General features: G+C 61.8%; 52 protein-coding genes (1 of these 52 running past the window's edge). 20 read left to right on the top strand and 32 right to left on the bottom strand.

Annotation, left to right across the window (positions count from 1 at the left end; genetic code table 11):
- The 4 genes from HR9077_RS05135 to HR9077_RS05120 all read left to right on the top strand — a co-directional run.
- Positions 1-14, top strand: the 3' portion of a protein-coding gene (locus HR9077_RS05135) for a LysR family transcriptional regulator (RefSeq protein WP_136065812.1). 859 nt of this gene lie to the left of the window's left edge; 14 of the gene's 873 nt are visible here — the last part of the coding sequence; its start codon lies off the left edge, out of view; its stop codon occupies positions 12-14.
- A 117-nt stretch (positions 15-131) separates the two neighbouring features.
- Positions 132-1250, top strand: coding sequence for a glycosyltransferase (locus HR9077_RS05130; protein WP_136065810.1), 1119 nt, complete (start codon positions 132-134; stop codon positions 1248-1250).
- Complete coding sequence (locus tag HR9077_RS05125) at positions 1243-2016, top strand: DUF2334 domain-containing protein (RefSeq protein ID WP_136065808.1); 774 nt, start codon at positions 1243-1245, stop codon at positions 2014-2016. The genes HR9077_RS05130 and HR9077_RS05125 overlap by 8 nt, the downstream gene beginning before the upstream one ends.
- Positions 2013-2999, top strand: a complete 987-nt coding sequence (locus tag HR9077_RS05120) for a flippase-like domain-containing protein (protein ID WP_136065806.1) — start codon at positions 2013-2015, stop codon at positions 2997-2999. The genes HR9077_RS05125 and HR9077_RS05120 overlap by 4 nt, the downstream gene beginning before the upstream one ends.
- Before the next feature lie 29 nt (positions 3000-3028).
- Here HR9077_RS05120 and HR9077_RS05115 read toward each other — a convergent pair whose 3' ends face one another.
- From HR9077_RS05115 to HR9077_RS05035, 17 genes are all read right to left on the bottom strand, one after another.
- Positions 3029-4102: a proline racemase family protein gene (locus tag HR9077_RS05115; RefSeq protein ID WP_136065805.1), complete on the bottom strand. Its 1074-nt coding sequence runs from the start codon at positions 4100-4102 to the stop codon at positions 3029-3031.
- A complete protein-coding gene (locus HR9077_RS05110; protein ID WP_244613050.1) occupies positions 4099-5268 on the bottom strand; it encodes a zinc-binding dehydrogenase in 1170 nt (389 codons plus the stop codon). The genes HR9077_RS05115 and HR9077_RS05110 overlap by 4 nt, the downstream gene beginning before the upstream one ends.
- 315 nt (positions 5269-5583) lie before the next feature.
- Positions 5584-6873, bottom strand: coding sequence for a TRAP transporter large permease (locus HR9077_RS05105; RefSeq protein WP_136065804.1), 1290 nt, complete (start codon positions 6871-6873; stop codon positions 5584-5586).
- A 1-nt stretch (position 6874) separates the two neighbouring features.
- On the bottom strand, positions 6875-7354 hold the full coding sequence (locus HR9077_RS05100; RefSeq protein ID WP_244613048.1) for a TRAP transporter small permease: 480 nt from the start codon (positions 7352-7354) through the stop codon (positions 6875-6877).
- 45 nt (positions 7355-7399) lie between these two features.
- Complete coding sequence (locus HR9077_RS05095) at positions 7400-8407, bottom strand: TRAP transporter substrate-binding protein (protein WP_136065800.1); 1008 nt, start codon at positions 8405-8407, stop codon at positions 7400-7402.
- A 196-nt stretch (positions 8408-8603) separates the two neighbouring features.
- Positions 8604-9806: a benzoate/H(+) symporter BenE family transporter gene (locus HR9077_RS05090; RefSeq protein ID WP_136065798.1), complete on the bottom strand. Its 1203-nt coding sequence runs from the start codon at positions 9804-9806 to the stop codon at positions 8604-8606.
- Between the two features lie 122 nt (positions 9807-9928).
- Positions 9929-11170 carry a benzoate/H(+) symporter BenE family transporter gene (locus HR9077_RS05085; protein ID WP_136065796.1) on the bottom strand — a complete coding sequence of 414 codons (1242 nt, stop codon included), beginning with the start codon at positions 11168-11170 and terminating at the stop codon, positions 9929-9931.
- 63 nt (positions 11171-11233) lie between these two features.
- Positions 11234-12358, bottom strand: a complete 1125-nt coding sequence (locus HR9077_RS05080; protein ID WP_136065794.1) for an NAD(P)-dependent alcohol dehydrogenase — start codon at positions 12356-12358, stop codon at positions 11234-11236.
- Positions 12359-12411: 53 nt separating this feature from the next.
- Complete coding sequence (locus HR9077_RS05075) at positions 12412-13878, bottom strand: benzaldehyde dehydrogenase (protein WP_136065792.1); 1467 nt, start codon at positions 13876-13878, stop codon at positions 12412-12414.
- Positions 13879-13880: 2 nt separating this feature from the next.
- Positions 13881-15179, bottom strand: coding sequence for a salicylate 1-monooxygenase (gene salA, locus HR9077_RS05070; protein ID WP_136065790.1), 1299 nt, complete (start codon positions 15177-15179; stop codon positions 13881-13883).
- A gap of 164 nt (positions 15180-15343) precedes the next feature.
- Positions 15344-16129: a benzoate diol dehydrogenase BenD gene (gene benD / locus HR9077_RS05065; RefSeq protein WP_136065788.1), complete on the bottom strand. Its 786-nt coding sequence runs from the start codon at positions 16127-16129 to the stop codon at positions 15344-15346.
- A complete protein-coding gene (gene benC / locus HR9077_RS05060; protein ID WP_136065786.1) occupies positions 16126-17187 on the bottom strand; it encodes a benzoate 1,2-dioxygenase electron transfer component BenC in 1062 nt (353 codons plus the stop codon). The genes benD and benC overlap by 4 nt, the downstream gene beginning before the upstream one ends.
- A 29-nt stretch (positions 17188-17216) precedes the next feature.
- Positions 17217-17708: a benzoate 1,2-dioxygenase small subunit gene (gene benB, locus HR9077_RS05055; protein WP_136065784.1), complete on the bottom strand. Its 492-nt coding sequence runs from the start codon at positions 17706-17708 to the stop codon at positions 17217-17219.
- 14 nt (positions 17709-17722) lie between these two features.
- Complete coding sequence (locus tag HR9077_RS05050; protein ID WP_136065782.1) at positions 17723-19093, bottom strand: Rieske 2Fe-2S domain-containing protein; 1371 nt, start codon at positions 19091-19093, stop codon at positions 17723-17725.
- Positions 19094-19219: 126 nt separating this feature from the next.
- Positions 19220-20155 carry a catechol 1,2-dioxygenase gene (gene catA / locus HR9077_RS05045; RefSeq protein WP_136065780.1) on the bottom strand — a complete coding sequence of 312 codons (936 nt, stop codon included), beginning with the start codon at positions 20153-20155 and terminating at the stop codon, positions 19220-19222.
- A gap of 68 nt (positions 20156-20223) precedes the next feature.
- The gene (gene catC, locus HR9077_RS05040) at positions 20224-20514 is read right to left on the bottom strand and encodes a muconolactone Delta-isomerase (RefSeq protein WP_136065778.1); all 291 of its coding nucleotides are present in this window, start codon (positions 20512-20514) and stop codon (positions 20224-20226) included.
- A gap of 41 nt (positions 20515-20555) precedes the next feature.
- A complete protein-coding gene (locus tag HR9077_RS05035; RefSeq protein WP_136065776.1) occupies positions 20556-21677 on the bottom strand; it encodes a muconate/chloromuconate family cycloisomerase in 1122 nt (373 codons plus the stop codon).
- 105 nt (positions 21678-21782) lie between these two features.
- Between HR9077_RS05035 and HR9077_RS05030 the strand changes: the two genes are divergently transcribed.
- The 6 genes from HR9077_RS05030 to HR9077_RS05005 all read left to right on the top strand — a co-directional run bounded on the left by HR9077_RS05030 (position 21783) and on the right by HR9077_RS05005 (position 28141).
- Positions 21783-22685, top strand: coding sequence for a LysR family transcriptional regulator (locus HR9077_RS05030; RefSeq protein WP_136065774.1), 903 nt, complete (start codon positions 21783-21785; stop codon positions 22683-22685).
- Between the two features lie 329 nt (positions 22686-23014).
- Entirely contained in the window at positions 23015-23758 is a 744-nt protein-coding gene (locus tag HR9077_RS05025) for a ribonuclease activity regulator RraA (RefSeq protein WP_136065772.1), read from the top strand.
- A gap of 196 nt (positions 23759-23954) precedes the next feature.
- Complete coding sequence (locus HR9077_RS05020) at positions 23955-24818, top strand: Bug family tripartite tricarboxylate transporter substrate binding protein (RefSeq protein ID WP_244613046.1); 864 nt, start codon at positions 23955-23957, stop codon at positions 24816-24818.
- A 174-nt stretch (positions 24819-24992) separates the two neighbouring features.
- Positions 24993-25496: a tripartite tricarboxylate transporter TctB family protein gene (locus tag HR9077_RS05015; protein WP_136065768.1), complete on the top strand. Its 504-nt coding sequence runs from the start codon at positions 24993-24995 to the stop codon at positions 25494-25496.
- 3 nt (positions 25497-25499) lie between these two features.
- Positions 25500-27029 carry a tripartite tricarboxylate transporter permease gene (locus HR9077_RS05010; RefSeq protein WP_136065766.1) on the top strand — a complete coding sequence of 510 codons (1530 nt, stop codon included), beginning with the start codon at positions 25500-25502 and terminating at the stop codon, positions 27027-27029.
- Between the two features lie 416 nt (positions 27030-27445).
- Positions 27446-28141, top strand: coding sequence for a FadR/GntR family transcriptional regulator (locus HR9077_RS05005; RefSeq protein ID WP_136065764.1), 696 nt, complete (start codon positions 27446-27448; stop codon positions 28139-28141).
- A 139-nt stretch (positions 28142-28280) separates the two neighbouring features.
- Here the strand turns inward: HR9077_RS05005 and HR9077_RS04995 are convergent, their stop codons facing one another.
- The 6 genes from HR9077_RS04995 to HR9077_RS04970 form a co-directional block, all read right to left on the bottom strand.
- Positions 28281-29240 (bottom strand): CobW family GTP-binding protein, encoded by a 960-nt coding sequence (locus HR9077_RS04995; protein ID WP_136065762.1) that lies wholly within the window; start codon positions 29238-29240, stop codon positions 28281-28283.
- Positions 29241-29487: 247 nt separating this feature from the next.
- Positions 29488-29787, bottom strand: a complete 300-nt coding sequence (locus tag HR9077_RS04990) for a cupin domain-containing protein (protein WP_136065760.1) — start codon at positions 29785-29787, stop codon at positions 29488-29490.
- Between the two features lie 8 nt (positions 29788-29795).
- Positions 29796-31118: a TRAP transporter large permease gene (locus tag HR9077_RS04985; protein ID WP_136065758.1), complete on the bottom strand. Its 1323-nt coding sequence runs from the start codon at positions 31116-31118 to the stop codon at positions 29796-29798.
- Positions 31105-31674, bottom strand: a complete 570-nt coding sequence (locus HR9077_RS04980) for a TRAP transporter small permease subunit (RefSeq protein WP_136065756.1) — start codon at positions 31672-31674, stop codon at positions 31105-31107. Before HR9077_RS04980 ends, HR9077_RS04985 begins: the two co-directional genes overlap by 14 nt.
- Before the next feature lie 14 nt (positions 31675-31688).
- Positions 31689-32735, bottom strand: a complete 1047-nt coding sequence (gene dctP / locus HR9077_RS04975; protein WP_136065754.1) for a TRAP transporter substrate-binding protein DctP — start codon at positions 32733-32735, stop codon at positions 31689-31691.
- Between the two features lie 27 nt (positions 32736-32762).
- On the bottom strand, positions 32763-34373 hold the full coding sequence (locus HR9077_RS04970; RefSeq protein WP_136065752.1) for an amidohydrolase: 1611 nt from the start codon (positions 34371-34373) through the stop codon (positions 32763-32765).
- Positions 34374-34457: 84 nt separating this feature from the next.
- Here HR9077_RS04970 and HR9077_RS04965 point away from each other — a divergent pair, with 84 nt between their 5' ends.
- From HR9077_RS04965 to HR9077_RS04950, 4 genes are all read left to right on the top strand, one after another.
- Positions 34458-35390, top strand: coding sequence for a LysR substrate-binding domain-containing protein (locus HR9077_RS04965; RefSeq protein ID WP_136065750.1), 933 nt, complete (start codon positions 34458-34460; stop codon positions 35388-35390).
- A 107-nt stretch (positions 35391-35497) separates the two neighbouring features.
- Entirely contained in the window at positions 35498-37231 is a 1734-nt protein-coding gene (locus HR9077_RS04960) for an amidohydrolase (protein WP_136065748.1), read from the top strand.
- 34 nt (positions 37232-37265) lie between these two features.
- On the top strand, positions 37266-38885 hold the full coding sequence (locus HR9077_RS04955; protein ID WP_136065746.1) for a 5-guanidino-2-oxopentanoate decarboxylase: 1620 nt from the start codon (positions 37266-37268) through the stop codon (positions 38883-38885).
- A gap of 113 nt (positions 38886-38998) precedes the next feature.
- Positions 38999-39208, top strand: a complete 210-nt coding sequence (locus HR9077_RS04950) for an FCD domain-containing protein (protein WP_244613043.1) — start codon at positions 38999-39001, stop codon at positions 39206-39208.
- 37 nt (positions 39209-39245) lie between these two features.
- Here HR9077_RS04950 and HR9077_RS04945 read toward each other — a convergent pair whose 3' ends face one another.
- From HR9077_RS04945 to HR9077_RS04925, 5 genes are all read right to left on the bottom strand, one after another.
- The gene (locus tag HR9077_RS04945; protein WP_136065742.1) at positions 39246-39986 is read right to left on the bottom strand and encodes an SDR family NAD(P)-dependent oxidoreductase; all 741 of its coding nucleotides are present in this window, start codon (positions 39984-39986) and stop codon (positions 39246-39248) included.
- A gap of 59 nt (positions 39987-40045) precedes the next feature.
- A complete protein-coding gene (locus HR9077_RS04940) occupies positions 40046-40834 on the bottom strand; it encodes an SDR family NAD(P)-dependent oxidoreductase (protein ID WP_136065740.1) in 789 nt (262 codons plus the stop codon).
- The gene (locus HR9077_RS04935; protein ID WP_136065738.1) at positions 40831-42192 is read right to left on the bottom strand and encodes an MFS transporter; all 1362 of its coding nucleotides are present in this window, start codon (positions 42190-42192) and stop codon (positions 40831-40833) included. Before HR9077_RS04935 ends, HR9077_RS04940 begins: the two co-directional genes overlap by 4 nt.
- Positions 42193-42250: 58 nt before the next feature.
- Positions 42251-43222 (bottom strand): polysaccharide deacetylase family protein, encoded by a 972-nt coding sequence (locus HR9077_RS04930; RefSeq protein WP_244613041.1) that lies wholly within the window; start codon positions 43220-43222, stop codon positions 42251-42253.
- Between the two features lie 333 nt (positions 43223-43555).
- On the bottom strand, positions 43556-44614 hold the full coding sequence (locus HR9077_RS04925) for a GntR family transcriptional regulator (protein WP_210725861.1): 1059 nt from the start codon (positions 44612-44614) through the stop codon (positions 43556-43558).
- A 332-nt stretch (positions 44615-44946) separates the two neighbouring features.
- Here HR9077_RS04925 and HR9077_RS04920 point away from each other — a divergent pair, with 332 nt between their 5' ends.
- The 5 genes from HR9077_RS04920 to HR9077_RS04900 are packed head-to-tail and all read left to right on the top strand — an operon-like array spanning position 44947 to position 50524.
- Positions 44947-46467 carry an NCS1 family transporter gene (locus tag HR9077_RS04920; protein WP_244613040.1) on the top strand — a complete coding sequence of 507 codons (1521 nt, stop codon included), beginning with the start codon at positions 44947-44949 and terminating at the stop codon, positions 46465-46467.
- Between the two features lie 50 nt (positions 46468-46517).
- Positions 46518-47873, top strand: a complete 1356-nt coding sequence (locus HR9077_RS04915; protein ID WP_136065734.1) for an amidase family protein — start codon at positions 46518-46520, stop codon at positions 47871-47873.
- 36 nt (positions 47874-47909) lie between these two features.
- The gene (locus HR9077_RS04910) at positions 47910-48212 is read left to right on the top strand and encodes a hypothetical protein (RefSeq protein WP_136065732.1); all 303 of its coding nucleotides are present in this window, start codon (positions 47910-47912) and stop codon (positions 48210-48212) included.
- Between the two features lie 52 nt (positions 48213-48264).
- Complete coding sequence (locus HR9077_RS04905) at positions 48265-49308, top strand: CobW family GTP-binding protein (RefSeq protein ID WP_136065730.1); 1044 nt, start codon at positions 48265-48267, stop codon at positions 49306-49308.
- Positions 49301-50524 carry an ABC transporter substrate-binding protein gene (locus HR9077_RS04900; RefSeq protein ID WP_136065728.1) on the top strand — a complete coding sequence of 408 codons (1224 nt, stop codon included), beginning with the start codon at positions 49301-49303 and terminating at the stop codon, positions 50522-50524. Before HR9077_RS04905 ends, HR9077_RS04900 begins: the two co-directional genes overlap by 8 nt.
- A 70-nt stretch (positions 50525-50594) precedes the next feature.
- On the opposite strand, the gene HR9077_RS04895 is transcribed toward HR9077_RS04900, so the two are convergent.
- A complete protein-coding gene (locus HR9077_RS04895; RefSeq protein ID WP_136065726.1) occupies positions 50595-51404 on the bottom strand; it encodes a DODA-type extradiol aromatic ring-opening family dioxygenase in 810 nt (269 codons plus the stop codon).
- 51 nt (positions 51405-51455) lie between these two features.
- Positions 51456-51938: a DoxX family protein gene (locus HR9077_RS04890; protein ID WP_136065724.1), complete on the bottom strand. Its 483-nt coding sequence runs from the start codon at positions 51936-51938 to the stop codon at positions 51456-51458.
- 163 nt (positions 51939-52101) lie between these two features.
- Between HR9077_RS04890 and HR9077_RS04885 the strand changes: the two genes are divergently transcribed.
- Positions 52102-53034, top strand: coding sequence for a LysR family transcriptional regulator (locus HR9077_RS04885; protein ID WP_136065723.1), 933 nt, complete (start codon positions 52102-52104; stop codon positions 53032-53034).
- 475 nt (positions 53035-53509) lie between these two features.
- On the opposite strand, the gene HR9077_RS04880 is transcribed toward HR9077_RS04885, so the two are convergent.
- Both HR9077_RS04880 and HR9077_RS04875 read right to left on the bottom strand, forming a co-directional pair.
- Entirely contained in the window at positions 53510-55717 is a 2208-nt protein-coding gene (locus tag HR9077_RS04880; protein WP_136065721.1) for a S8 family peptidase, read from the bottom strand.
- A 9-nt stretch (positions 55718-55726) separates the two neighbouring features.
- Positions 55727-56806, bottom strand: a complete 1080-nt coding sequence (locus tag HR9077_RS04875; protein ID WP_244613038.1) for an ATP-binding protein — start codon at positions 56804-56806, stop codon at positions 55727-55729.
- Positions 56807-57671 lie beyond the last annotated feature (865 nt).

Genomic DNA, 57671 nt, shown 5'->3' with positions numbered 1-57671 from the left:
GGGAAGTGGCATAGAGGGGAGCCTAGAAGCACCTGAAGCCGGCCCCGCGCGGCCCGGGCGGGACGACGCTGTCGTCGAACTGTCGCATTCGCGCCGTACCCTGACGCGAAACGTTCCGCCCGGGAGTCGCCTTGCACGTCGCCGACATCACCATGTTCCACGCCCCGTCCAGCGGCGGCGTGCGCACCTATCTCGATGCCAAGCACCAGTTGCTGGCGCAGTCTACCGGGGTTCGCGCCAGCCTGCTGATTCCCGGCCCGCGCACCGAGCATCGCGGGGCGTGCCATGTGCTGGCCGCGCCGCGCCTGCCGTTCGGCCAGGGCTATCGCTTTCCGCTGCAGCGCGGTGCCTGGCGGCGCGCGCTGGTCGACCTGTTCCCGGATCTCATCGAGGCCGGTGACCCCTACGTGACCGCCTGGGCGGCGCTCGACGCGGGGCGCGAGCTGGGCGTCCCGGTGCTCGGCTTCTATCACTCCGACCTGCCGCGGCTGGCCGGCCAGCGCCTGGGGGACTGGTCGCGGCGGCGCCTGAACCGCTATGTGTTCGACCTCTACCGTCGCTTTCAATGCGTGCTGGCACCGAGCCGGGTGATGGCCGAGCGACTCACCGCGCTGGGGCTGGACAACGTCGCGGTGCAACCGCTGGGCGTTGACCTGATGCGCTTCAACCCCGGGCGCCGGCGCCCCGAACTGCGGGAGCGGCTGGGGCTCGACGACGCGACCCGGCTGCTGATCTTCGTTGGGCGCGCCTCGCGGGAAAAGAACCTGCCGGTGCTGCTGGAAACGGCCCGCCGGCTCGGCGCCGGCTACCACCTGCTGCTGATCGGGCCCGGGATGCCCCGCCGGGTGCCCGACAACGTCACCGTCATCGACCGCTACACCCCCGCCGAGACCATCGCCGACTGGCTGGCCAGCAGCGACGCCCTGCTGCATGCCGGCAGCGAGGAGACCTTCGGCCTGATCGCCCTGGAGGCCATGGCGAGCGGCATCCCGGTGGTCGCCGCCCGCGCCGGCGCGCTGATCGAGAACGTGCCGCTGGGCTGCGGCCAGCTGTGCGAACCGCACTCGGCGCAGGACATGGCCCGGGCGGTGGCCGAGCTGTTCGCCAACGACGCGCCCCTGCAGGGGCGCCGGGCGCGCCGTCACGTCGAGCGTCACCACGCCTGGCGCACCACCATCGACGGCCTGCTCGGCCACTATCGCGCGCTCACCGGCGAGTACCCCGCCACGCCCCGGCAACGGCATGGTTGAGCGCCGGCTGGCCGTGGTGCTGCACGACGTCGCGCCGGCGACCTGGCCCGACTATGCGCCGTTCGTCGCCGCCCTCGACGCCCTGGCCGCGGAGCTCGGCCCGATCCCGCTGACCTGGCTGGTGGTCCCCGATTTCCACCATCGGGGGCCCTGCAGCGCCGACCCGGCGTTCATCGAGCGCATGGACGCGCGCCTGGCCCGCGGCGACGAACTGGCCCTGCACGGCTACCATCACTGCGACGACGCCCCGCCGCCGCGCACCCCGCGAGCGCTGCTGATGCGCCGCGTCTACACCCGCGAGGGCGAATTCCAGGCCCTCGACGAGGCCCAGGCGGGACAGCACCTGGACCGCGGCGCGGCACTGTTCGACCGGCTGAGCTGGCCCACCCCGGGGTTCGTCGCCCCGGCCTGGCTGATGAGCCCGGGCACCCGGCGCGCCCTGGTGCAACGCCGTTTCGCCTACACCAGCGACCGCCGGCGACTGTATCGCCTGCCCGACTGGCTGCCGCTCGACGCTCCCGGGCTGGTCTGGAGCGCACGCAGCGCCTGGCGACGCGGCGCCTCGCGGGCCGTCTGCGCGCTGCAGCGCCGCCGGGGGCGCCACGCCGACCTGCTGCGCCTGGGCATTCACCCGGTGGATATACGCCACCCTTGGGTGCGCGATTACTGGCTGAACACGCTCGTGGCATTGATCCGGGAAGGACGCCGGCCGATCACCAAGCGCGACTGGGTGGCCAGCCGGGCGCCGGGAGATCCCGCCCCATGAAACGTCAATTGTTGCTCGGCGTGGCGCTGATCAGTGCGCTGGTCATTCCACTGGCGCTCGGCGGGTGGTCGTCGCTCGGCGCCCTGAGGCATTTCCCCGCCGGAGGGCTGGTGCTGATGCTGGTTCTGGTGTTCATCTGCTCGAACCTCAATGCCCTGCGCCTGCGCTTGCTATTGGCCGGTCGCGCCGGCCGGCTCCCCCACGGCGACGCCCTGGGCCTGGTCCTGGCCACCGAGTTCGCGATCTGCGCCACGCCGGGCGGTAGCGGCGGCCCGCTGGTCCTGCTGGGCCTGCTGGCAAGACGCGGCGTGCGGCCTGCCCAGGGCAGCGCCATCTTCGCCGTCGACCAGTTCGCCGACCTGCTGTTCTTCCTGCTCGCCCTGCTGGCGGTGACGCTCTACCTGCTAGGGGGCACCTCCGGCATCGATATCGCCTGGCTGATCGGACTAGCCGGCGGCCTGGCGGTGCTCTTCCTGCTGCTGGGCGGCCTGCTGCGCCATTTCCAGCCGGCCCTGCGGCTCACCGGCGGCTGGCTGGCCCGGCTCGGCCTGTCGCGCAGGCGACGCCTCGGCGTGGCGCGCCGCCTGCTGCACTTTCGCCAGGCCCTGATCGCCACGCTGCGCTTGCCGCGCCTCACCCTGCTGGCGGTGTTCTCGCTCTGCGCCCTGCACTGGCTGCTGCGCTACAGCGTGCTCTACCTGGCCGTGCGCGGGCTGCAGGGGCAGATCGACTGGGCCTGGACCTTCCTGATCCAGATGCTCGCCATGGCCGCCGGCCAGCTGAGCTTCCTGCCGGGCGGCGCCGGCAGCACCGAGCTCACCGTCGCGGCCCTGCTCACACCGCTGATCGGCAGCCACCGCACCGCCGCCGCGATCATCGTCTGGCGCTTCGCCACCTACCATTTCCACCTGCTGATCGGCGCCCCGGCCTTCTGGCTGCTGTGGCGCAAGCGGCCGCGGCGCCACGCCGTACGGGTGTCGTGACCCGGGTGGAGCGAACGACTGCAAGCGCCTCACTCCACATTGCGGTGGCCAGCGGTGAGGATGTGATGCAGACCGTCGCACTCCACCATGGGGTCATCGCAGTTGACGATGACATCCGAGCGTGCCAGCACGTGCCCCTTGCCGGTGATGGTGTTTTCCACCACCTGATGCCCGTCTTGCTGGCGGACGCCAGTGACTTCGCCGATGAAGCCCGAATCGCGCAAGGAGACGGTTTCCAGCTTGTCGCCCGGCCGGATGATGCCCTCGTGGTGCATCAGGGCCAGGCGTGCCGAGGTGCCGGTGCCCGTGGTACTGCGACAGATCACGTGTTCGTGCACGTAGGTGGCCGAGCGTGAGCGATAGAAGCCATCGGCCACGTGCTCGACCGGCCCCATGAAGTGCAAGAATGGCAGTGGCCCCACATCACCCAGCGTGTAGTGGGAGAACCCGCTCTTGGCCTGAATCGCCTCCACGATGGCGTGCGCGCACTGCGCCAGGCGCCGCTCTTCCTCCCGGGACAGCACAAAGCCCAGATCGGCGGCGTCCACCAGGGCATAGAAGCCGCCGCTGTAGGCGATGCTGTAGGTCACATCGCCAATCGACGGGACATGGATGCTCGCTCGATAGGTGTCGATATAGGTGGGCAGGCCTTCGCAGGTAATGGCCTCCACCACGCCGTTTTCCACCAGCGATTCGATGTGCACCAAGCCCGCCGGCGACTCGAGGATGAAGCGCTGGCGGCCCTCCTGCTTCTCGATCATGCCGCTTTCCAGCAGCGCCGTGGCGGTGCAGATCGTGTTGGAGCCGGAATAGATCGGGTAGCCCATCACCTCCATGATGATGTAGCCCATCTGCGCCTCGGGGTCGGTGGCGGGAGCGATCAGGTTCACCGACATCTCGGGAATGCCGTACGGTTCGTGCAGCAGCAGCTTGCGCAGGCCATCGGCATCGTCACGCAGGTACTCCATCTGCTGTCTGACCGTGGCACCGGGCAGCGGGTCGATACCGCCGACCACGATACGGCTGACATCGCCGCCGGCATGGGTGTCGATCAATTGCACGCTGAGCTCTTGTCTTACCGGGTTTCTCTCGATGACTGTCATTTCTTCCCCAGGGCGAAGCGCGCGCCATGTGCCTGCCACTGCGCGTCGGGCACGATCACGATCTTGCCCAGATAGTTGCTGCTGCGATCGACGAAGTAGTTCTCGGCTTCGTGGAGCTCGGAGAGCTTGAACGCCGCGTGCAGTACCGGCTGCAGATCACCGCAACGTATCCAGGCCACCAGTTGTTCGGCCTCCTCGCGGGTGCCGTGGGAAACGCCGAAGATCTGCACCTGATACAAATAGATGCGCGTCCACAGCACTTCGCTGACGTTGCCGCCACTGGCGCCGGCAATGGAGAGCCGTGGGTAGCTCTCGCGGCGCGACATATCGAAGGTCATGGCGTCGATGAAGCGGTGAGTCATCTCGCCCCCGACCAGGTCCATCACCGCGTCGATGGGCTGATCATCGGTCACGGCGCGCACCCGGTCGGTGAAGTCCTGCAAGGTCGAGCGATCCAGCACCGCCTCGGCGCCGAGTTCGAGCAGGGCCGGCGCCTTGTCCTGCTGGCTCAACGCATAAGGTGTCGCCCCCATGACACGGCACAGTTGAATCAGCGCCGTGCCCACGCCGCCGCTGGCGCCGGTGACAAGCACGCGCTCGCCGGCTTTGACGCCGGCTGCGTTGAGCATGTGCAGCGCTGTCTGGTAGGAACACATGCCCATCGCCGCCAGCTCGGCATCGGCCAGCTCGGGGTTGTCCACCGTGTGGAACTGATCCGACGGCACGGCGATGTATTCGGCGAAGCCTCCATCGGCGCCGTGGCCGTAGTAATCGGGCACCAGGTTGATGTCGCGACGGCTGTCGGCATAGAGATTGAAGTCCAGCAGGCCGCGCTGGCCGATGCGGTCCGACTTCACGTCGTCGCCCACCGCGACCACGCGCCCGACGACATCGGCGCCCTGGATGCGCGGAAAGCTCAGCGTGGGCGAGCCGCCGATCTGGAACGAGGTCACGTCGCCTTCATCCTTGGTGGGATAAAGGCCCTCGCGCGCCTTGCGGTCGGTGTTGTTCTTCGCCGTCGCCGTGACCTGCACCAGCACCTCGCCACGCGCGGGCGTGGGGGTGGGCACATCCCGATGGTAGACCAGCTTGTCGATGCCGCCATGCCCGGTCAGCAGCATGGCCGCCATGGTCGGGGGAATGTTCTCCGAACGAATATCGGCCATAGGCTGCCTCCTCGCGTTGAGCGTTGAATCTTGCGCGACGATAACAAAGTGGCGGGGGGTCAACCGAGGGGGTACACCAGACGGGCACGGCCCGCGCCGGGCATCAGTCTCGTTTGGCGGAGGTGTTCATGGCCAAGAAGGCTCGGCGTCGGTTTCCGATGAATTCAAGACGGATGCGGTGGGCCTGATGGCCGATCAGGGGTATTTCGTATCCGAGGCCTCCCGGCACCTTGGCATAGAGCGCAGCGTGCTGGTGCTGGAGCGCGACTCCATGAAGAGTTTCAGAGTTACATACTGCTCGCCAATGCCGTTTTGCTAATACAACATGTCTGGCACCCAGGTAATCATGCCGGGAAACAGGGTATACAAAGCAATGGCCGCCAGCAGAATGACCCAGTAAGGGAGAGCTGCTCTGGCGGCTTCTTGCAGACTGACCTCATTCTCCGTAATCGACGCCAGCACAAATAGATTAAGCCCCACGGGTGGCGTGATCATGCCTATCTCCATGAGTAGTGTGACGATGATACCGAACCATACAGGATCGAATCCCAGGCTGGTCACCATAGGGAAGGTGATCGGCAAGGTCATCAGGAGCAAGGAAATCCCATCGAAGAAGCAGCCCAGAATCAGGTAAACGAGGATGACCAGCAGCAGAACGCCATAGCGGTTCAGGCCAAGCCCCGTGATAGCGTCCACGGCATCACGCGGCAGGCCCAGCAGGCTCACTGCCTGCGCCAGGATGGAAGTACCGATCAGAATCATGGCAATGGCGCCGAACATCAAACTGGCATGGCAAAACGCCTGCCAGGTCTTGTCCAGGGTTAGCTCCCCCCAAGTAAATCCCAGTACCAGGCTCGCCACGACCCCCAGGGCTGCGGCCTCCGTCGGCGTGGCAATGCCCAGGTATATGGTCCCCAGCACGAAAAAGATAAGTATCGGCAAAGGCCAGACTTCCAACAGTCCCTTGAGTATTATTTTTTTGCTGGCATGAGAACTTTCGTCAGGAACGACTCGACTACCGTGTGTGGAACGGTAGGCAATCCAGCCGAAAAAGGCCAGCGAGATCAACAAGCCAGGGAGGATACCCGCCAGGAAAAGCTTGCCAATCGAAACGTTCTGTGTGGCACCATAAATCAACAATGCCAGACTCGGCGGGATCAACAAGCCAAGCGTGCCACCTGCGGCTAGCGTACCCACTATCATGCCCGGATTGTAGCCACGCCTGCTCAGCTCGGGATAGCCGACCGAACCAATAGCCGCCGCCGTGGATGTGCTTGAACCACTGACTGCACCGAAAATAGTACAGACCGCGATATTGGTGTGCAGAAGCTGCCCCGGCACGCGAGTAAACAGGGGAGACAAGCCATTATAGACACGTGTCGAAATGCCGGAGGCAAGCAGGATATCACCCAGGAAGATGAATAATGGTACTGCGCTTAGCGTAAAATCCGTGAGCAAGTTCCATGAAGCATTGATGGCCAGCGAGGTCGCGCCACCAGCCATGAAGTGGAGCAGAATGAAGCCTGTCAGGCCTAATGCCGCCCCGAGCACTGCGCCGCTGGACAACAGGACCAGCAAGCTACCCCCAAGAACAAACCAGCTCATATTATTTTTCCCGAGGCCGAATTACCGAGACCACATCCAGCAACTTGATGACCAGACAAAGCCCCATACTCAACGGCATCAACAACATCCATGGCCATAGCAGTATCGAACCAATATCCGACTTTGCATCAATCTGATAAGAAAACCTCATGAAGTCCCACGACTCGTAGATAAACACAACAGCGAAGACTATCATTACCAAGCTGGCCAATACGCTGAACATCGACCTGATCTTCGGCGAGCAAGATTTCGAGATAAAATCGATCGAGACATGTTTTTTCTCCAGCATCACATGCGGCAAGGTCATAAATGCCAGGCTAAAGAATAGCAACCCTGCCAATTCATCGGAGAAACTTATAGGCGCGCCGAACAGGTAACGCATTATCGTGCTGACGAACACAAGGGCGGCCATGAACATGCCGCCCACCACCGCGATATAGAAAAGACTTCTGGATATGATCACAACTGCCTTTCTCAACATCTCGCTCACCATGTACTGAAAGGCTAAAAGCTAGCAGCGATTCTCCTAGAGCTTGTCAAGCTCGGACGTAACAGTATTATAATAACTCATGCCTTCCGGACCGGAGTCTTCCGCCATATCCTTCCAGGCCTTATGGGCTGCTTCAACAAAGGTGGCAACATCGGCATCGCTGAACTCGGGAAGCACTGTAATACCCATTTCCTTACGTTCTTCACGAGCGGCTTCTTCCCGCTGAGGGTCCACCGCCTTCGCCTTGGTGATCTCCCAGATTTCTTCACCGGCCCTGGAAAGCGCTGTCTGCTGACTTTCGCTCAGGCTGGCCCATGTTTTATCGCTGACACCGAACATCCATGGGGAGGCAGCCCAGGGGTGCAGATAGGATTCATAGTCTGTAACTTCCTGAAGCGAGACGGTCTTGGCCACTGTCGAAAGGTAATAGGCGCAATCAACCACGCCGGTCTGCAAGGCCAGGTACATGTCGTTCTGCGGAATGACCTGCGCGGAAATACCCAGATTGTCGAAGGTGTCGACTAGATGGCCGGACCACACCCTGACTTTCTTGCCCTCGAGCTCTTCCAGTGTATTGACCGGCTCCTTGCAGTGGAGGCCGACATCGAACACCGGGGCAACAACACCGCCAATGGTATGAATGCCCCATTTGGCATAGCCCTCTTTATAGATATTCCGCAGTGTCGGCAATATCTTTAAATGCTGATCCGCCTCGGTGATGGCTCCTTGAGCATAAACGGATGCCAGCTCGGGTGCATCACGATTGTAGTACTCGCCATACAACAAGGATATATCGACCATGCCACGCTGCATAATGCGCAGCATATCCGCATCCTTCAGCCCTAACGAACCGGCATGATAGACATTGACCGTCAAGTCGCCATTGGAATACTGTTCGACAAGATCTGCGAACTGTTGCAAATAAGCTGCTTCCGGGCGTGACTGAGCGAGTCCGCTGTGGAACTTTAAGGTTCGAGCTTCTGCGACACCGAAAACGGCAATTTGCCCACCAACCAGCAATCCAGCGATTATTTTCTTGTTCATTTTGACACCCGAAAGCGACACAACATGTATTAGCGTTATATCCTTAAGCTTGCCCCTTGAGGAAATCGAGACATCCCCAGAAACGACCTTGGCGTATGCATTAACGCCAGGCATGCTTCATGAATTTCAAGAAATGGGCCAGCTTTCAAAACTCGGATAGTTCATCGTGAAGAACCGTCACTCATGAACAGCTTGGTCATTTCCCAAGAGGCAACTGGCAATAAGTTCGGCGCTTACGGTAGTGGCGATGCAGTAACGCGTAAGCCACGCAACCGATCACCACGCCCCAGAATGCGGCGCCAAGGCCGAACAGGCTCAGGCCCGAAGCGGTGACCAGGAAGGTGATGACGGAGGCCTCACGATGGTCCTCGGCCTCGATCGCCGTCATGATATTGGCGCTGATGGCCCCGATCAGTGCCAAGCCGGCCAACACGGCAACGAACGCCCCCGGCAAGGCGGCGAACAGGGCAACGATAGCGCCCGCGAAGCAGCTTCCGACCAGGTAGAACAGGCCGTTGGCGATACCGGCGACATAGCGCTTGTCCGGATCTTCGTGGGCATCCTTGCCGGTACAGATCGCCGCGGTGATCGCCGCGACCACGGTTGTGATACCGCCGAACAGTGCCGTAACCAGGGAGGTCAGGCTAGTCACGCTGATGATCGAGCGTGCCGATGCCGCATAGCCGGCCTCGCGCATGATGGCCATGCCGGGCAGGAACTGCCCCGTCAGGCTCACCAGCACCAGCGGGATAGCCAGGCTCAAAGTGGCATGCCAGCTCCATTCGGGGGCGATGAACACCGGCGACGCCAGTTGCCAGCCCACGCCATCCAGGGAGGCGTCCTCCAGGCCGATGGCCAGTCCGGCACCGGTCAGCAGCAGCAGGATCAGGCAGTAGCGCGGCATCAGGCGCTTGAACACCAGATAAGCCATCAGCATGCCTAATGCCAGCACGGGCGTGCCCTCGATGGCCTGGAAGGCTCCCAGCCCGAACTGGAATAGAATGCCCGCCATCATGCCCGCCGCGATACCCCGGGGAATTGCCTGCATTAGCCGGTCGAAGGTGCCCGTGACACCGATCGCGAAGATGATCAGCGCAGCGGTCAGGTAGGCGCCCACCGCCTCATTGAGCGAGAGTTCGGGAAAGAGTGTGACCAGCAGCGCCGTGCCGGGCGCCGACCAGGCGGTGACCACCGGGGCCTTGAGCCACACGCTCAGAAAGATGCCGGAAACCGCCGCGCCCATCGAGATGGCCCATACCCAGGAGGTCATCATCGCCGGCGAGACGTCGGCGCTCTGGGCGGCCTGGAAGAAGATGGCCAGCGGCCCGGCGTAGGAGACCAGCACCGCCACGAAGCCGGCGGTGACGGCGGGAATCGACCAGTCCTTGAAGCGCCGCATGGGAGTTCCTTGGAATGACGAGGGCGGAGACGCCGAGCAGGCGCCGCCGCGGGATAAAAGAAGGCCGTGCTGCCAGGCAGCGACGGGGCAACGAAGAAGCCTCTATCGCGCGGGGCCCGCCGTCAGGCGCCGGGCTCGTGGGCCGCCCGGCGAATGAACTCGAAGTCGCTGGTTTCGAAGATCAGCGAGATGAACACCCCCAGCACCAGGGCCCAGAAGGAGGCGCCGATGCCCAGGATCTGCAGCCCCGAGGCGGCGATCAAAAAGGCAAACAGCCCGCCCATCTCGTGCTTGCCGCCGGCGAACGTCATGTACATCGCCGAGGTGATCACCTTGAGCAGCGCCAGGCCGGCAACGATGGCGACGAAGTAGGACGGCATCGCCTCGATCAGGCTGATCACGTAGCCGTAGAAGGGGGCGCCCGCCACGAAGATGGCCCCGGCGATCACCGCCGCCACCCAGCGCTTGTCCGGCCTGCCGGCCTCGGGCGAGGAGCAGATGCCGGTCATCGGCGCGGCGATGCAGGTGCTGTGCAGGTTGAAGAACGACGAGATCATGGTCGCGAAGCCGCCCACGGCGGTGATGGCGTTGGCCGGCACCTGCTTGTAGCCCATGCCCTTGACCAGCCCCACGCCGGCGGGGGTTTCCATGCCCACCAGGATCAGCGCCAGCGGCAGGCCGTAGGCCAGGAAGGCCTCCAGGGTGAAGGTGGGCACGATGAACTCGGGGAAGGTCACCGAGAACGCCACGCCGGAGAAGTCGATGCCGGCATAGGCCATGTAGGCGATGCCGGCCAGCATGGCCACGATCAGCGGCGGCACCCGGCGCAGGAAGCGGGCCGACAGGAAGAAGGCCAGGATCATGATTGCCGCCGGCAGCATGGCGTTCTCCAGCGGCGCGACCATGTTGAGGCCGAACTTGAGCAGAATGCCGCCGACCATGCCCATGACGATCGGCATGGGAATCAGCTTCATGACGATGCCCATCACCCCGGCCAGCCCCGCCACCAGCGAGATGGCCCCGGCGATCAGCGAGGCGCCGAGCGCCGCTTCCACGCCGACAACCGGAATGATCGCGGCGAACAGCAACGCCCCGGGAATGGAGTTGGCCATCGGCAGCGGCAGCCGGTAGTAGGCGGGCATGATCAAGCCGAACAGGCCGTTGATCATCAGGTAGGCGATGACCCAGATCATGATGAACTGCGGATCGAGCCCTGCGGCGGTACCGGCGCCGACGTGGATCACGCTGGCACTGATGCCGAATAGCCCGGCCACGATCCCCGCGCTGACGTTGTCGACGTCGAGATCGCGGATGAAGTCGGCGGGCGCGTGCTTCAGGCTGATGCCCTTTTCGAGATGTTTCATGGTGTGCTCCCGGATTGTTGTTGGAATAAATGACGGCGCCTTTCCCGGCAATGGCGCTCCCTGTCAGCGCGACAGCCGCAGGACCGGCTTCAGCGTGATTCCTTTTTCACTGTCGGCGGCTGCCTGTTCGATGTCGGCGAAGTCGTAGAACTTCACCAGTCGCTCGAACGGAAAGCGCCCCTGCATGTGCAGCTCGACCAGCTGCGGGATGAAGCGCCGGGCCACGCTGTCGCCCTCGACGATGCCGCGGATGCTCTTGCCGCCCAACAGCAGGTCGTTGACGTCGAACGCGGCTTCGGTACCCAGCGCCGGCGCCCCCACCACCCCGAGCACGCCCAGGCCGCCGAGCGCATCGACGCCCTGGCGCAGTACCTCGGGCCGCCCCGTCGATTCCAGCGCGAAGTTCACGCCGCCATCGCTCAGCTCGCGAACGCGCTCGACCACGGATTCCTTGCCGGCATTGATCACGTGGGTCGCGCCCAGCGCCAGGGCCAGTTCGAGCCGTGAGTCGATCATGTCGACGGCGATGATGGTGGTGGCGCCGGCGACGCGGGCGGCCATGACCGCGGAGAGCCCGACCGCACCGGCGCCGAAGGCGCAGAAGCGGCTGCCGGGCATGACGCCCAGCGTATTGATGACCGCGCCGGCGCCGGTCTGAATGCCGCACCCGAGCGGGCCCAGAAGCTCGAGCGGCGCCTCCCGGCTCACGCGCACGGCGTTGTTTTCACGACTCAGTGCGTAGGTGGCAAAGGAGGACTGACCGAAGAAATGATCGTGCACGGGCTGGCCGTTGGCGTCACGGAGCGCCTGCTGTCCGTCGGGGCCGGCGCCGCTGAAATTGCGGGCAAAGAACTCGTCGCAATAGGAGGCGTGGCCCGCATCGCAGGGTCGGCAATCGCCGCAGTGGGCGTAGCTCAGCACCACGTGATCGCCGACCTCGAGCGAGTGCACCGCCGGGCCCACCGCCTCGACCACGCCGGCGCCTTCATGGCCCAGTACCGCCGGCAGCGGCACCGGGTAGAGCTGATCGCGCACGATCAGGTCGGTATGGCACATGCCGGTAGCCACGATCCGCACCAGCACCTCGTCTTCGCGGGGCGCCCTGAGCGTCATGTCCTCCAGTTGAAACGCGCCGCCCTTTTCCCGCGTTACCGCTGCCTTGATGGCTATCTGATTGCTGGTTGTCATGAGTCACCTCGATGTCGGATCAAACGCGCCCGGTTCCTGCCGTGCGCGAACGTTTACAACGGATAGACCGGCGCCTCGCTTTTCAGCGTCAGCCACTGCCACTGGGTGAATTCGTCGAGATTGGCCGGGCCGCCGACCGCGGTTCCGTTGCCGGAGGCCCCGACGCCGCCGAAGGGATTGATCACTTCGTCATCGACGGTCTGGTCGTTGATGTGCAAGAGCCCGGTATTGAGCCGCTCGCCCAGTCGCAGGGCGCGCCCGACATCGCGGGAAATCACGCCGGCGGAAAGGCCGTACTCGGTGTCGTTGGCAAGGCGCACCGCCTCGTCGTCGCTGTCGAAGGGAATGACCACGGCCACGGGCGCGAAGGTTTCCTCGTGAAAGAGCGGGTTGTCGGGCGTCACATCGCAGACCACCGCCGGCTGGAAAAAGAGCCCCCGGGTCTCGCCGCCGCCCCGGACGCTCGCCCCGGCCTCGCGGGCGCGGGCCAGCAGGTCGACGGCATGGTCGCGCTGGCCCTCATCGATCAGGGGGCCGAGGGCCACGTCTTCGATGGCCGGGTCGCCGACGCTCAGGCCCCGCGCCCGCTCGGTCAGCCGCTCGACGAAGGTGTCGTAGATGGCCCGATGGACCAGAATGCGGCCGCAGGACATGCAGATCTGCCCCTGGTGCAGATAGGTGCCCCAACTGGCGTTGCTGACCGCCTGCTCGATGTCGGCATCGTCCAGCACGAGAAGCGCGTTCTTGCCGCCCAGTTCCAGCGAGACCTTCTTGAGCTGAGCGCCGGCGCGTTCGCCGATCTTGCGCCCGGCGGCGGTGGAGCCGGTGAACTGGATCATCGCGATGTGCTTGTCCTCGACCAGCGCCGAACCGACCTCGCGGCCGCCCGGCAGCACCGACAGCACACCGGCCGGAAGGCCTGCCCGCTCGAACAGCCGCGCGATGGAGAAGCCGCCGCACACCGTGGTGCGCGGATCAGGCTTGAGCACCACGCCATTGCCCAGCGCCAGTGCCGGCGCCACCGCGCGCATGGCCAGATACAGCGGGAAGTTGAACGGCGCGATCACGCCGACCACACCCAGCGGTCGCCGCCGGGCCAGGCTCAGTCGACCGGGCGTTGACGGCAGCACCTCGCCGGCCGCCGTCGACGGCAGCTCCGAGGCCTTGTACAGCGCCTTGATCGTCAGCATGACTTCGAACGCGGCCTTGGCCGGCGTCGAGCCGCTCTCGAGCACCAGCCACCGCTCGATCTCCTGACGGTGCGTCTCGGCCAGCCGGGCGGCCTGGCGCAGCACCTCGGCCCGGTCGTCGTAGGGGTGTTCGAACCACTCGGCGGCGGCGTCCCGGCCGGCTTGAGCGGCGGTGGCGACCTGGGCGGCGTTCCCGGTGGCCGCCCGTCCCAGCGTCTCGCCGCTGGCCGGCGCACGCACGGTCAGCGCCTCGCCGTTGCCCTCGACCCAGTGCCCGGTAAATAGACGTTCCTTCCAGAGTGACGAACCTAGCAGGTGCTCTTCAGCCATTGTCATGCTCCATGGTGGGGGTGGGCGTTCGCCATCGTGGCCTGTATCGCTGTCACAACGCGCTCGGGGTCGGCGGACCACAGCCAGTCGAAGCGGGTTTCCAGCTCGCGGGCGAGTTCGGCGTCAGCGCAGGCGCGCCAGGGCCCGCGCCGCTCGTAGAGTTCCCCGGCCTCGAACGAGGTGCGCTGCACGTCGCTGGCATGAGGCCGGCGACGTCGGTCGAATTCGGCCAGTACCGCGCTGACCCGATCCCGGTCGCAGGCGGTGTCGCCCAGCAGACGGCTCAGCACCCAGGCATCTTCCAGCGCCTGACCGGCGCCGGCGCCCTGGTGGGGAAGCATGGCGTGGGCGGCGTCGCCGATCAGCAGCACCCGTCCGCGGTGATAGCCCGGCAGCGGCGCGATGTCGTGCAGCGCCCAGCGCGTGGGCTGCTCGATGCAGCCGAGAATCGCCTGGGTGGCCTCGCCCCAGTCGGCAAACGCCGCCAGCATGCGCGACTGCGACACCTCCTCGACCCAGGCGTCCGTCACGGCGGCGCGGGGGCGGGGCAGGGCGCTGTCGGTCTCGAACGCCACCACGTTGACCACTTCACCGCCCTTGACCGGGAAGGTCAGCAGGTGCCGGTCCTCGCCCAGCAGCATCTGCGGCACCCGGGCAAGCCGCGCATCCGCGCCCCGGCGCGTCAGCTCGGTTTCAAGCGTCGTGCGCGGGATCAGCCCCCGGTAGGCGTAGGTGCCGCTGAAGCGTGGCCCGGTATCGCCGTAGCGCTCGACGGGCAGCACATGGGCGCGCAGTACCGACTTGATGCCGTCGCAGCCGATCGCCACGTCGCACTCGGCGTGGGTGCCATCGATAAACGACAGGCGCACGCCGTCATCGCTCTGGGTCACCTCGCAACAGCGTTTGCCGAACCGGGCGATGCCGTCGGGCAGGCAGGCCACCAGGCTGTCGAGGAAATCGGCGCGATGCACCGAGGACTGGCCGCACCCCGGGGCCAGCGTGGCGGTGATGTAGCGGTCGTCGGCGCCGTGGCGCCATTCGAACCAGACGTCCTCGAACGGTGCCGGCGAGCCATCCGCCACCCGACGGTAGGCCTCGCCCAGTTCGAGCTGCTCAATGGCGCGCACCGCGTTGGGCCCGAACGAGACGCCGGCGCCGATTTCGGAAAACGCCTGCGCCGACTCGAACAGCGTCACGTCGAGATCGGCGTGGCGCGACAGGCCGATGGCCAGTGCCACCCCGCCGATGCCGCCGCCGACGATGCCGACTCGAAGGCGAGCGGGAGTCGTGGTGAGTGTCATGGAGAACCTCCTTGGAACAACGGCGCCAGACGCCTGGCCGCCGGTCGCCGTGGTGCGAACAGGGGTCCTTGAATCAATGGCATGAGGTGTGACTCCTGGCAGTGTTGTTGATGAAACCGCCACCGCCGGACGTGAAGCGAATCGCGGGGCACTCGCCCCGTGACTTATCCGCTGTCTCCGCCCGCCACCGGCACCACCGTGCCGGTGATATAGCTGGCCTCACTTGATGCCAGGAACAGGATCGGCGCGGCCTGCTCGTCCAGGCTGCCGTAGCGATGCATCAGGCTGCTCGCCAGGGTCTGGTCGATATGCACCTGGAACCAGGCCCGCTCCTGCTCGCTGCGTGCTTCGGGCGTACCGCGCGAGATCCTGCGCGGTGGCGCTTCGGTGCCGCCCGGTGCGGTGGCGACGACGCGAATCCCGGCATCGGCATATTCGAACGCCAGCGAGGCGGTGATCGCATTGATGCCGCCCTTGGCGGCCGAGTAGGGAATGCGGTGAATGCCCCGCGTGGCGGCCGACGAGACGTTGACGATCACGCCGCCGCCCTGCTCGACCATCGTCGGCAGCACCGCCCGGCAGCACCACAGCGTGGGCATCAGCGAGCGGGTGATCTCGGCGCCGATCTCGGCTTCGCTGAATTCGACGAACGGCTTGAAGTTGATTGCCCCGCCGACGTTGTTGATCAGGACGTCGATGCGCCCGAAGCGATCAACGGTCTGGCGCATGACGCTTTCGGCGCCCTCCCAGGTCTCGAGATCGGCCTGCAAGGCCACGGCATCAAAGCCCTGGTCGTTGAGCGCCGTCGCAACTTCATGCACGAGCTCGGACCGGTCGACCAGCGCCAGGCGTGCGCCCTCCGCGGCGGCGCGTTCGGCAACCCGCCGCCCGATGCCCTGGGCGGCGCCGGTAACGACCATGACGCGGTTCGTGAAGCGGGCCGTGCTCATGCGACCTCCTCGCTGACCGGCGTCTGGCTGGGCGCGAACTTCTCGTAATGGAAATTCGCCGGCTGGATGCCCTGTTCGCGAAAATACGCCAGCACCGCGTCGACCATCGGCGGCGGTCCGCACAGGTAGACGTCGAAGTCCTGGCCGAGCGCGTCATGGTCCATATGATGGGTCACGTAGCCCTTGCGGGGATGCGCGCTGGCGTCGTCGACCACGACCGTGGTGTAGGAGAAATCCGGCAAGCGCTCGGCGAAGGCGTCGAGGGCATCGCACTTGACCAGATGATCGTCCTTGTTGACGCCGTAGAGCAGATGAATCGGCTGAGCGCAGACCTCGCCCTGGTCGTGCCTGTCGGCCAATGACTCGAGCATCGACAGGAACGGCGCCAGCCCGGTGCCGCCGGCCAGCATCAGTACCGGCCGCTTGACCTCGCGCAGGTAGAAACTGCCCACCGGTCCGGTCATGATCAGGCTATCGCCGGGCTTGGCCGCCCCGGTCAAGTAGCCGCTCATCAACCCGTTCGGCACGTTGCGGATCAAGAAGGAGGCATGCTTGTCGCCCGGTCGCGAGCTGAACGAGTACGAGCGCGTCTCGTCGCTGCCCGGCACCTGGATGTTGATGTACTGGCCGGGCAGGAAGGCCAGCTCGGCTTCCTCGTCCTGATTCTCTCCATCCAGCGCTACAACCAGCTCGATGCTGTCGTCCGAGAGCTGCCCGACCCGGGCTATCTGGCCGGTCATCTCGCCGGGCCGGGTCTTGCACAGCGTCGAGGCCACCGGCACCTGGATGACGCAGTCGGACGACGGCACCATCTGACAGGTCAGCACCTTGCCTTCGGCTTCCTCCTCCTCGGAAAGCGCCTCCTCCAGATAGTCGTCGCCCAGGTCGAACGCACCCTGCTCGCACTGGCCCTTGCAGGTGCCGCAGACCCCGTCGGAGCAGTCCATCGGCAGGTTGATCTTCTGGCGATAGGCGGCGTCGAGCACCGTCTCCCCTGCCTTGCAGGTGATGAAACGGGATACGCCGTCCTCGAAGTTGAGCGCAACGGTATAGCTCATGGTCGGTCTCCTCCCACCGCGATCAGCGATCAGACGTGATAGACGTCGATGACCTGGTGGATATAGTCGTTGTTGAGTATCACGACTTTCTTCTCGATCAAGGGCTTATCGCCGGACACATCCAGGGTGTAGAAGGAGGTACCGAAGAACTGGTTGGTCTGCTGGTAACGGTGGCTCAGGGTGTGCCAGTTGAAACGCAGCTCGACCTTGTCGCCCTCCTGGCCCAGTACCTCCAGGTTGGAAACCTGGTGGGTGGTGCGCGGCTCGGGAATGCTGGTCGCCCCGGAGCGCTCGGTCTTGATCCGGTAGACGCGGTCCTCGAGCCCCTCGCGGTTGGGGTAGTAGATCAGCGAGATCTCGCGCTGCGGGTCCGTGGTCAGCCGATCGTCGTCGTCCCAGGCCGGCATCCAGAAGGTGACGTCCTTGCTGTAGCACTCGAGCCACTCGTCCCACGCGCGGTCGTCGAGCAGGCGGGCCTCGCGGTAGACGAAGGCCTGGATCTCCAGAAAGTTCATGCTCATGGCGGTACCCTCCTTTACGACGCCGACGCGGCAGGAATGAACTGGCTGCGTTCCTTGTCGATGGCGCGCAGCATCTCCTCGACCCAGTGCTTGTGATGCATCACGTACAGGCCTTCATCCTCGGGCGATGCGCCGCTCAGCAGCGGCTTCATGTCGATGGCCCTGGCGTTGTCGTCGGCCCCCTCGATCCATTGCCTGGCGCCGCGACTCAGGTCGTTCCACTCGGCATCGAGGCCGGCGTAGCCGTTCTGGCAGGCGCGGAACTCCTCCAGGTCGTCCGGCGTGCCCATGCCGCTGACATTGAAGAAATCCTCGTACTGGCGGATACGCAGCGCGCGATTCTCGGCCGACTCGCCCCTGGGCGCGAAGCAGTAGATGGTCACCTCGCTCTTGTCCACGGCGAGCGGACGGATCACCCGAATCTGGGTGGAAAACTGGTCCATCAGGTAGACGTTGGGATACAGGCAGAGGTTGCGGGTCTGGTTGACGATGGAGTCGGCCCGGGCTTCGCCCAGTTCGGCCTCGATCTCGTCCTTACGGCTGTAGACCGGGCGCACCTCGGGGTTGAGCAACCGCGTCCACAGCATCATGTGGCCGTTCTCATAGGAGTAGAAACCGCCCAGGCTCTTCGACCAGCCATTGGCGTCCACCGCCTTGGTGCCGCCGGCATCGTAGTTGCGCCGCTCCATGGTCGAGGAGTAGTTCCAGTGCACGGTACTGACGTGATAGCCGTCGGCACCGTTCTCGGCCCCCAGTTTCCAGTTGCCGTTGAAGGTATACGACGAGGTGCCGCGCAGGACCTCGAGGCCTTCCGGGGCCTGGTCGACGATGTTGTCGATGACCTTGGTGGTCTCGCCGAGGTGCTCGACCAACGGTTGGACGTCGTCGCTCAAGCTGCCGAACAGAAAGCCCCGGTAGTTTTCGAAACGCGGCAGGCGCTTCAGGTCGTGCGATCCGTCCTGCTTGAAGCCTTCCGGATAGGCACCGGTCTTCTCGTTCTTGGCCTTGAGCAGCTTGCCGTCGTTCTTGAACGACCAGCCATGGAACGGGCAGGTAAAGGTACCCTTGTTGCCGCGCTTCTTGCGGCACAGGGTGGCACCGCGGTGGGCGCAGGCATTGATCAGCGCATGCAGCTCGCCCTGCTTGTCGCGGGTGAGGATCACCGGTTGACGGCCGATGGTCACGGTCATGTAGTCACCCGGCTCGTCGAGCTGGCTCTCGTGGGCCAGGAAGACCCAGTTGCCTTCGAAGATATGCTTCATTTCCAGCTCGAAGAACGCCGGGTCGGTGAACATGCTGCGATGGCAACGGAAGACGCCGCCTTCCGGATCGTCGACCACCGCTCCGCGAACACGGGTTTCGAGACGATCAAGCTGTGAGGTCATGATCTTGCTCCTGTTTCTCGTCGAGCCTTCCCTGCAGCCCGGCGTTCTCGGGACACGGCGTCCCCCGCCCATCGCCCGTGGCGCCGGCTTGCATTCGAGAAGGGTTATCGCATTTCGAAGGCGGCTTCAGGCCTGTTCGAGGGCGCGCGGGCGCTTGTGGCGGTCCTGCAACTCGCGCACCGCGGTCGGCGTCAGCTCGATATCGAACACCACCTCGGTGAACGGGCCTTCCAGGCCGCGTTTCTCGGCCTCGGCGGGCTCCTCGATGCGCGTGCCCGGGACGACCAGTTCCTCGCGGGTGGCGAAGGCGAAGTCGTCGTAGGTGTACTTGTCGCCGGCCAGGTTGATCTGGGTAGTCAGGTGCTTGTGGCCCGGTGCGGAGACGAAATAGTGGATATGCGCCGGGCGTTGGCCATGGCGGCCCAGCGCGGAGAGCACCTGCTCGGTGGGGCTCTCCGGCGGCACGCCGTAGCCGGAGGGGATGATGCTGCGCACCCGGTAGCGCCCTTCGGCATCGGCCAGGATGGTGCGTCGCAGGTTGTAGTCGGACTGCGAGGGATCGAAGAAGGAGTAGTTGCCCTTGGAGTCGGCGTGCCAGATCTCGACCTGGGCGCCGGGGACCGGGTCGCCGTGGGTATCGCGGACCTGGCCGGTCAGCCACATCACCTCGGCGTCGGTATCGGAGCCATCGTCCATGCGCGCCTCGCCCTCGGCGACCGGGGCGCCGGCCACGTACAACGGCCCTTCGATGGTACGCGGCGTGCCGCCATCCAACCGGGCCTGTTCATCGGCGGCGTCCATGCGCATGTCGAGGTAATGATCGAACCCCAGCCCCGGGGAGAGCAGACCCGCCTGCTTCTCGGCGCCCAGCTCGTTGAGCAGGCTGACGGTCGCCCAGTACTCCTCGGGAGTGACGTCGAAATCGTCGATCAGCCGGTAAAGATCCGACAGCAGACGATGCATGATCCGCTTGGCGCGATCGTTGCCACCCGACTGGTCGAAGCCGCTGACGGCCTTGAGGAAGTCCTGGACTTCGGGGGTGTCGAAAATCTTGACGTTCATGGCTTCACCTCATCTCATCTTGTCGTTTTATACCCGCTGCCGGCGGGTGCATGGCGTGCTCGGGGGTGTCAGCTGTCGTCCTCGCGAATCGCGGATGGATGGCGACACAGCGGCTTGACGCTGACCCGCATGTAGGGGAACAGCGGCAGGTTGCCGACGATCTCCTGCAACTCTGCGTTGTCCTCGACATCGAAGATGCTGACGTTGGCGTAGCTGCCGGCGACCCGCCACAGGTGCCGCCACTTGCCCTGGCGTTGCAGGTCCTGGGCATAGGCCTTCTCGGCGGCCTTGATCTCGGCGGCACGCTCGGCCGACATGTCCGGCGGCAGCATCACGGTCATTTCCACCTGAAACAGCATGGGTCTCTCCTCGTTGAGTGGATGTCCGGTCTCGCGGCGCGTCAGTGCTTGCGCCGGTAATGCGCCAGCTTGTCCTCGTCGAGCTGGATGCCCAGCCCCGGGCCGCGCGGCAGGTCGACGCCGAAGTCGTGGTAGCGCAGCGGCTCGGCGACGATGTCGTCGGTGAGCAGCAAGGGGCCGAACATCTCGCTGCCCCAGGCCAGGTCGTCCAGCGTCGCCCAGGCGTGCAGCGCGGCGGCGGTGCCGATCGTGCCTTCGAGCATGGTGCCGCCGTACAGGCCGATACCGGCCGCCCGGGCGAGGTGCGCCAGCTCGAGCGCGCCGCTGGGGCCGGCCGCCTTGGCGATCTTCAGCGCGTAGGCGCCACCGAACCCGCCAGCGGCCAGGGCGAAGCCGTCCTGGGCATCCTGCACCGCTTCGTCGGCGAGCATGGGCACATGGAATCGCTGCGACAGACGAATCAATGCGGCGTGATGGCGGGCCGGTATCGGCTGCTCGATCAGCTCGATGCCGGCGTCCTGCAATGCCGCAATGCCGCGTACCGCCGACGCCTCGTCCCAGGCCTGGTTGACGTCGACGCGCACGCTGGCCCGGTCGCCCAGCGCCGCCTTGATGGCCGCCACGTGACGGACGTCGTCGTCGACGGCGTTGGCACCGATCTTGAGCTTGAAGCTGCAGTGGCGACGATCATCGAGGCGCTGGAAGGCTTCATCGATATCCTTGTGGGTATCGCCACTGGCCAGGGTCCACAGCACCGGCAGATGCTCGCGCTGCGCCCCGCCGAGCAGTTCGGCCACGGGAAGCCCGAGACGCTTGCCCTGGGCGTCGAGCAGTGCGGTTTCCAGCGCCGACTTGGCGATGGCGTTGCCGCGCACATGGCGGTTCATGCGCGTGCGCAGGCGATTGACGTTGGCCGACGGCTCGCCGATCAGCAGCGGCGCCAGGTAGGTATCGATGTTGCACTGGATGCTTTCGGGGCTCTCCGGGCCGTAGCTCAGCCCACCGATGGTGGTGGCCTCGCCAAGCCCCTCGATGCCATCGGAATGACGCATGCGCACGAGCACCAGCGTCTGGCAGGCCATGGTGGTCATCGACAGCTTGTGCTGCCGGATGGTCGGCAGGTCGACCAGGTGGGTTTCAATGGTGTCGATCACGGCGGACATGCGTGGCTCCCGAATTGCGCCCTGTGAAGGATTGAAGGCAGTCTGATTGCGCCTCGGGAATGAAACCAATATCGTTTGGGTGCCCTGCCATACCCTGGAGGTATCATGGAACTGCGTCACCTGCGCTACTTCGTGGCCGTGGCCGACGAGCTGAACCTGACCCGAGCCGCCCGCCGGCTGAACATGGCGCAGCCGCCTTTGACCAGGCAGATCAATCAGTTGGAGGATGAAGTCGGCGTCACACTGTTCGAGCGAAGCCGGCGGGGGCTGGCCCTGACCACGGCGGGCCAGTTCTTCTACGAGCATACCCTGCAGGTACTGGAGAAACTCGACACCACCATTACCGCCACCCGACACATTGCACGCAGTAACCTGTTGATGTTCGGGATAGGTTTCGTGCCTTCGCTGTTCTACGGCCAGCTGCCGATGCTGGTGCGTGGATTGAGACAAAAGAATAACGTCGAGTTGTCGCTGGTCGAACTGACCACGGTGCAGCAGATCCAGGCGCTCAAGGCCGGACGCATCGATATTGGCTTCGGCCGCCTGCAGATCGATGACCCCGAGGTGGAACAGGAAGTTCTCTTCGAGGAGCCGATCATTGCCGCACTGCCCGCCGGGCATCCGCTAGCGCACACCCGCCCCACCCTGGCCGAGCTTGCCCAGTACCCGCTGATCCTGTTTCCGGCGTCGCCCCGGCCGAGCCTCGCCGATCTCATGCTGGGCCTGTTCCGGCGTCGTGGACTCAAGGTCAGCGTGGCCCAGGAAGCCCATGAGTTGCAGACGGCTCTCGGCCTGGTTGCCTCGGAGCTGGGGGTGACGCTGGTTCCCGAGCAAGTCGGCCGACTCAAGCGTGACAACGTCGTTTACGTGACGCTCGCCGAACAGCACATCACCACACCGATCATCTGCAGCCGGCGCCGCGGCGAGCAACCCTCACAGGCCATGCAGGAAGCCAATGCCATCCTCGAGGTGCTGGTGGAAAACCGGCGCAGCGGCCGCTACCCCTGAAGGCACCGCCAGGAAGCGAAAGCGCCATTCATCAGGATCTGCGCGAGGCTGGTGAAGCCGGCGTCAAGCACCGCGGCTGGCGGCCCTTTAAATACAAATATTTCCATATAATACCTATGTCTAAGAAGACATGACGCTCGCCGACCGGGCCGAAAAATTCAATTCAATATATTGATATTAAAGTAATTTTAGAAATCTTGCATGTAAAAACCTGACCTTTCATAGGCCTCTTCTTCTTCAGAAACCCAATATTTGTAAAAAGTTGTTTGAAACCGGCTTGGGTGCTTCCTATAGTGGGTCCATCACCCACACAGCGACTCGGCCGAGCCATGAGCGTAATCAACGACTACCCCCACGATGAACTCTCCGACATCACCCGCGAGCGCCTGGTGCGGGCCTCGACCGCCTCACTGCATACCTTGCTGCACAAGCGCGGCCTGAAGAACACCTATATCCAAAACGTCGGACGCATGAACCACTCCCAGGTCAAGATGGTGGGGCAGGCCTACACACTGCGCTATATCCCTGCCCGTGAAGACCTGGACGTGGTCGCCACTTTCCATGACCCCCAGCATCCTCAGCGTCTCGCGGTGGAAAGCGTGCCGCCGGGCCGCGTACTGGTCTCGGACTGCCGCCAGGATGCCAGCGCCGCCAGTGCGGGAAGCATTCTGCTGACACGGCTCCAGGTCCGCGAGTGCGTGGGCTTCGTATCCGACGCCGGCGTTCGCGACTCGGAGTATGTCGAGACGATGTCGATGCCCGTGTTCTGCACCAAGCCCAGCGCGCCGACCAACCTGACCAAGCATCACGCGGTGGATATTCAACGGCCCATCGGCTGCGGCGGCGTGCCGGTCTACCCGGGGGATGTCCTGGTGGGTGACGGCGATGGCGTCATCGTGGTGCCGCTCGAGCTGGCTGACGAGGTCGCCGAGGAAGCCGCCGGAATGGAAGCCTTCGAAGCCTATGTGCTCGAGAAGGTGAACGCTGGCGCGGCGGTCATTGGCCTGTATCCGCCCAACGAAAAGGCCCGCGAAGAATATCAGGCCTACCTGCGGAGCCAAGCGACTCGCTGACGGCAGCGAGTCGCTTCGATCCGCCCACAATCATAATATTCAGGAGTCGCCAATGTTTGCTTTCGATAACCTGGCCCGGTCTGCCCATCAACGTCTCGCCCGCGGTGTCGCGGGTGGAGTGCTCGCTGGCACAGTGCTGGCTGGCGCGGTGATAGGGCCTCATGCGCATGCCGATTTTCCTCAGCGGGATATCCGCATGATCGTGCCATGGCCCGCCGGCGGCGGTGCCGATGCGATTTCACGCAAGATCAGCAGCCTGGCGGAACAGTCGCTGGACACGTCCATCTACGTCGAGAACATCGGCGGAGCGGTGACCGCCACCGGCCTGATGCAACTGGCCAAGGCGCGGCCCGACGGTCACACCATCGGCGTGCTCACCTACGACAGTGTCATCACCCTGCCCCGCGGCAACATGGTGCCGGGCTATTCCCTCGACAGACTCGCGCCCTTTGCTCGTGTCACCCAGGAGGCAGACTCCATCGTGGTGTCGAAGCAGTCGGGCTTCTCTTCCTATGAGGAACTGATCGAGGCGGCCGAGGCCGACCCGGGCACGGTGCGCATTGGCGTGGCGCCCCAGGGGTCGGGTCCGTACCTGGCCGTGCGCCGGCTGGAAGCGGCCACCGGCGTATCCTTCAACGTCGTTTCTTACCCGGGCTCGTCCACCGCCGAGACCGAGGCGCTGCTGTCGGGCGAGATCGACGCGGCGATCTCGAGCCTGGGGGACTTCTCCGGCATCCTGTCGTCGGGTGATGCCATCGGGGTGGTCGAGCTGTCTTCCGAACAGAACCCGGCCTACCCCGAGGTTCCACCGATCAGCGAATTCGGGGTGGATCTCGAGACCGGCAGCTTCATCGTCCTGGCCGCCCCGGCCAACACGCCCGAGGACACCCTCGACACCCTCGAGTCCCTCTATCACGAGGCCTATTCGAGCGACGAGTTTCAGCAGTGGGTCACCAGCATCGGCGTCACGCCGGGCTGGCTTGGCAGCGAGGAAGTGACGGAGTGGATCGACGACTATCAAGAGCGGACCTACGACGCCATGGATGAACTGGGCCTCTAGGCGCCTGACGGCCCGGCGAGGGAAGGTTGCCCCCCTTCCCTCGCCGATACCGAGTTTCGCTGGCGCTTCATCGCAGGGAAGGCGGGATGCCCATCGAGAACCTGCCGCCCCTCGGGACCTCAACGATCATTGTGTAGCCGGCTTCCCGTGGCAGGAGGCCGAGAGAGGTGTTGCATGTCTTGTCGAGCTCCTTATTTTCTCAGGCGCGCGCTTCGTTCCGGAGCGGCCTGGTTCCATGGCGTACTGGCGCTGTTGTCGCTGGGGTATCTGGCGGGCAGTATCGCCATGGGGCCTCCCGTCGCCGGGGGCAAGCTCACGCCTTCTTTCTTTCCCTTGCTGGTCGGTGTACTCGCCGTGCTGCTGTGTACGCTGCAGTGGTGGGCGGCGCTCCGTGCCGGGCCACCTTCCTCCTCCGCGGCGAGCGCGCAACGTTCCGAGTCGAGGCGTCGGTGGCCGCCCGAACTTCTTCTGATGCTGGCGACCCTGGTCTATGTGCTGAGTTTCCAGACGCTGGGTTACGGGCTTTCCACCCTGGCTTATGTGCTGGTGGTGATGCTGTTCTTTTCGGGACTCGAGAAATGGCCGATCAAGGCCGTCATCGCCCTGGCGATTACCGCCCTCGGGTTTCTGATCTTCAATGAAATCTTCAATATCCGTCTGCCGACGCTGTGGGGATGACGCATGGACTTCATGATGCAAGTGGCGGCCAGTTTCGGCCTGTTATTGAATCCCACGGTGCTGTTCTATGTAGTCGCGGGTTTTCTGGTAGGCACCCTCTTTTCGGCGATTCCGGGCTTGACCGCCACCCTGGCGCTGGCGCTGCTGTTGCCGTTGACCTACAGCCTGGATGTGACCACCGCACTGATGGCCTGTGCGAGCATCTATATGGCGGGGATGTGCGGGGGGAGCATCACGGCGACCACCATCAATATCCCGGGGGCGCCGTCCTCGATGATGACGGCACTGGAAGGCTATCCCATGCAGCAGCGGGGCGAAGGCCCCCTTGCGCTGGGCCATGCGGCCTTCGCCTCGATGATCGGCGGTGTCTTCGGCGCAGTGCTGCTGGTCGTGCTGGCACCCCTGATCGCCGATCTGTCACTGCTGGTACAGACCACCGGCAAGTGCGCGTTGATCCTGTTCGCCCTGATCGTCATCGTGATCGCCCAGCGGGGCAATGTGCGCCGCGCCGCGATCTCCGCCTGCCTCGGCCTGATGCTGGCCACGGTCGGACTGGACGCCATGATGCCGATAGCCAGGTTCAGCTTCGGCATGGGCGAACTCGCCGCGGGCATCGACCTGATGCCGGTGATCATCGGCACCTTCGCCATCAGCGAACTGCTGACCCAGCTTGCCGGGAATGCCGAGGCGCGTCGCATCCGCGAGCGACTGAAAGGGGTCGCGCGGATTCGTCGCCGGGACTTCATCCCACCCTACTCGGCCATTCGTCGCATTGGCGCGGCCTGCTACCTGAAGTCGTCCCTCATCGGCTATCTGGTCGGCACCCTGCCCGGCGCCGGCGGTTCCATGGGTGGCTTCCTGGCCTACGTGGAAACGGTTCGGACCTCCCGTGAGCCGGACAGCTTCGGCAAGGGCAACCCCCAGGGCATAGCAGCGGCGGAAAGCGCCAACAACGCGGTCTGTGGTGGCGCCCTGGTCCCCATGCTGACCTTTGGTATCCCCGGTGATCCGATCACCGCCATCGTGCTGGGGGTATTGGTGATCAACGGGATCCAGCCCGGGCCGCAACTGATGGAGTCACAGGCCGGGCTGATTGCCCCCATGCTGGCTTCGCTCATCTTCAGTGCGCTGATCCTGATTCCGCTGACCATGTACCTGCTGGGTCCGTACTTCATCCGCATCGTCAGGATTCGCCGTGACGTACTGTTCGGCACGATCGCGATGCTGGCGGTGGTAGGGAGCTATGTCGCGACCTACTCGACCTTTCAGATGATGATGACCCTGCTCCTGGGCGTGCTGGCCTTCTACCTGAGACAGTACGGCTATCCGGTGGTGACGCTGCTGCTCGGGTTCATCCTCGGGCCGGGGCTCGAAGAGTACCTGCGACGCACCCTGACGCTGTCCAACGGCGATCCATCGGTCTTCCTGACCGAGCCCGACAGCCTGTTCTTCGTGCTTTTGACGCTGGTATTCATCTACTTTCTGGTCATTCGAAAGCCGGTGCAGCTCAAGAGTGGCGAGAGTCCGGGCTGACTCTTTCTCGTCAATTCCTTCAAGTTTGCTGCCGGGGCCGCTTGGCCTCGGGCTGACGGAGTGTCTTCCAATGAAGCATGATTTTCCGCTCGCCTCTTGATCCTGGTATTCATCCTCGGTCCAATCATCGAGGACGACGTCATGCGCTCGACGTTGAAATCCGGCGAGTATCCGGTGGCCCTTGTCGATCATCCACTCGCGCGGGCTGGCCGGCCTCGCCATCGTGGGCTGGGCGATGATCGGCACTAACGCCGCCTGGAGGCCTCCCGGGGAAAGGACCTACTTTCTAGAGCACATTCCAGGACCCGAGAACGTCGGTTTTCCCGGGCAGAAGGCAGCTGGCTATCTACGACCGAATGGATACGCCCCCCCTGTCGCACAATAACGGGGGCGGGCTCTGACCGGAGCAAGGCACTATGGCAGGCGACGAAAAATTTTCACTGGCTTCGGCGGTCTACGAAAAGATCCTGGCGGCAATCATCGACGGCCACTACCCGGTTCACAAGAAGCTCCCGACCGAAGCCCAGTTATGCCAAAGATACGAAGTCTCTCGCCCCGTGCTGCGCGACGCACTGGCCCGGCTCAAGGAAGACGAGCTGGTGGTCTCTCGGCGCGGGTCCGGCAGCTTCGTGATCCGCCAGCCCGACAGCGCCGTCTTGCAGTTTGCCCCCATCTCGAGCATTGCCGACATCCAACGCTGCTTCGAGTTTCGCGCCGACGTGGAATCCCGGGCGGCACACCTCGCGGCGATGAGGCGCACGCCGGAGCAACTGGAGCATATACGTCATTGCTACGACGTCATAGGCAAGGCAAACGCGCGGCAGGACCTGGCCACCGATGAAGACTATCGCTTTCACCTGGCCATCACCGAGGCCGCCAGCAACCATTACTATATTACCGTGCTGAAATCCCTCAACGAGAGTATCAAGGAGGGCATGAACCTGACCCGGCGGCTCTCGCTGATGGCATCGCGGGAGCGACTGAAACTGGTTCAGGACGAGCATCTGGCCATCGTCGAGGCCATCGCCGACAAGGATGCGGAGCGCGCCGAAGCCGCCATGCGCTCCCATATAGGCAACGCCCGCCATCGCATGTTCGAGGGAACTCAATAAGGCCGGTGCCGTCGGGCACCGACGCGCTCCCGAGCGACTACATCACGTCGCCGCTGTTGGGTCCGAGGGTCTGGCCAACGTAGAGATCGCCGTCCAGCGAAGCGGCCAGCATCAGCGCCGTCGGCGCTACAGAACTTAGTTACCCTGGACCAGAAAGAGTCGTCAGCCGCTCCAAGCGCAGGGAGAGCCATTCCCAGAGAGACGCCGAATCTTCACCTATGAATACCAACCGGTTCTCGTTCTTTGTCACATTATCAAGCTCCCAACTGATCAATCGGCCTGCCGCACGCTGCAAGGCCAAGACCCGACCATCGCTAAGATTAACGATGCCCTTGAAGCGCACTACCTCCTTGGGAAAACCCTGTAAAAGCTCATGCAGTTCGTCCATGTTCACGGTCCCCTGAGATTCCCAACTCAGTGTCTTGAGTCCCAGTGCTTCGATACTAGTCACCGAAGGAGGGCCGGAGCGCACGCGGCGAAACGACGTCTCGTCTAATGTCGACCAAAAGATGAACTCCGCGGGTAGTGCTGCCTGAGTCACTCTCACGTGGCGAGTCCCGGGAAACAGGACCGCCTGCTCGAGCAGTGCGATAGTCTGCTCATCTACAAGATCAGTTTTATTGATCAAGACAAGATCCGCGTTATCGACCTGTGAAGCTATGAGATGCCGCAGGGCCGGGCTCAAGCCAGTGTAATCCAGCGCGGCATCAACCAGCGTGATGACTGCGTCCAATCGTGCCCTCGCGCGGATGCGGGGATATTGCAGCACGTTCACCACCCGCTCCGGATCCGAAACGCCGCTACATTCAATCAACAAATGATCTAGTTGCTCTCCACTACGACGGATCATCGACTCGATGGAAGACGAAAGCTCACCCTGCAAGCTGCAGCATACGCAGCCATTGCTCAGAGTAATCAGATCCTCTCGGCGCTCATCAATGAGCGCTTCATCGATATTGAGTGCGCCGAAATCATTGACCATAACCCCTAGCCGGCGACCACCGGAATGATGCAGCAAATGGTTCACCAGCGTCGTCTTCCCGGCCCCCAAGAAGCCCGCCACTACAGTAACTCCAAGCTCGGCTGTAATGCTCTGCATCGTTCTCTCCAATATCTAGAAATTCGCAAAGCATCTCGTAGGGATCGATAACGTACCGTGGCAACCGCCACCAGAATCACGAAATTCAAGCGTGCTCATGTGCCCGCCACTACATTCACCTGATGCTCACCGGACGGTGCAGCACGAAGCCTTCGTTGCAATGGTGCTGCTGCATCCGGTTCATCACAAAATTGCACGGTCCCAGCCGAATGCCCGCGACTAGTCAAAGGTCAACTTGCAACCCTAGCTAGTGGCTTTCCTTGAATTCAATCTCGACAAATGCGAAATGGCCGGTGCCCGCGTTGATGACGTTGTGTTCCACGCCAGCCAGGCCGCGATAGGAAACGCCGGCCTTGACGCAACTCTCGTTGTATCCCTCGGCGGTATGCAGAAGCATCTTTCCATCAACGAGTGGCACGACGACGTAGTCATGGAAATGATGATGCCAACCGGTCTCTGCGCCTGGCGCGAAATCCCAGCGAGTCACGACAACCTTGTCATCTTCGAGCTGCCGAATCGATGCGGCCGACAATGGTCGATGGGACATGAAACCTCCTACTCGAAGATAAGCTCGGGCAACCATAGGGCAATCTGCGGGAACAGCACCAGCAGCACGATACCTAGCACCTGCATAGCCAAGAACGGAACCACCGACCGATAGAGATCACCCGTCGTCACTTCAGGAGGCGCCACTGAACGCATGTAGAACAGGTTATAGCCGAAAGGCGGCGTTAGGTAGGCGCTCTGCATCGACAGTACGAACAGAATGGCGAACCAGATCGGGTCGAAACCCAATGCTTCTATGATAGGGACATAGAGCGGCACGGTAATAAATAGAATTGCAGAGTCATCCAGAAACATGCCCAATACGAGATAGCTGAGCAAGATCACTGTCAGGACAAGGTAAGGACTGAGTTCTGCAGCCATTATCTGGCCTACGATCGCCTGGCCAGCCCCCAAGGCAATATATATCTTCGAAAAGATCACCGCACCGATCATGATCCACATCAGCATACCCATGATCCGTGCCGTGCTGAACAGAGCACTATTGAGCATCGACACGTTGAGCCTGCCATGAGCCAGAGCGCAGAGCATAGCGCCAAAGGCGCCTAGCGCTGAGGCCTCGGTGGGCGAGGCCACACCGACCGCCATCGTTCCCAAGACCACGACGATGAGAGCGCCGGGCAGCACCATGGCTTTAAGTGCGATGATCTTTTCCCAGGCACTGATCCGCTCGGACACCTCTATGGGTGGTCCCAGCTCCGGGTTGCGATAACAGCGAATGCCTATGTAGAGCATGTAAATGGTGGCCAGCATCAGGCCAGGCATGATGCCCGCGGCGAACAGCTTACCTACCGACTCGCGAGTCAAAAAGGCATAGAGGATCATGACCAACGAGGGTGGGATCAGGAAACCCAACGCTCCCCCTGCCATGATGGAGCCTGCCGAGAGCTGTTTGCTGTAACCGCGTTTGAGCATGGCAGGCAACGCTATCAATCCAAGGCTGACAGTGGCAGCGCCAGTAATCCCCACCATGGCAGCAATCAGGGCACAGATTACGACGGTACCCATGCCCAGACCACCGCGCACGCCTCCCATGATCTTGTAGATCATTTCGAAGAGGTCATCGGCGATGCCGGAGCGCTCCAGCAGCATCCCCATCAGAATAAACAGCGGCAGTGCGACCAGAATAAACTCGTTCATCAAGCCAAAGACCGAGGGCAGCATGATGCCCAAGCTATCCGGCCCCCAGATCCAGTAACCGAAACCGACCCCCACTCCCATCAAAGTCCAGGCCAATGGCATCCCAAAAAACATCAGGATCAGCATGGCCCCGAACATCAACAGCGTAAGCAGTATTGGATCAATGCTTACCATGTGAATCCCCCCGGTTGTCGGTGGATTGGCCGGCCGAAGGGTCCGCCTCCAGGGGGTGGCCCAGCAAGGTACACAGTTCACGCAGGGTATTGGCCAACATTTGCAGCATGATCAACAATACGGCTACCGGAATCATCACTTTCACCGGCCAGATGATGGGTGCCCAGGTGCTACGGAACGAACGTTCCTGCATGGCCACAGACTGCATGGCAAACTCGTAAGCGCTCTCGAGTAGCAGCGTAAGCAGAATCAGCGTGAGCACACCGATAATGAAGGAAAGCAGTGCTTTTCCTTTTACGGAGAGACGCTGATAGAAGACGTCGATCCGCACATGGCCATGCCATTTCTCGGTATAGGCACCAGCCAGAATTGCGTAGACGCCATAGGTCAGGGTCGAGGCCTCATGTGCCCAGTTGGTCGGTGAGCTAAGCAGTTGCCGCGACGCCACCTCATAGACCAATATGCAAACCAGAATGAAGCCAAGCCAGGCAACGAATCGCCCGAGCCACTCGCTCAGGCGATCCTGCCAACGAATCCAGACGTGAAGCAGGTGCATCGTTTGGCTCCCAGTCACTCGAGACGACCCTTATCACGGGCCATATCGCGAATCATCTCGATTGCCTCGGCGGCTTGGGGTGACTTTTCGGCCTCCTTGTCCCAGACTTCCTGAGCCGCCTCGGTCATCGCCAGCACATCACTCTCTGGCAGCGTGGTAATATCGAACTGGTGAGCTGCCTCTTCGTTCCATTCCTCGAACTTTTCATGACGATAGTCGGCCCACTCCGCAGTGACTTCCGTGAAAATCACTTGGAGATCACCCGGCATACTGTTCCAGACATTCTGGTTGACCAAGACGTTATCGACGAAGCCCGGATACAGCATGTTCATTTCAGTGTAGTGGGTAGCCACCTCATTGAGCTTGAGCACCGAATAGTCGTAAGGCCCGCCATAAATCAGACCATCGATGGTGTTAGTGCTCAGGGCTATATAAAATTCCTGCGGCGGGATATAGACCGTGGGAATATCGAAGTGATTGAGCACTGCGGATACAGACGGAGTCGCGCGAATCTTGAGCTCACTCATATCGGCCAGAGATTCGACCGGTTCCTTGGTAAGCAGATCAAACTTTCCGCCAAAAACCGGCACGGTGTAATGAACGCCTTGTTGAGCATAGTTCTCGGCCAGCAGTTCCCCTAGGCCTCGCTCGCTCCAGAGCTCCTGCGCCTCCTCGAGGCTGGTCCAGGCCATGGGAATGCCAGACTCGAGCACGGCAGTGTCCATTTGCCCCCCCCAGTAGCCGCCATAGCCATAAATGGCCTGCAGAGTGCCACTGCGTAGTGCGGCGAACATCTGACCATTGGGAAGCAGCTCGCCGCCACGAAAGATATTCAGCTTGATTCGGCCATCGCTGGCTTCGGCCAGCATGTCCTTATAACGCTGGAAGATCGCATCCTCTTCAGTACCGGTGTATCGCTGCATACGGATCTCGATGACCTCACCGTCCTGAGCCAGCGCAGTGATCGGAAAAGTCATCGTACTTCCGGCCAGCGCCAGACAAGCCAAGCCGGCCTTGACGGAAGCGGTAAGGGGGCGAGGGATTAACTTGTTATTATCCATGGGGTTTCTCCTGCTGAAGAAGGAAGGTCAAGACCTCTGGAGTGCCTGCTGGCACTTGTTGGATGCTGGAATTACCCAGTCATTCTCACCGCGCGCCGTGGTGACATATTCCGGCCAGCGGAAATGGATCGGCGGTTCGTAGTCACACAATGGGGGCATCCATGTATCTCCACCTATGCCGCCACCGGTACGCTGCTCAAATTCAGCCTTCGCTTGGCGCAGCGCATCCGGCTCCTGGAAAAGATCGAGCAGCGTTAGTCCCACCGTTTTCGCCGCTGTCTCGATCATGGGGTCGATACAGGGAGCTAAACCACCCAAGGCGTTCATTACCCAGTCGGGATATGCGCCCCCATCGTCGCGGGGCGCTAACGCCGGACGTCCAATGTATAGCCGCACGGTTGGCGCATGCCAACTGTACTCGGTGTAATCGTCGGAAGTGAAGTGGGTCTGGTTGGGCGGAAGTAACTGACGCAATTCATGCTCAGCGTCTTGCGGTGTCCGCAGTGTCTCGATATCGGCCAGGAACGGTTTTTCCATGGGCGTCATTTCGAGGTTAGCCTGGATTTGGCGAGCCAGTTCGACAGCTTCTCCTTCAAATCGCGGCGGCCCGACTCGCTCGAGATTGGCGTAAGTCAGCTCAGCCAAGGCATGGTTCGGCAAACCAGGTCGCGATTTGGCAACCCAGTGACGTTCGACCCGGCAATGAGTCAGCTTGGCCACCGATTCCGCAATATGGTCGAGCCCCCTCACCACATGCTCCGCTTGCTCCACTGACGAGACACGTATGAAGTATTGAATCTGTGCCATCTGCGCTGCCAGATTGTCGGCAGTCGCTTGACCGGCGTTCAGGATCACCTCATTCATCGACCAGTTCAGACCGCTGGCCAGTACGTGCTCTCGCAGGGCTTTAGCATTGAGGTACATCTGTGTGACGGCGTCATTGGCCCCCGGGGCACGAGCACTAGCATGCGATGCTGCGATGGGCGAATGAGTGCCGCGAGTCATCCAAGTCTCGGGACTGTCACACAGGAATGTGTACATCACGCCATAGGCGGTGCCACAGTGGGTATCCCAGCGCGTGGTATTGCACAGTGGGAGCATATAGAAAGGATGAAAGCTGATGGCCGCGTCCAAGTCATCGTAATAACCGCGTGCCGCATGGATCGGCTTCGAACCTCGCACCTTCTCGGCCGGCTCGCCGAAGAATTTGAGCGTGCCGGTAATGCCCAGCTCTTTCATCAACGCCTGCATGGCCAGAAAGCCACCTAGAGACCCCATTCCCAGAGCAGAGTGCGGATCGGTATGGCCGCCAGCCCAAGGACTCAGGTCATCACGGGGACGTTTTACCACGTCAGCTGCCTGACAATTACCGGGCACCGCATCATACTCGGCGTAGCCGCCCAGTGTTGGGCCCTCACCATTGCTCCAAGTGGCACAAAAGGCTGTAGGCATGCCGCCCGAGCCCTCCTCAACCTCGAAGCCATGCTCTCGCAGCAGGTCGACATAAAAGCGAGCCGAGCGGTACTCCCGCCATGCGGTTTCGCCGTAGTGCCAAATGGTCTGGTTCCATTCGGAAAGCTTGGGCATCAGCGCATCGACGCGCTGAGTGAGAGTGTCACGTTGAGTTTGCGTGGTCATCCAGGCCCCTCTCAGGAGTGTTATTGCTTTGAAATCCACTATAGATCAAACTCAACTCATCAAAAGTCAAAAAAAATAATCTCAATGGTCAAAAAGGCTCAACAATCAGTCAATCACCTCCCCTCGCTGCAGGCCCTGCGTGCCTTCGATGCCTTGGCAAAGCTGGGCAGCCTCACCGAGGCTGCTGACTATCTCAGCCTGACCCGCAGCGCCATCAGCCATCAGCTAAAGCTGCTGGAAAGCCAGCTCAATATTCGCCTATACGAACGTAGAGGACGCGGCGTGATCTTGACCCCAGCAGGCCAGCTTTACGCCAGTGAGGTCAGGGGAGTACTGCAGAGCCTGGAACGGATCCACGCCAATCTGCCGGACCAAGAATATAATGGGCATTTGCATGTCTGCGTGCCGCCTGGCTTCGCCGCGAGCGTCATCAGTCGCTACATCAACGATTTCTACCGCGCTTACCCCACCATTCGGCTGCATTTGAGCACCAACCGTGAAGACGAAACAGTCAATCAGCCCAATTTCGATCTCTTCGTGGTATTCAGCGATGGCGTATATACTGATCAGCATGTCGAGCTGTTAGCGCAGCCGATGTATCATCCTGTGTGTAGCCCGACACTACTCAACGAACTCGATATCGCCCACCCACGCGATCTGGATCGCGCCACCCTGCTGCATCTACATGATGCTCACGACTGGCAACTCTGGCTGGCGGCCTGCGCGAACAAGAACCAGATCAAAGTGGAGTCCGGTCTTTACTTCTCGAACGTTCTGTTAGTGCTTCAGGCAGCATTATCCGGCCAAGGAATCGCCATCGGCGATGACGTGGTGTGTGGAGATAGTCTGCGTCATGGCCAGTTGGTACGCCCCTTTAGCGAGAAGATTCCCAGCGATCGCGCCTACTACCTGGTCACACCGCACAGCCGGTTGGATGACCCCAATGTGCAGGCATTCAGTGACTGGACCAAGAAGCTTCTGGGAGGTTTGCTGGGCGCTTCCGTCCCGTCCGCTTAAACGAGCAAACACGCCAAGATCGCTCACCTCAGAAGCAAGAAATTACCACCTAACGGAGCTTTGCTCTGCTTTATGGTGAATCTTGCACAACAATGGAGGTGATAGTCATGTTCGACCCCTGGCGTTCCAGCCATGTGCCCGCCCCGTGCCATGCCGACATCGTGCTACGAGGGGGCAAGATCTATACGCTCGATCCGGCACAACCCTGGGCCGAGTCATTGGCCATGGCCGGAGGTCGGCTGTGCGCGCTAGGGGACGACACTACCGTTAACGAATGGATCGGTCCTGATACGCGCGTGATCCCGTTGGATGGCCGCTTCGTCATGCCTGGCCTGCATGATATGCACACCCACCCAGACTTAGGGCTGGCCGCCAAGTATGACGATTCGCTCAAGATCGGCCTCGAAGACCCCACCCCCGCTCAGGTCAAGCAGGCTATCCTCGATTACGCCGCCCACCATCCCGGTGATGGCTGGATACATGGCGCCTATTTCGTGCGTTACACCTTTCGTCAGGCCGGCCTGACACCAGGCCGAGAGTGGCTGGATAGCTTCATGCCCGACCGCCCCGTGGCCATCCTCGACCGAATGTGGGGCACCATGATGGTCAATAGCAAAGCGCTGGCCTTGGCCGGTATCGACCGTCACACATCGGATCCGCGTAATGGTTATATGGAACGCGACCCCCTGACCCGCGAGCCCACCGGGCTGATGATCGACGGCGCCTACGCCATGATCCATGCGGCCATGCCCCCCACGCCCGTGGAGGTACTGCGCAAAGCCTATCAAGAAGGCCTGCATTTCCAGACCAGCCGCGGAGTCACTGCGACCAAGTATGTCCACGTGTGTGAACAGCGTCTGGCTGCTCTCAAGCAACTCGATGATACCGGCCAGTTGAGTCTGCGCGTAGAAGCGGCCATCAGCTGGCAGGACGACATCTTTCCAGTCAAGCGGCGCTGGGAGTTGCTCTGTGGGGAGCGTCACTATTATGCCAGTAGTCGCCTGAACGCCAACGCCGTCAAGTTCCACTTCGACGGTACCGTGGAGCCTCGTTCTTCTTTCCTGCTCACGCCCTGGGAGACCGGGGAAGACTGGCGCGGCAAAATCAATCTGACACCCGAGCATCTACGCGACATGCTGGTCGATATGGATCGCCGTGGCATACGGGTCATTGCCCATTGCACTGGTGATGGCGCTTCCGATCTATTCCTGGATGCCGTGGCAACCACTCGGCGCATCAATGGGCCCAGTGGCGTGCGCCACCAATGCGCCCACAGCACCATTCTGCACGAGGATAACCTCGTTCGCTTCGCCGAGTTGGATGTTATCGCCGAATTCTCACCGGCCGCTTGGTATCCCTCACGCTTCACCTCGGGCGCCCGTGCAGGTTATGGACCGGAGCGCCTGTCGCGCGCTTACAACCTGCGCGGTGTGTTGGACGCCGGAGGCGTGGCAGTCTTCGGTACCGACTTCCCTGTGGCATCCATCGACCCCTGGTTGGCATTGGAGACTCTCGTGACACGTCAGAACCCTTGGGAGTCTGGCGAGGAACGCTTCGGCACACCGATCAGCCTCGAAGAGGCTATCCGCGTTGCCACGATCAACGGCGCCTACGCGATGGGTCTGGAGGATGAGACCGGCTCTCTTGAAGTGGGCAAATCGGCAGACCTAATCGTGCTGGACCATAATCCATTCTCTCGTGAGGTGAGAGGTAACCTGCACCGTACAGAGGTCGAAATGAGTTTTCTTCAGGGTCAGCCAATCTATGACCGGGATCTTATATTGTCGAACGCTGGTCTGGAGGCCACCTGGCAGGGCCGCCCCCCGTCGCTTAACTCGTGAGAACGCCAAAACCGCTCGCTTTTGGAGTTATGACATGACCTGTGCAGAATTACTCATTCACCTCCTGCGCGATCGCTACCACGTCGATACACTCTTCGGTATCCCCGGTGTACATACCGTGGAGCTATACCGAGGACTCGAGGAGAGCGGCGTGCGTCACATCACGCCACGCCACGAGCAAGGCGCCGGCTTCATGGCCGACGGCTATGCCCGTGCGACCGGCAAACCCGGCGTCTGTTTGATCATCACCGGACCCGGCATGACCAACATCGCTACTGCCATGGGCCAGGCACTGGCTGACTCGGTACCCATGCTGGTTATCTCGAGCGTCAACCGTCGGGATACCCTAGGTCGCGGCCAGGGCCGTCTGCATGAGCTTGAGAGTCAGCAGGGTCTGGTGTCGGGCGTGGCACGCTTCAGCCACACCCTGCTCGATCCCGCTGGCCTGCCCGAAACCCTGGCCAGGGCCTTCGCCGTTTTTCAGGGCCAGCGTCCAGGGCCGGTGCATATCGAGATCCCCATCGATCTCTTCGATTCCCCCGTTAGCCCACCCGAGGAGTGGGCTGCACCGATGATTTACCCACCGGCACCCGACCCCGCCGGACTGGCTAAAGCGGCTCAATGGTTGCATGATGCCCAGCGTCCACTGGTGCTCCTCGGCGGCGGCTGCGTGAAAGCCCCCGAGGCGGCTAGAGAGCTGGTCACTCGCCTCGATGCGCCGACGGCGACCACTATCAACGCCAAGGGCCTACTGGGTGATGCACATCCGCTGGACCTGGGCGCCAATACGGGGCTGCCGGCCGTGCGCAGGTTGGCACATGAAGCCGATGTCATCCTTGCCATCGGCACCGAGCTTGGCGAGACCGACTACGACGTGGTCTTCGATGACGGTTTCGCACTCACCGGCCGACTGATTCGTATCGACCTGGATGCACAGCAACTGGTACGCAACCAATCGTTGTCGCTGGGCCTGATCGGCGATGCGGCGCAAGCACTGACGAGGCTCCTCGAATACTTCCCGGCCCCGCTGGACAAGAATGGCCTTGAGCGCGCCAGCATGACACGTGAAGCGCTGAACCTTGTCCGGGGCCCCGCCTTCTCCCCCTTCGTCCCTTTGTGTAACACCCTGCGCTCGGCATTGCCGAACGCCATCTGGGTGGGCGATTCCACCGCTCCAGTTTATGCTGCCAACCATTTGCTGGCGCTACCGGCCCCCCGACACTTCTTCAATTCGTCTACTGGCTACGGCACACTGGGTTACGGCCTGCCAGCAGCCCTGGGGGCCCAGATTGGCCAACCGGACCTGCCTATCATGGCCCTGGTCGGAGATGGGGGCGTCATGTTCACCCTCGCGGAATTGGCCACTGCCGTCGAATACCGGCTGCCCGTGGTGATTCTGCTCTGGCATAACCAGGGGTATGAGGAGATTCGTCGTTACATGGATGAGAATGGCGTCAAGCGCCTGGGCGTCGACATTCAAGCACCTGATTTCATCACGATAGCCCGTGGGTTCGGCTGTCAGGCCACACAGGTTAATTCACCTCCTGAGCTGGTCAAAGCACTCGAGAGCCGTCCTGCTGATGCCCCCTTTCTCATCGAGGTCGAGGCCAGGAATTGGTTCGACTGGTGTTCTGGCGACGCTCCCGTGCCCTAGCCTTACAGTTGTGGATAGTCGCTGAGCGACATGGAAGCAACGACCCTGTGGCTCGTTGCCGTCTCACCCAATGATGGTACTGTGCGATGCGCTGGTGCAACCGGCGCCAAAGAGTGAACCCCCTCAACGAGAGTATCAAGGAGGGCATGAACCTGACCCGGCGACCCTCGCTGATGGCATCGCGGGAGCGACTGAAACTGGTTCAGGATGAGCATCTGGCCATCGTCGAGGCCATCGCCGACAAGGATGCGGAGCGCGCCGAAGCCGCCATGCGCTCCCATATAGGCAACGCCCGCCATCGCATGTTCGAGGGAACTCAATAAGGCCGGTGCCGTCGGGCACCGACGCGCTCCCGAGCGACTACATCACGTCGCCGCTGTTGGGCCCCAGGGTCTGGCCAACGTAGAGATCGCCGTCCGGCGAGGCGGCCAGCATCAGCGCCGTCGGCGCGACCTCCTCGGCCTTGCCGAAACGGCCCAGCGGCAGCTCGGCCTCCTTGGCGGCGATCCATTGAGGGCTCAGGCCCTGCAGCATCGGCGTCAGGATAGGGCCGGGGGCGATGGCATTGGTCAGCACCCCGAAGGGCGCCAGCTCGTGGGCCATGGCCTTGGTCAGCCCCAGCACGCCCGCTTTCGCCGAGCAGTAGTGGGCGAGCCCGACGCCGCCCTTCAGCGCCAGCTGCGAGGCGATGTTGATGATCCGCCCACGCTTGCGCTCGACCATGTGCGGCGCGACCTGGCGGCTGACCAGGAAGACGCCCCGCAGGTTGATGCCAATCATGCGGTCGAAGGTGGCGGTGGACATCTCCAGCAAGGGGGTCTCGTCCAGAATGCCGGCGCAATTGACCAGTACGTCGATAGCCCGATGGGCCTTCAGGACTTCGCCGACCATGGCCTGCACCGCTTCCTCGTCGGCCACGTCCACGCCATGCGTCGTGACGCGAGTCCCGAGGTGATCGGCCACCTGGTGACACGCCTCTAGATTGAAGTCGGCCAGAGCGACCGTGGCACCTTCGGCATGGAAGCATTCAGCGATGGCGCGGCCGATGCCACTGCCGCCACCCACCACGAGGGCGACTTGGCCCTGGAGTTTTCGTGTCATGAGAGTATCCCGTCTATTGAGAGCCGGAGACGAGACGATGGCCTCGCCTCCCTAGTCAATCAGCTCGGCCAGCGCACGGTCAGCCCGCCATCGACGACCAGCTGCTGCCCCGTCACGTATGACGCATCGTCGCTCGTCAGAAAGCGCACCGCGCGCGCGACCTCCTCGGCGCGCCCCACCCGACCCGCCGGGATCATGTCACCCGCGGCAGCCAGGCCATCGGGCCCCAGCGAGTTGACCGGATCGAGCGATTGCGGGGTCTCGATCAGGCCGGGTATCAGGGTGTTGACGCGTATCCCGCGAGGCGCGAGCTCTACCGCCAGCGACCTCACCAGCCCCATCAGGCCGCTCTTGGCCGCCGCGTAGTGGGCGTGATCGTCCCAGCCATAGACGCCGCCCGCGATCGAGGAGATGGCGACCATCGCCCCGGGCCCGGTCATCACCCGGGAAGCCCCGCGAAAGACGCGCATCACCCCGGTCAGGTCCACCGACAGCATGTCGTTCCACGCGTCGTCCGTGAGATCCTCGAGCGATGCCTGACGCAGGATACCGGCACCGGCCACGGCGATATCCAGACGGCCGAAGTGGTCGACGGCCGCCCGCGCGAAGGCATCGCACTGCTCGCCATCACGCACGTCCAGCGCCACGGCCAGGCATTCCCCACCCGCATCACTCACCGCCGAGACGGTTTCCTCCACGTCGTGGGGGTCGCCCGGGTAGTAGCCCGCCACCACCTTGACGCCGGCCCGGGCGTAGCTGACCGCCAGGGCCTGGCCGATCCCGCTGGCCGCGCCGGAAACGATCACGACCTTGCCCGCCAGACCGTCATCTCGTGTCAACGCATTCATGCCACTGCCTCCTCGATCGCATCATGCTGGCGATGGTCCACGTGACGGGTTCCGAACATCAGAAGCCCACTCAGGATCAACGGCAGGGAACCGGCGAGGATGGCCGCCCAGGTCATGGTGACCCCCATCGTCAACAGCAGGGATACCAGCCCCGAGCCCACGATGGCTCCCACCGGCGCCATCACGTGTGCCACATTGGCACCGGTGCCGCGCACATGGGGCGGGAAGGATTCACCCATGTAGAAGAGGATGGCGGCGAACGGCCCCAGCAGGAAGAACAGCGTGACGGCATACATCAGATAGACGTAACCATCGCTGGCGGGGCCGAGCAGCATCAACAAGCTAGCGACACCGCCAAGCAGAAAGCCCATCAGCACCGTGTTGCGACGACCGATGCGATCGCCCACCCAGCCGTGGGTCAGGTAACCCACGAAGCCCACCGCGTTGGCCAGGATCAGCACGTACAACGAGCTTTCGAAACTCACGCCCTTGGCTTCTACCAGTACCGTCGTGCCCAGGACGGCGAAGACCTGAATCGCCATCCAGCTGAACAGCCAGACCAGCGACAAGGAGATGGTATGCCGACGCAGTTCCGGCACCAGTACCCCTTTCAGCCCCAGGTTATTGCCGGTATTGACCTCGACATCGTGCTCGGCGGCCAGCCTCGCCGCGCCTTCGGCATCCCCTGACTTGCGCCGCCGCTCGACCTCCTTCATCGCCGCGAATATCGGCGATTCCGGCAGCTTCAACGCCATCACGATGACGATGATCGAGGCGCAGGCCGCGACGAAGAAACTGCCGCGCCAGCCCACCACGGGCAGCAACAGCGAGGTCATCCCCGCCGCCAACAAGGCGCCGACCGGCCAGCCGCTCTGGACCAGGCTGTACATGAAGCCGCGCCCCTTGGCTTTCTTGTAGATCTCGTTGAGGTAGACGGCATTGACCACCTCCTCGGAGACCGCGAAGCCGGAAAAGGCCCGGATGATGACCAGCGAGGCCGCCCCGATGGCGATCCCCGACAACCCGGAGCTGACCGCCCCGCCGATCACCAGCAGGATCAGCGACTTCTTGCGCCCGAAGTGGTCGAGCATGGTGCCGACCACCAGTGACACGAAAAAGACCCCGATGGTCGCCCAGGTATTGACCGCCGTGGCCTTGGCCGTGCTCCAGCCGAAGTCGTCGGCAATGACGGGCAACAACGTGCCGAACAGGGTGTAGTCGTAGACCGACGCCACCCAGGCGATGAAGCAGACCAGCGAGGCATAGCCGATCTGTTTCTTGGTGATGACTCTATTCCACGGCTCGTCGGTATTGTCGCGAAGCCCTGGGGAAGAAACGCTTGAGGTTGGCTCGGTCATCGACGTCACCCTCTTTTCGATTGTCGTTGTGTGGTGATTCAAAAGCGATTCCGGGGGATTACTTCCTCGGATTGCGACTGGCGAAATCGTCGGCGATCTCGTCGAACGTGCAGAAACGCACGCCTTCATGGCTCTGCATGTGCTCGATCAGACGCTCGAGCATCATGAGCACCTGGGGGCGCCCGGAAACGTCGGGGTGGATGGTCATGGTGAAGACCGCGTAATCGTTCTCGCGGTAGACCCAGTCGAACTGGTCCTGCCACATCTCGCCGAGATGACGGGGGCTGACGAAGCCATGGCTGTTGGGGGATTTCTTGATGAACATCATCGGCGGCAGGTCGTCGAGATACCAGTTGGCGGGAATCTCGATCAAATCGGTTTCCTGGCCTCGAACCAGCGGCTTCATCCACTCCTTGGCGGGCTTGGAATAATCGATCTTGGTCCAGGAGTCGCCGACGCGCACGTAGTAGGGATGGAAGTCGTCGTGCATCAGGCTGTGGTCGTACTTGATGCCACGCTCGAGCAGAAGCTCGTTGGTCACCGGGCTGAATTCCCACCAGGGCGCCACGTAGCCGGTGGGCCGCCTGCCGGACAGGTTGGTCACCAGCTCGATGTTGTAGTCGAGCACGTCGCGTTCCTGTTCGCGGGTCATGGCGATGGGGTTTTCATGGCTATAGCCGTGAACGCCCACCTCGTGCCCGGCATCGACGACGGCCTTCATCTGCTCCGGAAAGGTCTCGATGCTGTGGCCGGGGATGAACCAGGTCGTCTTGAGGTCATAGCGCTCGAACAGCTTGAGCAGGCGTGGCGCACCGACTTCACCGGCGAACAGGCCGCGGGAAATATCGTCGGGCGAATCCTCGCCACCATAGGAACCGAGCCAGCCGGCCACGGCATCAACGTCGACACCGAATGCGCAGAGGATCTCTTTCTTGGCCATCTTGAACACCTCGTTGTTGAGTCTTGGAGGGGGTGTGCTGGTATAGACGACAGCCGTCAGGGCCGCCGACTGATTGAAGATTGGATACATAGGTCATTCTTGTCAAGACGGTCCTATTGCACACCCCTTCGCTTTTCTTGCTCGGAAGGCCTGCTATTTTAGATAAAAACACTGAATTAACTGGAACAACCAGGATAAAGAGCCGATATATAGGCGAAAGCGCGGGCAGAAAGCGACCAACGAAGCGATCTTGCGCTCGACCTCGACCAGGAACGAGCAGTGTCAATTCGCCTGATGGAGAGTCATTTCCTTAACAATGAACATAAAAGTCATTTTTACACTTGCGACAGGCGACAACGACGTGACGCCCCGTCGCTCAGGGACGCACAGGAGAGAAACGGAAACGGAGAAGCGGGGAGAGGCTCAGGTGATCTTGAGCAGGTAGGGAGGCAGGCTGGGCTCGGGGAAGACCGACAGCACCTTCAGCCTGCGACGGGAGCGCTCGGCCGCTGCCTGAAGATGCGATTGCAGGCTGGAAGCCGCCGCGTCGAAGGCGCCGAACAGCAGATGGTCCAGGACCAGCTTGTGCTCCATCAGCAGCGGCTCGTCCGGCGGCACGCCCAGCGTCTGGAAGAAGATGCGATTGACGATGACCGGAAGCTGGCTCTGGCCGATCATCTCGCGGGCCTTGCGATTGGGGTAGAGGCGCAGGCAGCGCTGATGCAGATCCTGCTCCAGCCGGGTGATGGCGGCAGCGTTCTGGAGATCCGGATGATCGATCAAGCGCTGAACCGCCTCCCGCATCGCTTCCAGCTCGGCGCGATCCAGAAGGGGCCCGGAGACCTTGAGCGCCGCCGGCTCCAGCAACACGCGGATTTCATAGTCCTCGGCCACCGCCTGGGCCGTCAACGGGCCGGCCAGCCAATGCGAATGCCGATTCTTCTCGATCAGCCGCTGGTTGCGCAGCCGCCCCAGCACCTCCCTGGCCACGGTACGACTGACCCCGTGATAGTCGCTCAGCACGGTCTCGATGATGCGAAAATGACCAAAGGCCAGGCAGGTTGCCACGGCCTCCTCGACATGGGCATAAATGCGATCGGCGGCCGACCGGGTATCCACGGCAGGCCGTTCGTCGGCGCCCAGCCCCAGCATTTCGGGCGTCAGGGGGTCGCGTATCGGCTTCACCGACTCGGGATCCGGGGTCGCCAGGAAGCCCCGCCCCTCGAAACGACTGATCACCCCCTGCTCGTGCAATAGCTCCAGCGCCTTGCGAACCGGGCCGCGACTGGTACCAAAAAGCCGGGCGATAGGCCCTTCGAGCAGAATTTGATTGGAAGGCAGGCGCCGCGCCTGGATGGCCTCGCGCAACGCCTCCTGGATCATGACATAGCGAGGCGCACGCCCCTCCGGCTGCCTGTTCGAACTGTCTGCAGTGGCCAGCACCCACTCCTCCCTGAAGTCATCGACTCGCACCTCACGCACGCCTGGCTCGGCTCGTTCAGCGCATGACGCCCCATCACGGGGCGCCGGCCCATTTTGACACTTCCCCCCATGCCTTTCGAGATCAAGAAAAACGACCAATGAGACCAGGTGCCATTTTCCCACACAACTCATATTCGCGGGAAAATAAAAAACAATTACCAAACAGGTGATTACAAAAAAACCTGGAGCCAGCCTTGCGCAACCGGCTCGCCAACTCTTGGCAAAAAATGATCTTTGTATTCATACTGCAATTGCCGAACGGCATGCTCGGAGCCTTGCCACCGAATGATGCCGGCCTACAACAAACACACAACACCTCGAGGAACGCGGCAGTGGCCCATCAACAACGCATCCACGACCCCAGCAACCCCATCGAAGGCGGCAGCGCTCGGCAACATCTGCTCGAAGCCGCCATCCTGCCCGTCTGGCTCAACCAGCGAACCATCGGTTTCTTCGGCTTCATCTGGCTGTGGATCGGCATGGCCGTGATCATCGCGACTTTCCAGCTTGGCGCCGGTGGCGTCGCCGGCCTGCCGCTACTCCACGTCGTGGCCATCATCTTCTTCGCCAACCTCGTGCTCGGCGTCGTCATGAGCCTCACGGCGGATATCGGCACCGAGCATGGCCTCTCCTTCGCCGTCTACCTGCGTGCCCCTTTCGGGATCAAGGGCACCCACCTGCCCGCGGTGTCGCGCGGCATCGTCGCCGCCATCTGGTTCGGCGTGCAGACCTACCTCGGCGCGCTGGCCCTCAACGGCATCGTCGAGTACCTCTGGGGGTTCGATAACTGGATCCTGTGGTACGCGCTGTTCGCCGTCGTGCAGATCGCCAACACCGCGCTCGGCATTCGCGCCGTGGAGCTGCTGGCCTCCATAGCGGCGCCCTGCATCGTGGCCATCTCGGTGTGGATGTATTTCACCCTCGACGTGCTGGCCGAGACCCAGGGCATCAACATCTGGACCTTCGTCGGCGACCAGGATGTCGCCGCCCTGGGGCTGTTCTTCGCCAACATGGCCTTCTGGTCGGCGCTGGCCGTGGACATCCCCAACCTGACGCGCTTTCTGCGCGCGCCCGGTGGCGAGCGCAACTTCTTCGCCCGCAACCGTAACGTGTTCGTGGCGCAGTTCCTGGCGCTGCCCGCCACGCAAGCCTGGATCGCCCTGATCGGCGGGGTTTCCTTCATCGCCGCGGGCGACTGGAACCCGGTCACGGTCATTCAGGGGCAAGGCGGCGGCCTGACCCTGATCGCGCTGCTGCTGATGGTGATCCTCGCCCAGTGGTCCACCAACAACGCGGCCAACCTGATTCCCGCCGCGCTCACCTTCGTCAACGCCGGGGCACCACGCGTCAGCTATCCGGTCGCGCTGGTCATCGCCGGGGTGATCGGCACCGCCTCCATGCCCTGGCTGATCCTCGACCACCTGTTCACCTTCCTCAGCTACTACGGCGCCATACTCTCGGCCGTCGGCGGCATCATGGTGGCGGACTATTACCTCCTGCGACGCCGGCGCCTCAACGTGCCGGCACTCTTCGATGCCCAGGGCCAATTCCGCTTCGCCAACGGCTTCAATCCGGCCGGCCTCATCGCCTGGGTGGCGGGCGGCGCCATGGCGCTGGTGTTTCTCGAGTACGCTTATGCCGTCGGCTTCGTCACGGCACTCGTGGTGTACTTGGTACTGATGAAGGGCTGGATCCTCCGCCGCTACCCTCAGGAAGAGCTGGCCTCCGGTTTCGATGACCGCTTCCTGGCGACGTCGGTGGGGCGCAACTGGGTCTATACCGAGCAGGGACGCTTCGAGCGCCTGCGTACCGACGACATTCCTGCCTCGGCGCTCAAGCGCGAGGATCGCTGAACGTCAGCGGGCGTCGCCTGGGTGACGCCCGCACAATCGGGAGACAACCCATGGATTCCTTATCCCGCACCGCGCTGGCCATCGGCCAGGCCATCCAGGACGGCGACATCGACCCGGTGGCGTTGGCGCAGCACTGTCTGGACCAGGCCGGTGCCAGCGACGCGGTGTTCATCTCACTGACGCCGGATCGCGCCCTGGCGGAAGCCGAGGCGGCCGCCCGCCGCCGCCAGCTCGGCATCCCGCTGAGCCCCCTCGACGGCGTCCCGCTGGCCTGGAAGGACCTGTTCGACATCACCGGGACGCTGACCACCGCCGGCAGCCGGGTGCTCGCCAAGGCGCCCGCCAGCCACGACGCCACGGCGGTCCGCCATGCCACGGGGAGCGGCATGGTGTGTATCGGCAAGACCAACCTGACCGAGCTGGCTTACTCCGGCCTGGGCCTGAACCCGCATTACGGGACCCCTCACCACACGCCGGCGAGGTCGGAGCCCCGGGTTCCCGGCGGCTCGAGTTCGGGCTCGGCGGTCGCCGTGGCCAAGGGCATCGTCCCGGCCGCCATCGGGACCGATACCGCGGGGTCGCTGCGCATCCCCGCCGCCTTCAACGGCCTGGTTGCCTACCGCCCCTCCCGGGCCCGCCACGACCGCCTGGGCGTCACGCCCCTCGCCGAGAGTCTCGACACCATCGGCGCGATCGCGACCTCCCTGCCGGACTGCCTGGCCATCGACGACCTCCTGCGCGGCAAGACGCTACAGCCCCGGGAGCCGGCTGATCCCGGGCATACGGTGATCGTGCTCGACACGACCTGCCTCGACGACGAGCGCCTCGCACCGGGCGTGCGACAGAACCTGGAAAACAGCGCCGAGCGGCTGGCCCGGGCCGGCTTTCGGGTGATCAGGCGCCCCATTGCCAGCGTCGGCGACACCCTGGGCCTCATCCAGCGCCACGGCTGGCTGGGCGCCGCGGAAGCCTATACCGAGTACCGGGACCTCCTGGAGCGCGACGAGGCCGAGCGCATGGACCCTCGCGTGCGGCAGCGACTGCTGGCCGCGCGAAGCATGACGCCGAATAGCGTCGTGACCCTGTATCGCCAGCGTCGGGCGCTCCAGGCTCGCCTTCATCAGGAACTGGCGGGGGCGATTCTGCTGACCCCGACCGTGGCGCACGTCGCCCCTGTCCTGGCGCCACTGGAAGCGGACCCCGAGCGCTTTGCGGAGGTCAATCTCGCCACGCTGCGTCTCAGCATGGTGGCCAGCCTGCTCGACTCCCCGGCGATCGCGATGCCGAGCGGGCTCGACGAGCAAGGCCAACACACCAGCCTCCAGTTCAGCGCCCCCCGCGGCGAGGACGAGTCATTATTGCGGGCGGCACTGGCCATCGATGGATGCCTGAGCAACGACCGGTAAGCCGGCAGTAACTCCACCCACCTTCAAGGAGATCCCATGTGCGGACTTTGTGGCGCCCTCGGCGGCGACAATCACTGGAGCACGCATATCGAAGACCCGGAGCAGGCCCATCACGAGCGTCGTCGGGCCCGCGCCTACCGCGCCCGATTGATCAATCGCGTGCTCGGCCCGCAGCGTCTGGCGATCGAGGACTTCCAGGCGTCGAGCTTCGTGCTGGCCACCGCCACCGGCAAGCGGGAGATCGTCGAGGACCTGGGCGGCGTCTGGCGCCAGGCCGAGCAACTGAGCGGGCGCGAGCTCGATCCCCTGGATGCGGCATTCCTGGCCTCCCTGGGCTGACGGCCCAGTGTCTGCCAAGGGCGGCTAACCTCCCCCGGCGAGGAGATTCTCGATGAGCGACACGACTGCGTTGCTACCGGTGCATGTGATTTCGGGCTTTCTGGGCAGCGGCAAGACCACGCTGCTGAAGTCGGTGCTGGACAGCGAGGCCTTCGGCGACAGCGCCGTGCTGATCAACGAGTTCGGCGACGTGGGCCTCGACGACCGGCTGCTCGGCGAGATCGCCGAGGATGCGGTGCTGCTTGCCAGCGGCTGCGTCTGCTGCACGATCCGCGGCGAGCTGTCGGACGCCCTGCGGCGCTTGCTGTCACAACGGCAGAACGGCGAGATTCCCGCGTTCCAGCGAATCGTGCTGGAAACCACCGGGCTGGCGGATCCCGGCCCGATCGCCTCCACCATTACCGCCGACCCCGTGCTGCGCCACCATCTTCGCCCGGGGACCAACCTCACGCTGGTCGATGCCGTCAACGCCATCGACAGCCGCCAGCACCATCCCGTGTGGGAAGCGCAGGTCGCGGTGGCCGACAAGCTGGTCATCAGCAAGACCGACCTGGTCGACACGGCGCGAATCGAGCGCGTCCATGACCTGCTGAACGCCATCAACCCCGCGGCACAGCGGCTGGGCCGCGAGGCCCTGGACCAGCCCAGCGACACGCTGTTCGCCAGCGGCCCCCATCTCGAGCGCTTCACCCGCGCCCGGGTCAAGACATGGCTCGGCCCCTGGCGCGAACCGGCGGGCCCCGAGACGCACGGCCACCTGGGCGACGTGCACTCGTTCCGCCTGGCCTTCGACGGCGAGCTGGACTGGACATGCTTCGGCCTGTGGCTCTCGATGCTGCTCAATCGCCACGGCAACGACATCATGCGGGTCAAGGGGGTGCTGCACGTCAGGGACGACCACCGGCCGGTCGTCCTGCACGGCGTACAGCACACCATCCATCCCCCCGAGCATGTCGAAGCCTGGCCCGACGACGACCGCCGTTCGGAGCTCATCTTCATCACGCGTGGCATCACGGCCAGGCGCGTGGCAGACTCGTTGGTTGCCTTCATGAGCGCTGTGAGCGACCACCCTTGCCCCAGGATTTCCCATGCCTAATGCCGTCCCCTCATCCGATTCGGGCGGGCCTTACGTCCAGCGCGGCCCGGTCAACCTGCGCGTGCTGGGCACCTCGGTCACGCTGCTGGAGAGCATTCGCCGGCAAGCGCGAGCCGACCTGGGCATTCGGCTGACGTTCGACGTGCTCGACGGCGTCGCCGCGCAACGGGCCGGCGTGCTGGCCCCGGACAGCTTCGACATCTACGACCAGTGGTTCCACAACGTGGATTTCGTGTGGCCGGCCAACGCCATCCAGCCCATCGACATCGCGCGCATCGACAACTGGGACAAGATCAACGCCCTGCCGAAGACCGGGCGCCTGACGCCCCACGCGCCGCTGGGTGCCGGCAGCAACCCCGTCGACCGTCTCTACATCCAGCCCGATGGCAGTTGCGGTTCCCGGCCCAGCGGCCACATCACCATGCTGCCGGTCAGCCATAACGCGGACAGCTTCGGCTATCGCCTGGACATGCTGCCGGACGGGCTGAGTCGCGATCAGGAGAGCTGGGCCTGGCTGCTGGACAAGCGCTGGCGGGGCATGGTCAGCCTGCAGAACGACAGCGCCATCGGCGCGATCGACGCGGCGATGGCCGCCCAGGCGGCGGGGCTGGTCGAGTTCAAGGATCTTGGCGACCTCAGCGTGGGAGAGATCGACAGCCTCATCGACTGCCTGATCACCCTCAAGCGCCAACAGCACTTCCGGACGTTCTGGAGCAACCAGGACCAGGCCTCCTCGGACATGGCACGCGGCCGGGTCGGCATCGAGAGCCTCTGGTCACCCGCCATGACCAACCTCAAGAAGCGCCACATCAAGGTTCGCATGGCCTCGCCCATGGAAGGCTACCGCGCCTGGTACGGTGGCATGTCGATCTCGCGCCACGCCAAGGGCCGCACGCTCGATGCCGCCTATGACTACCTCAACTGGTGGATTTCCGGCTGGCCCGGTGCCGTCATGGCCCGCCAGGGCTACTACATTTCCACCCCGGAACTGACCCGCCCCCACCTGTCGCCCGCCGAATGGGACTACTGGTACGCGGGCAAGCCCGCCGCCGAGGACCTTGCCGACCCTTCCGGCGCCAGCGGCTTGATTCACCGGGGCGAGATCCGCGATGGCGGAGACTACCTGACGCGCATGAGCCGTATCGCCGTGTGGAACACGGTCATGGACGAGCACAACTACCTGGTCCGGCGCTGGAACGACTTCATGTCGGCATAAGGCATCGAAGAGCCGGGGCACATAAAAACGACGGCGCCATGCGGGACCTCGTGCAGCAGGTGGTTTATCTTCACGCGGGCACCTTCCAATGAAACATCCCCGCCTTCTTCCCGAGGATCGTGGCGACGATGGATGGCTCGCTGGGTCTGCCCGCCAGGCCGTAGCACACATGAAGCGGCATCAGATGCTCCTCCCGGGGATGGCAGAAACGGGCGTGGGGAGCGCGGTCCCAATGGATCAAGCGCTCGGCCCGCACCGATTCCTCGATTCGCGTGTCGGTACAGGTCGCCTCGAGCCAGTCCTCGAAGGCCTGGTTGCGCGCCTCGGTGGCCGGACTGCTGGGCGCGAAGAACGCCGCCATGTTATGGAAGGAGAAACCGGACCCGATCACCAGCAGATCGTCGACGTCCAGCGCCTGCAGCGCCCTGCCGATGGCCAGGTGCGTCGCGGCATCCAGGCTGTCGACCAGCGACAGCTGCACGCAGGGTATGTCCGCCGCCGGGTACATCAGCTTGAGGGGCACGAACAGCCCATGGTCGAAGCCCCGCCGGTCATCGAGCCGTGCCGATATTCCGGCCTGCTCCAGCGCCTGGTGGACCTGCCGCGCCAGCGCCGGTTCGCCGGGGCAGGGATACTCGATCTCGTAGGACTCGGGCGGGAAACCGTAGTAGTCGTAGATCAGCCCCGGGTTGGCCCCCGAGGTAATGGTCGGCAGCGACTCCTCCCAATGGGCGCTGACGACCAGGATGGCGGCGGGCTTGCGCAGCCGGCCCGCGATCTCGGTGAGCCGCTCCACCATTTCACGGTGGTCCGGGTCGCCCAGCAACGGCAGCGGCCCGCCGCCATGGGAAATAAAAAGCACATCGGTGGTGGTGCTCATGGCTACGGTTCCTCCCGTCACGCTCCACGGCCGTGACGTCATCGGTTAATTTCAGATCGCGCCGGGCCCGGCCGGCACGACTCCGGCATCCGCGAAGCGCGCCATCAGCAAGCCATCCAGGGAGAACCGGCCCGCGCCCTGGATTGCCAGGGCCAGCGTGATCACGAACAGGCTCAGGGCGTACTCGAAGCCGTTGTTGGCGATGAACAGGCCATTGCCGACATGCACGGAGAAAATGGCCACCAGCATCGCGAAGGCCACCACCAGCGCCGCCGGGCGAGTCAGCAGGCCCAGTACCAGCGCCAGCCCGCCGAAGAACTCGGCACCGCCGGCCATCAACGCCATCAGTTGGCCCGGTTCCAGACCGATGCTCGCCATCCACTGCCCTGTCCCTTCCAGCCCATAGCCACCGAACCAGCCAAACAGCTTCTGAGAACCGTGAGCGGCCAGGATCAGCCCCACCGGCACCCGCAGGACCAGGGCGGCGATACCGCCTCGCGAGTGGAACAGGGTCCGTACGAATTGCGTGTTCATGAGCGTCACCTCGCCTCTTGCGCTGTCGTCGTGTCCCGAGGGCCCTTCCCCCGAGCGATGACGCCACTCTACTGTCACCGAAAAAGCAGAATAAGATGACGGTCATTGGCTTTTTAACAACGCTTTGTTGATAATCTGGACACCCCTGCCCCCGGAGTGAGCGATGGACCGTATCGATGCCATGCGCGCCTTCGTCACCGTGGTCGGCGAAGGCAGCTTTACCCACGCCGCCGAGCGACTGGAAACGTCCCCCCAGCTCGTCAGCAAGTACGTTTCGCGACTCGAGCAGCACCTGGGGGTGCGCCTGCTCAACCGCACCACTCGCAAGATCCACCTGACCGAAGCTGGCAGGCACTATCACCAGCGCGCGCAGCAGGTACTCAACGACATCGACGACATGGAGCATCAGCTCGACGACCTGCACACCCAGGCCCGGGGCCTGCTGCGGATCAGTGCCCCGGTGTCCTTCGCCACCCGCCACCTGGCACCGCTACTGGGCGACTTTCAACGCGCCCACCCCGGCGTCGGCATCGACCTCCAGTTGAACGATCGCAAGGTCGACATCGTCGAAGAGGGCTTCGACATCGCCCTGCGGATCGGCCACCTGAAGAGCTCCTCGCTGATCGCCAAGCGGATCGCCCCGGTACGCGTGGTGTTCTGCGCCTCGCCCGGGTACCTGCAACAGCACGGCACCCCCCACCAACCGGAAGATCTCAAGGCACATCGCTATCTGCACTACAGCTACATGGAGCCGGACACCGGCGAGTCGGCCTTCCGGGGATTGCCAGGTCGTGGCCAACACAGTGACGGCGGCCTGGTCAGCAATAACGGCGATGTGCTGGTCGAGGCGGCCATCGCCGGTGCCGGCATCGTCCTGCAGCCCACCTTCATCTCGGGCGCCGCGATCGAGTCAGGAAAACTGCGGATCGTCCTGCCACGGCATGAGCCCGAGCCAATGTCGCTCTATGCGGTGTATGCCCATCGCCAGCTGCTGGCGAGCAAGGTGCGGTGCTTCGTCGACTTCCTGGAGGGCTATTTCGGCGATCCCCCCTACTGGGATCGCTTTGGCCAGGCGTTTGACCCCGAGCAGTCGTGACCCTGATCGTCATGAAAGCGTTCTGGTTCGTCTTGCATCGGGCAAGGCGTCTTCGCGTTCATCGCGCGATACGCAACCCAAGCGTGGAAACTTTCTCGACACAAGGGTAAAGCGGAAGAAAAAGGCAGGGAAATGAACCGAGAGCGATTGATTTATGGTGGGCCCAGCAGGACTCGAACCTGCGACCCGGGGATTATGAGTTCGCTTTTAAATCAATATGTTACTGATATTCAAGGAAAAGCAACCGTAATCGAGCGAAAGGTACAGTTCTTTAGAATCAGTAGTTTAGCGAATATTAAGAATAGCACACGAAGCTGGTGTGTGTACCGCGGATGTACCGTTGTCAGCTCCGTATTTTGGTACAACTCAGAACTCCTTTCACAAAATCCAGAAAATTAATCACGATTTCACTAATCATGACACCTCATAATATAATGGCGCCAAACTGGCGCCATTAATAAATCACAAACAAGTTTTATACTCCAACCTCAACATCAGATACTATTCTTGGCTCAATTTCAGAAAGAACTTCCGAATATGCATCAAGTATATCAGAGAAGATCTCTTTGTGTTTTGGAGCCTCTAACGTGACAACAAAAGCATACTTTATAACTTCAGCACTTTTTGCACTCACTTCCGCCCCTGAGTCTCTCGCCATATAATGTATTTCGAAAGCTGGCTCGTCCAACTTATTTCCATTTTTTCTCTTTTCCGCATGTAAAACTGTTTCCCATTTTGCTGCATCTCTCCTCAGCTCGGCTTCAGTAGCCTTTTTTACTTGTTGAAAAAAAGACTCTTTATTTTTTCCTTTCTTAGGTATCCATGAAATCTCAACGCCCGCCTTTGTGTACATAGACGTATCTTGTGGGTCCACATGCGTTGAAAAACAACAAGTGGCACTTATTTTAACCATGCCGCTCACCCCCATTTTCGGAAGCGGGACAGGAACTTTCAAATATTTTCCAGGAAGCAGCTCTCCCTGATAAAGTATTTTAGCCACGCCTTCTGGAGATTCGATTAAAGCACCAACATCATCTAAAACCATACCCCAGCCAATTTGGTACTGAGATTGAGCATTCCTTTTTGCCGAGTTAATCAAAAGTGCCTTTATTGCAAGAGGAGTCACATTATCTCCAAATAAAGCACGAATACCAACGGCTTTACGAAGAAGATAAGGGGAGGAAAAACTTGTACCCTGCTGAGGTACAATCATTGAATCTCCTTCACCATTCAGCACATGAAAGTACTGATGATGCGAGCCCCCAAAAGCTAACAAATCTGGTTTTACTCTGCCGGGAGCCCGTCCAGGTCCAGATGCGCTATAAATAGCTTTATTCCAATTTTCGTCAACTCTATCAGATGCTCCAACAGCAACTGCATTTACACTATCGGAAGGAACCTGCACTCGATTCAACCCCAATGCACTATCGCTTTCACCATTATTTCCAGCGGCGACCGTTAAAAATGTCTGTCCGTCAGAAAGATAAGAGTCTAAAAGTGTAGTCCATGGATGTATTTCATCATCGTCAATTGGCAAGTCAGGCCCAAGACTGATGTTAATAAACTCATACTGACGAGAAATAAGAACATCTTCGATATGCGTTAGAGTTCTATAAAGCTCAAGAGGATCTTCTCCACAAATATCATGATCTAATACCCTATAGTGATCAACAAATGTGTAAGGGCGAGGAGCCTCCTCATCTGGACTCAAGGGGCCGAACAGAAAGGCTGACGTTACACCAAGCCCATGCTCAACCCCTCCTGGGTAATCGTTCGAACTCGGATCAGACAGCTTGTATTCATTCAACCAAGGGACTAAAGAATGAGATTCTGGTAGGCCTCCATCCAATATAGCTACACGTATATCAGATGCTAGGGGTGGTGCTGAAGGCAGCTTGGCCCTTGATGAACCTGGCAAGGAGCGGACTAGTGGCCTAAATGATCGCAGTGGCGCCATTGGTCGAACTACTCTAACAAAAGAATGCCGAGCAAGCTCTACGGCCAGTTCTGAATCTCCAATTACCGGTACAAACCATAGATTCGAGACTTCGATGGAAATATCATCTCTCACTTCAAACCCATGGCTTTCCGCATGAGAGATAAACGACTGCTTTATGAAGTCTGTAGACCCACCAGGAATTAGGTGCACTCCCACTTCAAAATACCCTGGCTTTGAAGCGGGGTTATCCTTTATTTTTGAGCTTTCGGAAATGCTCTCAAAGCTCCACACCTTCATTAAGTCATCGATTGCATAATAGTCTTTATCAACCCCGCGAAGCTTTCTCCCAAATTCAGCAAACTTATCAAGTTTCCCTGCAATGAATATAGTCGTGGATGGTGAAGGTTTTGGAGCCCCCTTTCTCATCCACTTATCGGGCTTAACCTCTGCAGCTTTGCTCCCAATAGGCCTAACCCCCATGTCCCGAATAAGCTGCTTAGGAAAATGTCCTTTTGCAATGAATGACGGGTGCAGTGTCATTTTCGCTACGCCATACCCTCTAGGGCACAGCTTTTCGTCAAGATCAGATAGCTCCCTATTAACTCTTTCGAGCTGCGGAGCTAACCTCTCTACGACTTCCTCAACTGTATATAGATCCCTACTCTGTGGGTTCATTTTTGGCGGAGGGGTTATTTTCGCCAGCTCCTCAGCTTTTCCGATAAGATAATTAGTTTTTTTTGCCATCGTAGCCCCTTACGCACAAGACTGTTCTAATTTTTTACGTATAGTATCTCGACTAACGCCGAGAAGTTTAGCAGCTTTCTGTTTCGGGAAAGAGAAATCTGACACTAGCTTTACTGCAAACGAAATTCTTTCTTGTCGAGACATCTCGCTCACACTTGGAGACAAATAATGAACACAATTCTTCTCAAACTCTTTAGGACTTATCAGTTTTAGCTTCCTAAGTTTGTTTACAGTTCTTTTGATATTACTATAGGACTCGCCCTTCTGACTATCAACAAGAAGATCTACTATATTAGAAAAGCTCTCAATATCGTCACCTAAAAACTCGACAACGGCCCTCCTAACATTCTCTTCACTTGGCAGCTCAAAACCAATATCCAAGTCAAACCTTCTCCAAAGAGCGGGATCTACAAGCTCTGGGTGGTTTGTAGCTGCAATTAAAACACCCTGATGTGGCCAATCCTCAATTTCTTGAAGCAAAACATTGACTAGGCGTTTTATCTCACCAACATCTGACTCATCGCTTCTTTTTTTAGCGATAGCGTCTATTTCATCAAGAAATAACACACAGGGGTGGCTTTTAGCATAATCAAGTACTGACCTTAGATTACTTCCAGTCCTTCCCAGCAAACTGCTCATAACAGCAGTGAGGTCCAATATATACAGAGGCAAATCAAGCTCACGGGCAAGCCAATGAGCAGTCATCGTTTTCCCGACACCCGGTGGCCCCTGAAAAATTATAGAACTGGTAGGATAAAGCCCATTCTTTTCCAACTCTTCAGAGCATTTCCGCTCCATCACAATTTGCTGAAGAAGAACTTTTACAGAGTTATCAAGTAACGGAGCAGATTCATTTTTACTTTGGAAGTCACGAAGCAGGGAAAGCCCCTCTCCTTGATAGAAGCTTTCTTCTTTAGAATTTGTTTTCCGCAATACACCATTTGATCTTGCTGGCTCTGACTTCAAAAGGTTCTCTAGTTTAGAAGCATATGCAGGATCTTCTTTTCGCATTTTGCGAATTAATTTAGCCAGATAAAGCCTCACGTCGGAGGTCTTACCCTCAAGCGCAAGCCTTGCGACTTCAAGCATCTCATTCGACAGCTCCACGCCCTCGCCCTCTACAAAGTGACTAACAAACAAAATCAAAGGAAATTCTAGCCACAATATAAAAAAAAGTCAATAAAAACATTGAGAAAGGATGTAAAATATGTGCCTAGGCAGCGCCATCTATTTGAATAATGGACACATCTACCCGTATCTGCTATCTAAACGAAGCCTTCGCGGCAGCCTTGTCGTGGGCGGCAGGTTCAACCTGGAAGGCTCAATGGAGGCGATCCGCAGCTCGGTGCCCTTAACGAAGATCACCATGGGAAATGCAACCGGATATCCTCATTCTGGCCATATGCCGGAAACTGTAGTTCGGCCTCTCTGCCGAGATGCCACCAAGGAAGATAATAAATTTTACTTAAATGCCCGGATGGGCTGCTGAAATTTCTAGGGGATGAAAGTTTCTACCGTTATGTTGTAACAACAGTTTGTCTGCAAAGACTAACCTATCGTTCATCTTGGTGATCCTGCTTCCTTCTCTTCTCTGTCCCCTGACGCGATTGAGCACGCTGTAGCTGCCCCGCTACCTTCTCCTGGAGTTCGTGTCGCTCTGTCTTCATCGGCGGCGCGGAGCTCACACAAGCCGCGATACGCTTGGCAAGCTCCTGTTCCTCGGGGACGCAGCCCTGGGCCATGTCCTTGGCCGTCATCAGCCAGGCCTTGCGGACATAGGTCTGGCGCTCCTTGATACGATCTTCCCAGTGGCGCGGCTTCGGTGCTTGTCAACGCCATTGAAGGCTGTCCGGATTTCATCACTTCAGATTGTCCGGTTTTTATCAGTGCTCTTTCATCGGAACAGGTTCAGGGTCGTGTGAGGGCTCGTCCTCCTTCGTGGCAGGTGTAGTCA

It is taken from the genome of Modicisalibacter radicis, assembly GCF_900961225.1.
Taxonomy (GTDB): Bacteria; Pseudomonadota; Gammaproteobacteria; order Pseudomonadales; family Halomonadaceae; genus Modicisalibacter.
This window is presented reverse-complemented; position numbering and strand designations above follow the sequence as displayed.

Coding starts and splice junctions, on each gene's coding strand:
- HR9077_RS05125 (WP_136065808.1), top strand. CDS start 1,243: ATGGTTGAGCGCCGGCTGGCCGTGGTGCTGCACGACGTCGCGCCGGCG.
- HR9077_RS05120 (WP_136065806.1), top strand. CDS start 2,013: ATGAAACGTCAATTGTTGCTCGGCGTGGCGCTGATCAGTGCGCTGGTC.
- HR9077_RS05115 (WP_136065805.1), bottom strand. CDS start 4,102: ATGACAGTCATCGAGAGAAACCCGGTAAGACAAGAGCTCAGCGTGCAA.
- HR9077_RS05110 (WP_244613050.1), bottom strand. CDS start 5,268: ATGGCCGATATTCGTTCGGAGAACATTCCCCCGACCATGGCGGCCATG.
- HR9077_RS05105 (WP_136065804.1), bottom strand. CDS start 6,873: ATGAGCTGGTTTGTTCTTGGGGGTAGCTTGCTGGTCCTGTTGTCCAGC.
- HR9077_RS05100 (WP_244613048.1), bottom strand. CDS start 7,354: ATGTTGAGAAAGGCAGTTGTGATCATATCCAGAAGTCTTTTCTATATC.
- HR9077_RS05095 (WP_136065800.1), bottom strand. CDS start 8,407: ATGAACAAGAAAATAATCGCTGGATTGCTGGTTGGTGGGCAAATTGCC.
- HR9077_RS05090 (WP_136065798.1), bottom strand. CDS start 9,806: ATGCGGCGCTTCAAGGACTGGTCGATTCCCGCCGTCACCGCCGGCTTC.
- HR9077_RS05085 (WP_136065796.1), bottom strand. CDS start 11,170: ATGAAACATCTCGAAAAGGGCATCAGCCTGAAGCACGCGCCCGCCGAC.
- HR9077_RS05080 (WP_136065794.1), bottom strand. CDS start 12,358: ATGACAACCAGCAATCAGATAGCCATCAAGGCAGCGGTAACGCGGGAA.
- HR9077_RS05075 (WP_136065792.1), bottom strand. CDS start 13,878: ATGGCTGAAGAGCACCTGCTAGGTTCGTCACTCTGGAAGGAACGTCTA.
- salA (WP_136065790.1), bottom strand. CDS start 15,179: ATGACACTCACCACGACTCCCGCTCGCCTTCGAGTCGGCATCGTCGGC.
- benD (WP_136065788.1), bottom strand. CDS start 16,129: ATGAGCACGGCCCGCTTCACGAACCGCGTCATGGTCGTTACCGGCGCC.
- benC (WP_136065786.1), bottom strand. CDS start 17,187: ATGAGCTATACCGTTGCGCTCAACTTCGAGGACGGCGTATCCCGTTTC.
- benB (WP_136065784.1), bottom strand. CDS start 17,708: ATGAGCATGAACTTTCTGGAGATCCAGGCCTTCGTCTACCGCGAGGCC.
- HR9077_RS05050 (WP_136065782.1), bottom strand. CDS start 19,093: ATGACCTCACAGCTTGATCGTCTCGAAACCCGTGTTCGCGGAGCGGTG.
- catA (WP_136065780.1), bottom strand. CDS start 20,155: ATGAACGTCAAGATTTTCGACACCCCCGAAGTCCAGGACTTCCTCAAG.
- catC (WP_136065778.1), bottom strand. CDS start 20,514: ATGCTGTTTCAGGTGGAAATGACCGTGATGCTGCCGCCGGACATGTCG.
- HR9077_RS05035 (WP_136065776.1), bottom strand. CDS start 21,677: ATGTCCGCCGTGATCGACACCATTGAAACCCACCTGGTCGACCTGCCG.
- HR9077_RS05030 (WP_136065774.1), top strand. CDS start 21,783: ATGGAACTGCGTCACCTGCGCTACTTCGTGGCCGTGGCCGACGAGCTG.
- HR9077_RS05025 (WP_136065772.1), top strand. CDS start 23,015: ATGAGCGTAATCAACGACTACCCCCACGATGAACTCTCCGACATCACC.
- HR9077_RS05020 (WP_244613046.1), top strand. CDS start 23,955: ATGATCGTGCCATGGCCCGCCGGCGGCGGTGCCGATGCGATTTCACGC.
- HR9077_RS05015 (WP_136065768.1), top strand. CDS start 24,993: ATGTCTTGTCGAGCTCCTTATTTTCTCAGGCGCGCGCTTCGTTCCGGA.
- HR9077_RS05010 (WP_136065766.1), top strand. CDS start 25,500: ATGGACTTCATGATGCAAGTGGCGGCCAGTTTCGGCCTGTTATTGAAT.
- HR9077_RS05005 (WP_136065764.1), top strand. CDS start 27,446: ATGGCAGGCGACGAAAAATTTTCACTGGCTTCGGCGGTCTACGAAAAG.
- HR9077_RS04995 (WP_136065762.1), bottom strand. CDS start 29,240: ATGCAGAGCATTACAGCCGAGCTTGGAGTTACTGTAGTGGCGGGCTTC.
- HR9077_RS04990 (WP_136065760.1), bottom strand. CDS start 29,787: ATGTCCCATCGACCATTGTCGGCCGCATCGATTCGGCAGCTCGAAGAT.
- HR9077_RS04985 (WP_136065758.1), bottom strand. CDS start 31,118: ATGGTAAGCATTGATCCAATACTGCTTACGCTGTTGATGTTCGGGGCC.
- HR9077_RS04980 (WP_136065756.1), bottom strand. CDS start 31,674: ATGCACCTGCTTCACGTCTGGATTCGTTGGCAGGATCGCCTGAGCGAG.
- dctP (WP_136065754.1), bottom strand. CDS start 32,735: ATGGATAATAACAAGTTAATCCCTCGCCCCCTTACCGCTTCCGTCAAG.
- HR9077_RS04970 (WP_136065752.1), bottom strand. CDS start 34,373: ATGACCACGCAAACTCAACGTGACACTCTCACTCAGCGCGTCGATGCG.
- HR9077_RS04965 (WP_136065750.1), top strand. CDS start 34,458: ATGGTCAAAAAGGCTCAACAATCAGTCAATCACCTCCCCTCGCTGCAG.
- HR9077_RS04960 (WP_136065748.1), top strand. CDS start 35,498: ATGTTCGACCCCTGGCGTTCCAGCCATGTGCCCGCCCCGTGCCATGCC.
- HR9077_RS04955 (WP_136065746.1), top strand. CDS start 37,266: ATGACCTGTGCAGAATTACTCATTCACCTCCTGCGCGATCGCTACCAC.
- HR9077_RS04945 (WP_136065742.1), bottom strand. CDS start 39,986: ATGACACGAAAACTCCAGGGCCAAGTCGCCCTCGTGGTGGGTGGCGGC.
- HR9077_RS04940 (WP_136065740.1), bottom strand. CDS start 40,834: ATGAATGCGTTGACACGAGATGACGGTCTGGCGGGCAAGGTCGTGATC.
- HR9077_RS04935 (WP_136065738.1), bottom strand. CDS start 42,192: ATGACCGAGCCAACCTCAAGCGTTTCTTCCCCAGGGCTTCGCGACAAT.
- HR9077_RS04930 (WP_244613041.1), bottom strand. CDS start 43,222: ATGTATCCAATCTTCAATCAGTCGGCGGCCCTGACGGCTGTCGTCTAT.
- HR9077_RS04915 (WP_136065734.1), top strand. CDS start 46,518: ATGGATTCCTTATCCCGCACCGCGCTGGCCATCGGCCAGGCCATCCAG.
- HR9077_RS04910 (WP_136065732.1), top strand. CDS start 47,910: ATGTGCGGACTTTGTGGCGCCCTCGGCGGCGACAATCACTGGAGCACG.
- HR9077_RS04905 (WP_136065730.1), top strand. CDS start 48,265: ATGAGCGACACGACTGCGTTGCTACCGGTGCATGTGATTTCGGGCTTT.
- HR9077_RS04900 (WP_136065728.1), top strand. CDS start 49,301: ATGCCTAATGCCGTCCCCTCATCCGATTCGGGCGGGCCTTACGTCCAG.
- HR9077_RS04895 (WP_136065726.1), bottom strand. CDS start 51,404: ATGAGCACCACCACCGATGTGCTTTTTATTTCCCATGGCGGCGGGCCG.
- HR9077_RS04890 (WP_136065724.1), bottom strand. CDS start 51,938: ATGAACACGCAATTCGTACGGACCCTGTTCCACTCGCGAGGCGGTATC.
- HR9077_RS04885 (WP_136065723.1), top strand. CDS start 52,102: ATGGACCGTATCGATGCCATGCGCGCCTTCGTCACCGTGGTCGGCGAA.
- HR9077_RS04880 (WP_136065721.1), bottom strand. CDS start 55,717: ATGGCAAAAAAAACTAATTATCTTATCGGAAAAGCTGAGGAGCTGGCG.
- HR9077_RS04875 (WP_244613038.1), bottom strand. CDS start 56,806: ATGCTTGAAGTCGCAAGGCTTGCGCTTGAGGGTAAGACCTCCGACGTG.